Source organism: Vibrio celticus (assembly GCF_024347335.1).
Classification (GTDB): Bacteria; Pseudomonadota; Gammaproteobacteria; order Enterobacterales; family Vibrionaceae; genus Vibrio; species Vibrio celticus.
On sequence record NZ_AP025464.1, the window covers coordinates 1,153,431 to 1,211,101 of the forward strand.

Below are 57,671 nucleotides of genomic sequence, written 5' to 3' on the forward strand. Positions count from 1 at the left end.
ATTCATGACTGATATTGCCTCTTCAATTTTAAGCATCGCCTGTTTACGTTCTATATTCGATTCAGCGTCACTGAGTTGAGATGAGGTCGTAATAATCACGCGCACCATATCATTGAGGCGTGCAGCGTTATCTAAGGCGGGGATTTCACTCTCCTTTAGCTCAACAAGACGTTGGTTTAAATCATCGAAGGTAAAGCTGGAGACAACTGAGAGGAAGATAGTGGTCATCGATAGCATGGCTAACGCAAGTACCAAGCGCAGCTCAATACCTTTCCAACCAAACCACTTACGACGTGGAATTTGGATCGAGAACGGGCGCTCGAAACTATCCTTATTTTCTACAACCTCGGAGACATGACTACTCACTCGCCCCACCTTCTTCTCATCAAATAATCAACAGGAACTATCAATGATTCAATCAGTTAGGGTGTAAGCCTTACTTGGGCTTGCATCGAATAGCTTTAGTGAAACTATTAAATGAAGAGTAATCATTAACATTTCACATAAGATATCATAACAATTATTTTATAAAGCTTGAGCTATCTGTTTTGCGATAATAGAAAGTGACCGCACCGACAGAAACGTGATTACTTTATCAATACGCACGTAAATTATACGAATAGAACTCTCCATCAAGCAGTCAAAACCTACGATTATTTAATAAGTTGAGGTCTAGAGATCGAAAAAATCGTACAAGTTTTCACTCATACGATTTCATTCATGTCATGTCATGTCCATCGATTAAACGGGCTCAACGAACTTAGAGAATAATCATCCCATCTCGATAAGTCAGCGCTGGCGCTACATCTTGACCAAGTAAGACTGGGCCATCGAGGTCGACGATTTCAGATTGAACCGCAATAGGCAGAGCTGCACGCATGGCCAGTGAAGTGCCAAGCATACAACCCGACATCAGAGTAAACCCGAGCCTTTGTGCTTCTTCTGCAAGTATCAATGCTTCAGTCAGGCCGCCCGTTTTATCGAGTTTGATGTTGACCATTTCATACTTACCCAACAGCGATGAGAGCTGTGAAGTGGTATGACAGCTTTCATCGGCACACAGTGGTATCGGGTGCTTGATGTGCACCAATGAGGCATCGTGCTGTTGGGGTAACGGCTGCTCGATCATCGCAATATCAAATTCTGTCAGTTGATTAAACAACTCTTCGAGATTCAATCCTGTCCACGCTTCATTGGCATCCAATACAATTTGAACATCTACCGCAGCTTCTCGTACCGCGCGCACACGCTCTACTACTTGTTCACCATCAAGCTTCACTTTCAGAAGTTTCGCACCATTCGCGACATAGTCTCGAGCCTGAGTCGCCATCGCTTCTGGTGTGCCAATCGAGACGGTCATTGCAGTCACGATTTGAGCAGGCAACTCAAACAAGCTATTAGGAAAGGTCTGGTCGTTCTGCTGCGCTTCAAAATCCCAAAGCGCACAATCGATCGCATTTCGCGCTGCCCCTCCGGTCAATAAAGACTGAAGATGATCTCTTAGCTCTGCCGGATCGGTAACGCCTCGTTGAAACATAGCTTCAAGTGCGCTAGACGCTTGTTGGATTTGCGCTAACACAGACTCCGATGACTCACCGTATCGTGGGTAAGGCGTGCATTCGCCCTGAGCTCGTTTGCCATCATGTTCAATGTAAACACGAACAACGTGGCACTCAGTTCGACTGCCACGAGAGATGCGAAAAGGCGTTTGCATCGAGATAGTAATGGGTTCTGCTGTAATCTTCATAATTTCACTCGGTTGATGTTCGCTTTAACAAATGGAAACATAGAAATGATGAAGTCGTTAAAGTGAATGTCGCAAATGATCAGTAATGTGTTGTACACGAAAGCGCACAGGGTCCGTCACCGGCACTTGATAGAGTGTGGTCCATTCTTGGCACAATGTCTCAGCCTCTTCAATGCTAATCGCCGACGTGTTCAAGCAGATACCCACCAGCTTCGCGTCTGGATTGGTCAGTCGCGCCGCTTGCAAGTTGGCTTCAATCGTCTGTTCTATGCTTGGTAATTGAGCATGAGGAAGGTTACGAATATGTGGTCGCCCGACTTCATGGCACAACACTAAGGCATCGGCTTGTGCGCCATGTAAAAGACCCAAACTCACGCCTGCAAACGAAGGGTTGAACAAAGAACCCTGCCCTTCAATGATGTCCCAATCGTGGTCGGTAAAATCAGGGCTAATCGCTTCAACTGCGCCGGAAATAAAATCCGCTACCACAGCATCAATCGAAATACCGCAGCCTTCAATCAAGATACCTGTCTGCCCTGTCGCTTTAAACTGAGCAGATGTTCCCGCTTGTTTAAGCGATTTTTCAATCGCTAATGCCGAGAACATTTTGCCTACTGAGCAATCTGTTCCGACCGTAAGCAGGCGCTTACCTTGACGAGGCTTTCCGTTACCAACATTAAGAACACCGTCAAAATGGCGTACATCATGAAGCTTAGTCAATCCTTGTTGCTGCATGTCAGCAAGCGGTGAAAATTCACTCAATCGTTGGTGCATGCCAGATGCAATCTCAAATCCCATTTCTGCAGCGGCCATAATGGTTGACTGCCAAGAATCAGGAATAACACCACCCGGATTTGCGGTACCAATCACTAGCGTCTTCGTACCCTGCGCTTGCGCCTCTTGTAAGGTCATATCCGTTAAACCAAGTGAAACGGTAACGTCTGTTAAACGAAGCTGACCTAGGCAAATTTCTGGTCGCCATTGATGAATACCGCGAGCTGTTTTTGCGGCAAGTGGGTCAGTAACGTCCCCAAGAAAAAGAAGGTAAGGTTGAGCGATAGACATGAGTATTCCTAATTAATAAATCCTTGTATGGGTTTACTTTAATTAAGAACTTAGAAGCTGCCGAATACCTATTTATGACGAGCCTATAACCTTAAGTTATAGGGTGAGTATGGGTCTTCAATGAAGCGATAAATTGCTTAACGGAAATCGACTGAGGGGTGTGCTCTGCGCAAAGCATCGATACCGAAAATTGGATAGCTGGCTGCAAATAAAATACACAAACCGAGTCGTCATTTTGATATTGCTCTGCCGTCCACGGATCAACGATCGCAAACCCTGCTTGGTGCTTCACCAGTTCCGCCGCCGCACTGTATCCACGTACGGACATCGGATGGTGATAATGCTCATCTCGCGCAATAAGGCTTTGGTGTAACAGGAGGCCTAATGGATCACGGCTATCAAGCCCGATGATTGGTAAGGGATAATTGATCAGCTCATCAAGGGTTAACTCTGCGGGTAAGTGATCAACCGTATTGGAAGGAACCAAAACCTTTAGTGATTCGGTTAATAGCGTTTCACTTAATATCGCAGGCGGTGCTTCATCGCCAAAAGCAATAGCAATATCTAGTTCATGCTTGAGTAAACCTTCACACAACTCATCACGGTTGGCTGTCAGTAGCTCAAAAGAGAGTTCTTGCTCGCAAGACATTTGGGCGATCACTGGAGTCAGCAACTTGGTGGCTAGAATCGGCGGCGCACCAATACGTAAATGCTGATGGCCTTGTTTTACTTTATTGGTCAAAGATCGAAACTGACCCAGTTGCTGATAGACCTTTTCCGCTTCTGGCAGCAAGGTTTTCGCTTCAACCGTTGGTACTAAGCGCCCTTTAACTCGTTCGAATAAGCCAAACCCGAGTTGTTGCTCGGTGTGCGCCAAAATACGGGTCACGTTTGGTTGTGACACATGCAAGCTGCGCGCGGCTCCAGATACGGTTCCGGTCTGCATAATGGCGTAAAAGACTTCCAATTGTCTTAGGTTCACATTGATGTCCTTATGGTTCGCGAAACAAATCTAGGGTTTGGCTTTTCTTGTATTAGCTAAGCTGTTTATCGGTCTAGCTAGCGTTTTGCGTGAGTCTATTTTAGTAGCTCAGCTATCGTAGGTTGAAGTATCTCAGCCCAAGTTTGATAAGCCTTCGCATTCAAATGCAAGTCATCACACGAGTACTCGTTCGACAACAACTTATTAGGTGACAATACTGAATTCACATCTAAGAACGCAATGCCTTGCTGTGTACAGTACTCGCTTAGCTTGCTATTGAGCAGTTCAACCGACGGATTTAAACCTTGCAGTTTAGAGCCAACATAAAGCGTTGATTGCACCAATATGCGAATCTCATTTTCTTGCCACACCTTAAGCATATCAATGTAGTTCTGGTAGATATGGTCGACATCATAACCCTGAGCTAAATCGTTTATCCCTGCCATAAAACACACCAGCTTTGGCTTCACATTCAACGTGGTATCAATACGGCGCAACATGCCCGTTGTGGTGTCACCCGCTAAGCCACGGTTGACCATCGAGATATCACGGAAAATATCCGCCCACGGTGCCCACTCGGTGATCGAATCGCCAAACATCACTAAATCTGCATTTGGAGAAAAATGGCGATGATTATCTGATGTCATGATGTAACGACTCATACTGTGGCCTCGCTGCTGAATCTCAGACTGAAGAGCGACCGCTTTGAGGATCTCGCTATCTGGTGTAGTGCTATCAAATTGAGCCAACAACCCTTCGATGTGAGGTTTAAAAGAACTAAGACGAGTGCTCAATCGGTGATGTTCTTTAAGGGAAGATAGCCTCTCTAGTAATGCATAGAGAGAGCGGTTTTGACCAACTTCTTGGAATAACTGATAGAGATCGAGGACAGGGTGTTGTTGTAGCGCGGCAAGTAATTGCTTGTCTTCCATGGTGTTATCTAACCCTTCAATTATCTGGTGATGAACTCAAGATAATATCCGATTGCGTACGGGATAGATAACACTAGAAGAAGAGAATACTTATTCTAAACAAAGTTGTTTACATACCGCGTAAAAAATCTTGCTGTACAAATCTCGTTCCGACTCAAAAATCAGCACTTCATCATAATATGTATAAGAAATTAACCACATATTGTGACTCCTGTCTCTCAGCCTATCGCCTACTCCTATTGCCACTATTTAACGGAGGATTTATAGATTATCAGGATGGTGAATAATAAGTTAAATCATAATAATAAGGACCTTAACGTGAAACTTTCTCTATCCAATACCGCGTTGGCCGTTGCCGCCATCCTACTTGCAGGTTGTCAATCTGCACCTGAATCTGTTCAAGAATTAACGGCATACCAATGCCAAACGAATACTAATGCCGACGTGAATGACTTGAGGATCTATCAAGTGATGGTTGAGAGCTTTGTTAATGGCGATGACTCAATTGGTCATGGGACAGGATACGGAACTAGCCACCACAAAGGAGATATTCAAGGCATTATCGACTCACTTGATTACATCGAGTCCCTTGGAATGAACGGTATTTGGCTAACTCCAATCTTTAATTCAGAGCCTATCGAAAACCAGGACCATTGGGCTGATAGACTGGATGCCACCGGTTATTTTGCCACTGATTATTTCAATATCGATCCTCGATTCGGCACGATGGAAGAAGCGAAAACGTTAGTTGAAGAAGCGCATGCTCGCGGGCTTTACGTCTTCTTTGATGGCGTATTTGGTCACCACAAAAAAAATGTAGTGCCGTCACCAAAAGGTAAACTGCCTCAAGGGGAGGATAACCCAGTCTCATACCCCGAGAGCCTAGCTTTCTACCAAGAAGTTGCAGAGTATTGGATCAAAGAACTCAAAATCGATGGTTGGCGCTTAGATCAGGCTTACCAAGTGCCAAAAGAAGCTTGGAGTCAAATCAGAGAAACGGTAGACACTGCTTCTTCTCAGGTCGAATACGTAAACAGCGAAGGTAAAACCGTGAACCCTCTGGGCTATATGGTTGCGGAAATTTGGGCTGGTGAGAACCGCATAATAGAAACGGGTTATGGCTCAAATGAAGCACCGGCTTTATGTTCTGCGTTTGATTTCCCAATGCGCTACCGACTCACAGAAACCTTTGCTGTAAACGAAGCAGGCGTGGGAAACAAAGGTGGAGAATGGCTTGCAGAAGGTATGTCTTTACATTCGTTATACCCGGACCATGCAAAACCCAATTTAATGATTGGTAACCATGACCTTGTTCGCTTTGGTGACTTATTACAGCGCGGTAATATCGCTTCTCCACAAGACAGAGAGTATTGGCTACGTTATAAAGCGGCATTTTCATTCCAAGCGGCTTATACAGGCCCAATAACCACCTACTATGGGGACGAAATAGGCGATCAGCTAGAAGGTTTTTCAGACAAAGTATGGACTGATGACTGTGCTATTAATGGCTTGTGCGATGACCACGTAGCACGTACTAGCGGTAAAGTAGAAGGTGTCACAGCTCAACTCAATACCAACGAAAAAGACTTAAAGCAGTATGTTACAAACTTAATGAAACTCAGGGAAACGCACCCCGCTCTATCACAGGGTAAACGTACGAACCTAATCGCCAACGATATCGCATATGTCGATCACAAAGCCTATAAAGGCGATGCAGTTATCTACGCAGTGAATGTTACCAACAAAGAGCAGACCATAGAACTAACCAAAGAAAAAGCAGGCTCCAAAGCTGAACTGACGGATATTGAATCAGAGCAATCTATATCAGCAATTGATGGTCATTACTCGATAGTTCTAAACCCTTTTGAGGCTCGTTTCTTGTCGATAACACAACCAAATGAAAAAGGTCCTATAGCGGCCATAATGGCGACAGGGAATGAAGTTGGACAAGGCTTCATGGCTAAATGTAACAATCCAACGATTAACGCTGAAGGGCCAATTTCAAGTCCACTCTATGTAGTAGGCAACTTTGCTGATTCAGGTTGGAAACATGTAGCTAAACGAGAGTTTGAGTATAAAGGTGAAAACACTTACCAAGTCGTTACTACTGAAAAGCCTGGTAGCTATCGCATGCAATACGCGTCTAAAGCTTGGTCGCCACAGTTTACAGCGGATGGACTCAACCTAAAACTGGGGCAACTAAACTCATTAACTAAAGGTGGTTACGGGCAAGATACTGCTATTACCATTCGTAATTCAGGGCAGTATGTATGGAGCTTACAATTCGATGAGGCAGGACAACCATTAAAAATTATGGCTTCCAAATGTGCTGAATAGCCAAACCTAAGCTCTAAGGTCAACCAAATAAAAACCCCTTATTCCTACGAATAAGGGGTTTTCTTTAATCTGCATTAGATATTAAGAGACCAGATACGATTAGAACGATATCTACCCCTGCTTCACTTGCAGATGATTACGGTTATCACGGCTTTTCTTAATCAGCTCGTTGCTCTCATCCATTTCATCAGATTTTGCAAGGCGATCGTAAAGCAGCACATTCACTGTTGCCGCTAAATTCATGCAACCTACCGTTGGAACGTACACAACGTGATCCGCTCTATCCGCAACATCTTGAGAAATAGAACCGTCTTCAGGGCCAAAGATATAGATGGCATTTTCTGGGTGTTTAAAACGCGGCAGTGGTGTTGCACCTTCAGCGAGTTCTACACAAACAATTTTCGTTTCTGAATCAAGGTTATCCAAAAACGACTCGACACCGGTCAACGGGATAGTACGTGCAGCACTCTTGGTATCGGTGTGAAATCTTGCGGCTTTTTCGTAGCGTTGCCCTGTGTATTTAACTTCGTCGACTTGGTAGCAACCAGCCGCACGCATAACAGCACCAACGTTTGTCGGGCTCTTTGGGTTAGTTAAACCAATAGTCACATGGCTTTTGTTCATGAATCTTTCTCACTTAACGAATAGACATAGCAGGGTGCTACAAAGCGTCGCATTCTAACAAAGCAGCGTCGAATTCAAAAGCATCGATACGAACTCACTTTTTCGCTCTTAAGCCTCTAGTTGCAAGGCTTCTCACCCAAAAAATCTAACCGCCATCATATTTATAAAACAAAAAAACTCTAGGGTAACAATTAAACAACAAGCCCATTTACATTTTGAAACCACATTAATAATGTGTTGAAAATTGCATGAGACAATCACACAGGAAGCGTGACATGACCCTAACCATCAAAAACCGCCTTTATATTCTCTCTTTCATTCCGTTGCTACTAATGGCAATTGGCATGATGAGCGTGACGTATATGAAGAGCACCGAGCTAACCGCACAGCAAGTTGAATCGACGCGTAGCAATATGATGGCGATGAAAGAAAAGGAACTCAAAGCGTATCTACAAATGGCCTACTCTTCGATCAGCCCATTTTTGGATAGAGGTGCAACATTAGAAGAAGCCTTACCAACATTAAGAACGTTAGAATATGGTGAGTCTGGCTATATTTTTGGTTATGACTCGAAAGGTGTTCGAGTCGTTGTCGGGCAAAATAACGATGGTATTGGTAAAAACTACTACGACCTGCAAGACAAAAAAGGCAACTACCTGATTCGTGACCTGATCAAGAACTCAAAGCTTGGTGAATTCACCACCTACTACTTTCCAAAACTTGGTCAATCAGAAGCCCTGCCGAAACTGAGCTACTCGATATTCGTTCCCCAGTGGGACTTGATGCTAGGCACAGGTTTCTATACTGACGACATCGATGCGGTCATCGCAGAGATGAAAGAGAGCTCAAATGTCGCGTTACAAAGCTCTTTGACGGCCATCGCGATTTTCTGTGGTTTGATTGCCCTAGTAGTTGCTGTGTTTGCCGTTGCCGTCAACCGTACCATCATGCAACCACTCGAGCAGTTTGATCGTTCAATCAGCGCATTCGCGAGTGGCGAAGCTGACTTAACCGCTCGAATGGAAACCTTCAAAGCGCCCGAGTTCACTAAGCTCAGCGAGAACTTCAATGCCTTTGTAGCGAGCCTGCAAACCATCATTCGCAGCGTAAGTGATGTCGGGCAACAAGTAGTAGCCGAGACATCTAGTATGTCTTCTCGCGCTGCGCAGGTCGACGAGATTGCTACAGGGCAACGTGAAGAGACAGAACAAGTTGCAACAGCGATGACTGAGATGACGACAACGGCTCAAGAGATCTCGAGCAACGCTAGCCAAGCGGCGGATTCCGCAAAGCTTGCTGAGGGCAATGCCAAAGAAGCGCAACAGATCGTAAACGCCGCTGCAGATTCGGTGGCAGGCCTAGCTAGCGAAGTCTCAGAAGCCAACACCGTGGTGTCTCGTTTAGAAGGCGATGTACAAAACATCTCTTCTTCATTGGCGGTCATCCAAGACATTGCCGAGCAAACTAACCTACTCGCGTTGAATGCCGCGATTGAAGCTGCTCGTGCAGGCGAACAAGGGCGTGGATTTGCTGTGGTTGCCGATGAGGTTCGTAAACTGGCAAGCCGAACTCAAGAAAGCACTGGCGACATTCACAAGATGATAGAGCAACTTAAAGCTGCCTCAGATGCTGCTGTGAAAGCGATGGATTCAAGTCAAAACCGAAGTGCGCAAACCGTGGAAGAAGCGAATGCCGCAGCCGAAGCACTGGCGAAGATCCAAGCGTCGATCGATACCATCATGGACATGAACTCGCTTATTGCGACAGCCACTGAACAGCAAAATATTGTCGGCCAAGAGATATCTCAACGCATCGTGGTAATTTCTGACCAAAGCTCACAATCGGCCGAACTCGCGAATCAAAACCGTACAGGTAGCCAAAACCTCAACAGTCGTGCAAATGAGCTGTACCACTTAGTAGATCGTTTCACCGTCTAATACATTTTAGGCCTAGTAAGCCGTAATCAAACGCGACTTATCCCTAAAACACATCGGGCTTCAGAATCTCTATTCTGAAGCCCGTTTTTATCGGTGGAGGCTTTAAGCCATACACTAATCCAATTGCTCAGAAAGGAAGTCCACCAGCAGGCGAACCTTTGAAGATAAGTTGCGGTTCTGAGGATAAAGCGCCCAGATCCCTTCCTTGTCGTCTCGATAATCGGACAGCACCTCAACCAACTCACCAGAATCAAGGTCTTCACTCACGTAGTATTCAGGCAACTGCACCAAGCCAATGCTCTGCTTAGCTGCGTCTAACAAGGCTAAACCACTGTTGCACTTAATGCGTCCGTTAACACGAACTGAGCGAGGGCGTCCATTTTCTTTGAAACGCCAATGTTCAAATCCACCGACTAAACATTGGTGATTATTTAATTCTGATAATGTATGCGGCTCGCCATAACGTTCAATATATTCAGGGCTTGCACATACATAAAGTTGGCGTTGAGACAGCTTCTTTGCCACAAGGCTTGAGTCTTCCAAGCGTCCAAGACGAATCGCAACATCAACACCAGAATCGATGAGATCGAGCTTTTGATTGGTCAGCATCAGCTCAAGCTCTACTTGTGGGTGAAGCTTTAAGAATTGATGGAGTATTGGGGCGAGTTGGCGCTCACCATAAGTCACAGGCGCAGTGACTTTCAGTAAGCCTTTTGGTGTAGATTGCATCTGCGTGACCGCAAGCTCAGCAATTTCTAAACCTTCGACCAGCAACTTACACTGCTGATAATAGAGTTGCCCAGCCTCTGTAAGAGACACCTTTCGAGTAGTTCGATTGAGCAATTTCACTGCGAGTCGTTCTTCGAGGTTTGCTACTCTACGACTGATTTGAGCCACCGACGTAGCAAGCTTCTGCGCCGCACCAGTAAAGCTTTCACGCTCTGCAACTGCAACAAACTCACTTACCCCTTCCCAATTGGCCATGCCTTTACCTTATGCTGAACTTTGGTTACCCATACAGTGTATTGAAGTTAGATATCAGTGTCACCTTGCTTGATATGCGCTGTGCATTAATCTTCGGCACCTATAGTCATTCCCTTACACAACCATATTTTTGTCCTAACATTAACCTCATCCCCTATTGCTAGGGTGAGAATCTCTAAAACACTGGTACAACAAAGTAAGGGATCCCTTTGAAGAAGTTAATCATACTTGCATCAACTCTTGTACTCAGCACCACCGCGTTTGCAGCAACTAAAACAACGACATCCATTACCAAGCCAACGTAAAAGTTGACTACCATTACACATACAAAGACGGACGTAGCAGCTAACACTGAATGATTGATTTGGTCTAAAAACGGATCACCTAGTCAAAAGACTGATCACCTAGTCAAAAAGAAAGCCCGCACTCATAGAGTGCGGGCTTTTTTGTCGTTCACCGCTGATTAATGGGACTCAATACGAGCAACCATTATCAGCTCATATTCGTCTGTCTAATTTTGAAAATTACACTTCAAACTGAGACACAAGGCTATCTAGCGCTTCACACTGTTCAGCCAATGCCATACATGCATTTTCTGCGCTGCTCGCCATCTCAACCATTTGCATGGTGCTTTCAGCAATGCGTTGAACATTCTTATTCACTTCTTCAGACACTTGAGACTGTTGCGAAGCCGCCGTTGCGATTTGTGTGTTCATGTCATTCATCTTGCCGATTGAGTTTCGAATCTCACTCAATGAAGACGCTGCAGTTCCTGCTTGAACAATGGTTTTCTCGCCACTCACTTTGCTTTCAGTCATTACACCAACCGCGTGTTTAGCACCCACTTCTAAGCGTTCAATCATTGATTGGATTTCGCCAGTGCTATCTTGAGTTTTACTCGCAAGCGCACGAACTTCATCAGCCACAACCGCAAAGCCACGACCTTGTTCACCCGCTCGTGCCGCTTCAATCGCCGCATTCAATGCAAGTAGGTTAGTTTGCTCCGCAATGCCTTTGATCACACCAAGGATTGAGGCGATGTTCTTCACGTCGGTGTCCAATTCTTGAACCACACCACCCGCGTTCTCGATATCTTGCGCAAGGCGTTTAATCGAAGTCACAGTTAAGCCAAGCGTAGTATCAGCCGATTCCACTTCATTGTTTGCAACATTACTTGCGGTTGCCGCGTCTAATGCGTTACCACTCACCACTTCACTGGTTGCTTGCATTTCATGGACTGCAGCAGCGACCACTTCACTTTCTCGCTGTTGATTAGACGAGAATTCAGCAACACTTTGCGTGAGTGATTTGATGTTTTCCATCTCGCCACGTACTGCGTTCGATGTGAGAATAACTTGCTCCACGGTGACATGGATCTTGCCAACAAACTGGTTGAAAGCAGAACTTAAACGAGCAATCTCATCATTACCTTCGACCTTCATACGTTGAGACAAGTTACCGTCGCCCGATGCGATCTCATTCATCGCTTTCTCTACGTTCTGGATTGGCTGAACGATAAAGCGATTTGATAACCACATAGCGAAAAGTGCAGCGAAAACAGCAACGGCCATACCTACTTCAATGATCAACTTACTCGATTCAATAGAGTCACCGGCTTGCTGGCGAAGCTCTTTCTGTTTAAGTTCGATCAGAGTTCGAATATCACGCAGTTGAGTGCGAATGATCGCAAACTCTGCGTCAAGCGCTGGTGAGTAATCAATATTGTATTGGTCTGCGTTTGCTGGATCAGCGAACATTGGCTCGTGCAGTGCCACCCACTTGCTCATCGCGTTAACGAGCTTTGATAACTCGCCACGTGAAGATGGATCCAACACGCCCGCTTGATACAAGGTTTCGACACTTTGAAAACGAGGAACCGCTTTGTAAGCGTTGTCTTTAAATTCAAACTTTTGGTACTCGATCGCCGCTTGGTCTTTAGCAAGCAACAGACCTTGTGCCGAAGCGATAATTTGGTAGATATCTCGGTAGCCATCTTCTAGGTTATCTAGCACTGGCTGAACCACATTATTGAGCTCGTTATTAATCGCAGCTTGAGCATTTGATCTGATAACGTTGAGCACAGTGACGGTAGAAAAAACAATCACAATCACCAACAGCGGGATCGCGATTTTACTCTTAATCGAAAGATTATTGATATTCATTGGGATTAATAACCACACTTCAAATAGGGATGCGCGCGCAATATACAGCACACATATGAAATCCCGCTAAGCTTTTGTGAGCTTCATCTCATAGCAAACGATACCGTAAATTCGTGTGATGTTTTTTCAATCAAAGGTTAACTTTCGACGACTAAAATACACTCTGATTTAGACTTATTTGCTGCTGATACGCGCAAATACTGGAGAAGTGTTAGAAATAACACCATAATGTAGGGCTCTAAAATAAGTAGGTAAGAACATGAAAATTTGTGGTGTTGAAATCAAAGGTAACGATGCAGTCATCTGTCTTCTTTCTCTATCAGATGGTGTATTTAACATTCCTGATTGCCGAGTTTCTAAAGTTTCAATTAGCGACGCAAACGACACACAGAATATGAAAGACTTTCAATTCTCTTTTGCAAAGTTAATGGAAGATTACCAAGTAGATAAAGTTGTAATTCGTCAACGCCAAACTAAAGGCAAATTTGCTGGCGGTGGCTTTGGTTTCAAGCTAGAAGCGGCGATTCAACTGATCGACGGCCTAGACGTAACCGTTGTATCACCTGCTGACATCAAAGAGAGCCTTAAGCGTAACCCTCTAATGATGAAGTTCAAAGAAACTGGCCTTAAGCAATACCAAGAAGCACCGTTTACAACGGCATACGCTTGCTTGATGAAGCGCTAATCAAAAGTCGCTAGCCAATATTTGATACAGAAAGAGCCTGACTATTCAGGCTCTTTTTTGTTTCTAGTCATCAGCTTTAAGTAGAATGAGTTTTGGTATACAAACTACCGCTCTAACACTGCTCGACTGCGAGCCTTAATTAACTCGGGTTTCCTCACCACCAAATAAACCGCGGCGGCAGACAAGGCGAAACCCATTGCGCCATAGATGTCGAACGACTCACCGAAAATAAGCCAAGCTTGAATTGCTGTCGTAGGTGGTACTAAGTAAAACACCGATGCCACACTTGAAGATGCTCCATGCTCTACCATGTAAAGCAGCAATAATATGGCAACACAAGACAAAACAACCACCAACCAAATTAGAGTCAACGTGAATTCTACTGTCCAGTTCACTTGCATCGTTTCGTAACGCACTGCGAACGGCAGAAACAACGCCGCCGAAGCCAAGTATTGCACCATCGCACCGCCTACCATATCTGTCCCCTGACAAAAGCGCTTCTGATACAGAGTGCCGCAGGTAATACCCACCAAAGAAACCAAACACAATAACGTTGCCAAGCCTTTTTGGTCATCTGACTGCCATTCAATATTGCCCATCAACACCAAACTGATACCCGCAAAACCAAGCGCTAAGCCCAGCCACTGCGCGAAATTAAAACGCTGCGAAGTACAGCTGATCATAATCAATGCGGTAAGAATCGGTTGTAAGCCAACAAGTAGAGAACTCAACCCGGCGGGCATACCCATATCAATCGCCAGATAGGTACCACCAAGGTAGAAACCATGAATCAAGATGCCGACCACACTTGCGTGGAAGAATGCTCGACCACGAGGGATACGACGCTTAAGGATTGCAATCAAAACCAAGAACAGCGCCACGTTGGCTACCATCCTTAGTGAAAGTAATGTTGCGGGTTCCGCGTATTCCACACCAAGACGTGCGCCAACAAAGCCTGACGACCACAATATTACAAACACAAACGGAATCATTTTAATCAGCATTACAAACCTCTGGTCAACTCTTCATCAATGCTGTTACCTTAGTTGGGTACAGATAACTAATAAAGATACAGATATAACACTTTTAATGGTTACAGATTGAGAGTGAGCAACGGGGGAGAAAAACGTGGAAGCAGAACTCAGCGGCAATAAATACCTTGCTACCGAACAACATATTAAGGCTCAGATCGATAAAGGACTTTTTCATCCAGACGATCGCCTTCCCTCAATCCGTCAATTAAGCGAACAGCTTGGTGTGAGCAAAAATACCGTTATTCGCGCCTACCAAGAACTGGAAGCCACAGGCTGGGTTTATTCTGTACCTAAATCTGGCTATCGCGTGAAAGCGCCGAATACCACCAGTTGGGATGCATCAAGCCAACCTCAAAAAGTCGATCTGTTGTCTGTCACTAAATCGGTACTCTCTCGTCCAAAAGGTCGTCTGAAACTGTTGGCAGGCTCCGCGCATCCGAACATCAACAATCCTGCGATTCGTAGCTTATATGCCGAGATTGGCCGCCATAGCCGTTTGCAAACTCAGCTTCCCGGTTATTACCAACTCCCCCCCGGCGACGAGCAATTAGTAAAGCAATTGTTAAAGATCACCGATGATCTTGGTGTACCTGCGGGATCGAAAGAGATTGCGATTACTCATGGTGCTCAACAGGCGATCAGTTTGGCACTACGTGCGCTCACCAAGCCCGGCGACATCGTGGCGGTAGAGTCGCCCTGTTATTTCGGTAATCTACTATTACTTGAATCGCTTGGCTTGCAAGCCCTTGAAATCCCGAGCAGTGTTAGCCACGGAATCGACATTCCTTCGCTACAGAGTGCGTTGGACAAATGGGAAGTGAAAACCTTACTACTAACGCCAAACTTTACTAACCCAACCGGCTCAAGAATGCCATTGGCGAATCGAAAAGCGTTACTGGAGATTACCGGATCTTTACCAATTATCGAAGACGATGTGTTCGGTAGCTTGGCATTCGACACACCAATCGCTAGCCTCAAAGAGCTTGATGACCAAGATAGAGTCATCTACGTCAACTCACTGTCTAAAACATTAGACTCACGCTTGCGAATCGGTTGGTTACTATCGGGGCGCTACCAACCTTTGGTCGAAAAGTACCTTTTATGCGACAACATGGGCAGCTCAAACCTGATGCAATCCGCGGTGGGTCAATTTCTCACTACCGGTAAATATCGCAGCCATTTGTCTAAGATGAAGCGGCTCTACCAAACCAATCAAAAGCAATTTCAAAGCCTGTTAATACAAGCACTAGATAGCCACCCGCACCTTGTAGGGCAATACCACCTATCAAAACCGGAAGGCTCTTTTTTAAACTGGATAACACTGCCTGAATCGGTCGATAGCTACGCGGTCTATCAAGATTGTTTGAAGCATAAACTCGGGATCTTACCCGGAACAGTATTTGGCACCAACGACCAATATAAACACTGTCTGCGCTTCACTGTCGCCAACATTGAAGAGACCAAAGAGTGGAAAGAAGGGGTTGTAACACTAGCGAAGATAATCGCTAGGCACGTACGTTAGATTACCTTTTTAATTCTCCATTCAGGCCAAACAACAAAGCCCCACTCAACTGAGCGGGGCTTTCATAATTCTCATATCTTGAATTGCTTAAATACGATGGTTAGTTAAATGCGATTAACCTTGCCAAGCGAACTGTTCAAATACTTTGTCTACGGGCGTTTTAGCAACGTGGTTTACGTAGTTGCTGATCACTTTCTGAGACAGGCCAAGAATCACTTCTAACACTTGTTGCTGACCGTAGCCCGCGTCGAAGAATGCTGACATTTCACTTTCAGGTACATTGCCGCGGTTACGCACCATGCTCAGCGTAAAGTCATGCAGTGCTTGCAGCTTTTCAGTGGGTAGAGCCTTGCGATTACGCAGTGCTTCGATGATTGCAGGATCAACCTTCATTGAATGTGCAATGCCAGTGTGTGCAGGAACACAGTAGTGACACTCGTGTTCAACGTTAATGGTTTGCCAAACAACCGTTAGCTCTTCAGCATCGAAAGATGAGTCACTAAACGCTTGATGAAGCTGAGTGTAAGCCTTAAGTGTGTTTGGAGATTCAGCCAACACACCAAACAAGCCCGGCACTCTGTCCATCTGCTTTTTAGCGCCTTCAAGAATAGGTTGGCTTTGCTCTGGCGCGGATTCTACTGAGTGAATTTTGAAGTTGCTCATTGCTCTATCCCTATCAATTTACGGTTCTAAAGTTATTCAATCACGGAGTAATTAATGAATGTTCTCCGTTGGTGTAAAAACAATATAGATCAAACAAGAACGATCGTTCAAGTACCATTTTGAACAGTTGTTCAATTTATACATTGAAGCCAGAAGAATGTCTTTGTTCATAACAAGAAAGCCCAGCAGGCAACACCTGATGGGCTTTCTCTTTTTCTCAATTTTTTTGCAAGCGGCTACCAATATTCTGCGTGGGCCAAGCCTTTAACGCAGTTCGACTTGCCACTTGTTACTTTAATTTCACCACCAGTCAACGATTGAGCTAACCAACCGTGAGAGAAACTCAATTCAAAGGGCGCTGGGAGCTGCTCAACGGTAATTTTCCCAAAGCCCACTTTTGAATAGTAATCAGGATCACCGTACGTCACTGCAAGCTCAACACCTTGTTCAGTCAGAACCTGCAAACCGAAGTTAATCAGTTGCTGACCAATACCACGCTTTTGCACCTGAGTGCTCACCGCCACTGGCGAAAGCAAATATGCCTTGGTTTCATCATCAAATGAAAGCGGCGTAAAGATAATCGCGCCCACAATAGTGCTATCCGTATCCGACTCACTAGAATCGTCTTCAGCAACAAAGCAAAGTAGCTCTGTCGGAGCTGTAGTCGTTAAAAGATCGTAGGCAAGTTTACCCACTGTTTTACCTTCGTTCTCGCCTTCTGAATCCGTAAAGGTTTGAGTGAAAACTTGAGTGATCGTTTCGATTTCGTTTGAATTATATTGCCTAAATTTCATGCTGTTACTCACTTACTTTAACTTCTTAAGCACAAAGAACTGATAATCAAAATCACGTTGATCAGAAACTTTAGAAGGCTGTTGACCCAAACCGTTCTTTGATGTGCTGCTATCGAAAAATTGTTTAACTTCATTGTCGCAATCGACGAGCGCTTTTGAGTTCAGCATCGTTGCTTTAAGCGCTTCTATTCGCTTTTGAAAGGGCTGGTAATACGCAAGCCAACCAGCGTCACTCATTGCAAAGTGATCCAAAACTTCATAACCCGCTGCTTTTGCCTGTTTAATACGCTCGGAAACCGTCGTCATGTCTGGGTACTCTTTCTGCCAGAACGCTTTGCTCGATTCGTTAGGTTGTTCGGTATTCCACACCAAATCATTAACGACCAATATGCCGTCATCACTGAGTAAATTTCGCCACTGCTTTAGCGCCTTTTCAACACCCATGATGTAAGCGCTGCCTTCCGACCAAATTAGGTCAAACGACTTAGCTTCAAACGGCAGATCCATCATGCTCGCGCACACGGTTTGGACGTTGCTTTTTAAGCCAAGAGCCTGTGCTTGCTGAGTCAGAACATCTAAACACGGTTGATCATTATCTACCGCCGTTATTTGCACATCCACTTGATGTTCTACTAAGGCTTTCGCTAACACAGAGGTGGCAATGCCTTTACCACAACCGATCTCAAGCACATGTTTGGGAGAAACTGGAACTTGTGCCAGCGCCTCTAAAGTATCTTCCGTTGTTCCTGGTCCTAAACGCTGCAAACCCTCAAAGATCACCTCAAAATCCGCCATGTAATGGTCATGATCGTTCATATCTTTTGAAAGCCATTTCAGTCGCAGTGCTTGCTTCTCATCAAAGCCTTGCTTAATGAGCCAATCGAGATGCGCATCAGGCGCCACCTTGTCCATCGATTCATGCCAATCTTGCAAACCACTCTCGCCTAACAGGGCCGATAAAAGATCTCTCGAACGCTGTTTCTGAGCGATCTCTTCATCCAATTGTTCGAGTCGGTTTTGTAACAAGGAGCGGTCAACCTTGGCATCCAAACACGCCTGACACTCTTTCAACGTCAGTCCACCCGCTTGTAACTGCTGCAACAATCTCACACGCTGCAAGTCGCGTTCGGAATAACTTCGATAACCATTGCTGGTACGTTGAGCTTCAATCAAACCCAACTTTCCATAGTACAAAAGCGTTGAACGGCTCAGGCCAACGAGCTCCGCTAATTCAGATATGCGATACATCCACTTCTCCCTCATTTCAGTAGTAAAGATAAACTATGAAGTTGTAGTCGGGTCAACAGAATTTTCGACACTTTTCTCGTTCTTTACCTATTTACCTTCAAATTGTTCAAGCGATCTGAGCGTGTCTTTTACCCATAGAACGGTTAGTCATCGACATTGCCTGAACGGGATTCAGGAAAGGAGAGGTATTAAACTTGATGAATTGAAAACAATTAGCTAATAAACATACTTCTTTTTAACCGAATTTTGCCAATTTCTAAATCATTCAATAATGGACGAACGTTAACTAAACGATAAATAAACTCACCGAGTGAATGTTTAAATCAACCACTCATATCCACCATAAATCCCTGCTTAAATTTTTTAGAGAAATTCAAAATTTATTATAAATTAACCCCTAACTTTACTGAGTATTTTGTTAGTCTTGGAAACAATTATTTACAATCCAAACAAAAATTAATTGGATCGCTTGAGGTTGTTTTTCTTGAATATGAAATTATTCGGCAGTTCCCTAATCCTTTCGGGAACGGCATTAGGGGCTGGCATGTTAGCTATCCCAATGGTGTTGGCTCAATTTGGCTTCATGATCAGCTCTGTGCTGATGCTACTTATCTTTATCGGCACCACTTACTCTGCACTCCTACTGGCAGAAGCGTGTACTAAAACCAAAGACAACAGTGGCATGAGCAGTGTTGCTTACCTCACTCTGGGTAGCAAAGGTAAACACTTTATCAATGCACTCTTTTACCTGCTGCTAGTATGCATGTTGATCGCTTATATCTTGGGTGTCGGTGACATCATTCATAAGCTACTGCTCGATGTGGGTGTCGATGTATCAGCATCCGTTGCGTATACCATTTTCAGCCTATTGATGGGCGCTATCGTCGTCTCAGGCAAGTCTTATATCGACAAACTGAATCGCGGGCTATTCATCTTGATGGTCGTGATGTTGTTTATCGTTATTGCATCCTTGTTTAGCAACATTCGCCTTGATTACCTAACTCAAACCAGCCAATACACGGCCAACGACGTGGTGCAATACAGCGCAGTTATCTTTACTAGCTTTGCCTCTATGGTGGTGATCCCGTCACTGGTTATCTACAACCGTGAAGCAACTCAAAAGCAGATCCGCAATATGATTCTGCTAGGCTCAGTGATTCCATTAATTTGCTACCTAACTTGGTTATTCGCGATTATCGGCAACCTTGGCACAGACGCGATCAGCCAGTTCCACAATATCTCTGAGTTGATCTCTGCATTCAGCGGCCAATCTGCTTGGTTGAAAGTGGTGATTGCGCTGTTCTCTGCTTTAGCCTTGGTGACTTCTTTCCTCGGCGTATCGATGGCGCTTTACGACCAAAACAAAGACGCGGTGACCAACAACAAAGCGTTGGCTTATGCGCTGACCTTCATCTTACCTTTGGTATTAGCAGAGCTATTCGCGAGCCAATTTGTAAGCATGCTGGACTATGCAGGCATGGTGCTAGTGTTCCTAGCTATCTGGGGCCCACTCGCAATGGTGGTTAAGGTTCGTAGACCTGACTTCCCTCACCTGCAAACTGAAGGCAGCTACACAGCAGCCGGCGGCGACACGGCACTAATGGCAACATTCGGCTTTGGTGCGTTGATTTTCGTGTCTTGGTTTATGGGGTAGATCCCAATTGAATGGACGATCTGTTGCCATTTAGAAGACAGCAGATACAAATAGCCCGTTAGTCCTGCTATTAAAAGTAGAGACTAACGGGCATTTTATTTCTTATTGGAGTGCTTGCTAGTTAGCTCTTAAACGTACTCGCAATATCTTTCAATGAAGCTGCTAACTGAGCTTGTTCTTTGGCTGTTGCAGCTATTTGCGTTGCACCTGTCGTAGATTCTGTCGACTTCTGCTCTACTGCCATCACGTTCTGAGCGATGTCTTGAGTCACTACCGCTTGCTCTTCGGTTGCGGTTGCGATCTGCTCAGTCATGCTAAAGATCTCGCTTACCGATGCTGAGATACCTTGTAAGGTGTGCTCCACCTCTTTTGAATCCTCAACCGCTTTAGACGACATCTTCTTGCTGTTATCAATCACATTAAACGCGGTTTGCACATCAGACTGTAGCGAGCTGATGAAACCTTCAATTTCAGCTGTCGATTGCTGAGTACGCTGTGCTAGCGTGCGAACTTCATCGGCGACGACGGCGAAACCACGGCCTTGCTCACCCGCACGAGCCGCTTCAATTGCCGCGTTCAACGCAAGTAAGTTGGTTTGTTCTGCTACCGACTTAATCACATCAATCACACTGTTAATGTTGTTGCTGCTTTCGTGTAGGTGCGTGATCTTTTCAGCTAGATCATTAATTTCAGATGCCAGTTTCTCGATCGAGTGGTAAGAGTCTTGGACTGTGCTCAAACCTTCTTGAGACTGCTCATCGACCAGTTTAGCGGAACTTGCTGTCTGCTGAGTTTTAGCCGCCACCTCATTTACCGTAGCCGATAGCTCTTCTGTCGCCGTTGCAACCAAGCCAATTTGGTCTTGTTGTTGCACTAGCGTGTTCGAATTGTAGTGACAGGTTTGTGAGGTTTCTTCAGCGGCAGAAGCCAAGGTCAAACTCGATTGAGACAAGTTATCGATGACATTCGAAAACTTCTCTAAGGTTTCGTTGAGTGCCGAAGAGATCAGTCCAAGCTCACTGTTGCCAACGAACTTAGCGCGAACTGTTAAGTCGTTGTCATTACGAACCTTAGACAACATCACTGTAAGGTCTTTTACTCTCATCGTTAGGTCGCTGATCGCTTTAAAGCTCACAAAAGTCGCAAATAACGTAATCAAAGCAAATAGACTAATACTCATCATCATCGCAGACTGCGCCTGTGACATCTTTTTCTCAGTCAATGCAATCAGTGACTCAGCAAGGTGGTTTTCTGTTTTCTTTAGCTGAACAATACGAGCGGTAGATTGAGAGAACCAGTACACAGGGTCGACATCAAAGCCACTCATCTTAGATTCAGCCAAACTACGAAGTTTTTCTACTTCTGCTATAGAGCGATCGTTTAATTGTTGCTCAAAGAAACGAACGTTCGCTGGGTTGCTCAACACTTCAAAATTCGAAAAGTAGGTATTTTGCTCTGTCACCAAAGAGATGAATTTAACCAACATGCCTGGGCCAAATTCATTTTTAGAGAAGGTATTATTTAGGACAGCACGCTCGATACCTGCTCGCTCTTTACCTTGTAAAAAGTTGTAGTAAGCGATGGTTTCAGTGGTGATGGCAGCATCAGAGCTAAGCTCAGCAATTAACGCCGATACGCTCAGCAGTTTTGCATTGAGTTTGGTGTAGTAACCCAAAGCTTCAGACAGAGGAATCGATTGAGAATCGACTCGATTTCGAATAGAAGTAATTTGATTTAGGCTTTGGCTTATTTCAGTGTTCAGCCGAGTGATCTGCGGTAAATCGATTTCAGCAGATTGCCAGTATTCGGTTTTCAGATTACGTCTATTATCTGCACTGGCTCTTTGTGCACGTAGTTCACTGACAAACTTAGTGCCCTGTGAGCCGATAAACCCAGCCGTCATTCCACGCTCTTTTTGTAACTCATGCACAAGTTCACTGTACACAACCGACAAACGGGTAAGTTGGTTTAATGAAGACAATTCACTGGTGGTTTCTACGCCTTTGGATATCGCAGAAACACTGAGCCAGAGAAACCCTAAGATCGGTAAAATAAGCAAAGCGATGATTTTTTGCTTAAAAGACATATCGGTTAATTTCATTTTTATTTCCTAGCGGCTAACGAATCTTTATTTGTCGTGTAATTAGACACACTTCTAAAACGGTGTACCTTTACTGAGATCATAATAATATTTAGTTTTATCAATTACCGTGCCATAACGGACGGTAATCAATAACGCTAGCATTTAACTTTACTGAACTCATTGACTTGTCTATAAAACTGTTAGCTATGCAACTTTATAAAACACAAAAAATGTGCAACAACATTTTCCCGACGCAAGTGACTGAAAAATGACAGCTTTTAATAACCCTAAAGAGGTACATGCTCACCCTTTGTCCCCTTATTCGTCGCTACATATTCAGCGCCAACTATGTATAATGCCGGGCTCAAAAAGTTACGAATTCAATTAACGTAGAAGCATAATTAGAGGTTTTTATGGACTGTCCCGCTTGCGAAGAACACATTGGATGGGAATGGGTAGAAGAAGCAGCAATCGAACCCAATGAAGAATTCGATTGTCCAGAGTGCGAAGCAACATTGATGTACACCATCGATGAAGGCACCTACTACGGCGCTCAGCACAAGACCGTAGGAGTTATTGATGATTAAGAGATTTCCTGATGATCGAGACGTTTTATTAAATCTTTTATGTTCTAAGCCTGTGCAAAGCAGGCAAACACACCTTTACTAGAACGGGCGTTCAGCATAAAATATTGAACATATGTTCAGATTAATGAAGTTGATGTTATGGCCAAGACCGCGAAGTTCGATAGACAAGACGTAGTAGATAAAGCAACGAACCTGTATTGGGAAAAGGGCTTTCACGCGACATCTATGCGTAACCTGCAAGATGTGATTGATATGCGTCCGGGTAGCATCTACGCGACGTTTGGCAGCAAAGAAGGTCTGTTTAAAGAGACGCTTGCTCGCTATACCGAACTTGGCATCCTCAATCTGAACCGTTTCCGCAGCGAAACAGATTCTCCGATCAAAGCACTCGAAAGCTTCGTAAAACGTGCGGTGGTCGAATCAAAACAAAGTTCGCCAAATGGCATGTGTATGCTAGCGAAAACAGTCGCAGAACTGACTGATGAACATGCAGAATTATTGGAAGAAGCGAAGAAATCACTGAAGATCATGGAAGGTGAGTTCGCTAAGCTGATTGCCGAAGCTCAAGAGCTAGGTGAGATCAGTAAAGAGCGAGAACCGACTCAACTTGCTCGACATGTTCAAGTTCAGATCGCAGGCCTGCGTACCTACGCGAAAACCTGTGACGACATCGATTTACTTAACTCAATGGTTGAAGACGTATTTAAGTATCATCCTTTCTAAAAGCTGAGCTTATTTAGAAGCCATACAAAAAGACTCCACGGTTAGCCAAAGGCTAGAGCGGAGTCTTTTTAGTTTTGATCCAGTTAACTTTATAGATGATTAACTTTGTAGTTTAAGGATTACACCTTTCTCATGATCAGCGCCTGCGCATTGAGCATCGCCTCTTTGGTGCTGACATCTAGCGTTTTCACGTTCGTAAAGCGCTCGACTTCTTTAATCGCCACATCGTGAGCGAAAATCACCAACCTCGCCCTTTCAATGTCTTTTGGTGTGATGCGATTACCAATCCCGTTAGCACCTTGTGTTTCGACTTTAATCCGAACCCCAAGATGATGCGCCGCCTTTTCCAGAGACTTGGCAGCTAGGAAAGTGTGGGCAACACCAGATGGACAAGAAGTGATTGCGAGTACATCAGCTTGCCCTTCTTCCGTCACCGAACCACCAGCAAACTGGTTGGAACTCGTCTCGCCTTCGACCACATTCTTTTTCAGCAGTATCACGATAAAAGCCGTGGTGAGCGCCCCTGCGAATGTGCCAATGATGTAGCCAATTTTTCCGTCAACCACAGGCAAAACAATCCAGCCACCCCATGGTGCATGATTTACCACATGGAACATAAAGCCAACTACGTTACCGACAATACCACCAGCCACGACAGCAGGCAGTACACGTGCAGGGTCGGCGGCAGCAAATGGAATCGCACCTTCACTGATGCCGATCATTCCCATGATGCCTGCGGCTTTTCCGGCTTCGCGTTCGTCGCGTTTAAACTTCTTCGGCGATATAAAAGTCGCGAGAGCCATGCCGAGTGGTGGTGTACAAATCGCAATGCCGACGCCTCCCATCAACCAAGGCTGGGTGTTCACTTGAGTTTGAGCAAACAACGTAGCAACCTTGTTGATTGGGCCGCCCATATCAAAAGCCGTCATCGCACCTAAAATACTGCCGAGCACCATTTTTCCTGAGCCTGCCATGCCAGTCAGCATTTGGTTCATCTCTAGCATCACTTGAGCTATCGGTGAGCCAATCACCCACATCACCGCACCACAGGTCACGAAGGTGCCGACTAATGGATAGATGAAGATCGAGCTCAGCGAGATCATGCTGTCTGGCAGCTTGATCTTCTTGAGTAGATTAACCACAAAGCCCGCGAAGAAGCCGACCACAATCGCACCGAGGAATCCGGTATTGTATTGATTGACCGCGACCCAAGAACCAATCATGCCGGGTGCTAAACCCGGTTTGTCGGCCATTGAATACGCGATGTAGCCACCGAGCACCGCAGTAAACAGAGTTAAGCCCGCGATGCCCATCTGTGCGATGTCTGCTAACACACCACTTTCAGGTACTGCGCCATGACCAGACATCATCACCGACAAAGACAAAAGCACACCACCTGCAACCACGAAAGGAATCATATGTGAGGTGCCGTATAACAAGTGTTCTTTAAGGCGATTAAGAGATTGTGCCCAAGGGCTGAGTGGCTCGACATACACTTCATGATGGCTAGAGGCGTAACTATCGAAAGGTTCAAAATTGGCTTCGAGAAACAGCTCTTGAGCTTCCCCGACGGACTCCACTGCCTTTAATTTTGTAACAAAGCCATCTTCGATAAGTCTGGTCGAAATCTGAGCTAGTACCTCGATATGGTGGTCGTCGTGGTTGTCTGGTGAAGCGAGCATGAAGAACACGTCCGACAGTTCGCCGCCGTCTGCACCATAATCGATACCAGACCTGCTGATACCTACAGCGACAGCAGGTTTAGCTACGGCAGTACTTTTCGCGTGTGGAATCGCAATACCATCGTCAAAACCTGTATTACCGATGGCTTCACGCTTCCAGATATCATCAAGGAATTCACGTTTATTAGAGAGCTTACCGGCACGGTCGAGCAGTTCAACAAGCTCTTCAAATACCGCCTGTTTTGAGTCTGCTTGTAAATCCAAACAGATAATCTCGGGCTCGATAATGTTGGTGATATCCATATGCTGCTCTGCCTCGCCTGATTTCAGACTGAAGTAATTAGTGTCTGTTAACCAAAGTGATAAGGTTAATAAGATGAAAAGATTAACGGTGTGAAGGCACTCAATATATAGGACGAAAGGTGCATTAACTGGATTATTGTAACCAAGAACTCAGAGTGTGACTTTCACCTTGGAATAAAAAACGCCAATCCATAAAATCCACAGACCCCATAACAATATCGTCCCTCCCCTTGCGAGCTTTCTATGCTGGATTTCCCATGCAAGATAGCTTTTGCAAAGTAGCTTCTGAAAGGTAGCTTATGTAACGTAACAGGGACGAGATTAAGCCGAGAATAATAATGAGAATTGTAGCGGTAACTGCGTGCCCTACAGGCATTGCGCATACTTATATGGCAGCTGATGCTCTAAATAAAACAGCCCCTAAGTTCAACGTTTCAATCAAGGTTGAGACGCAAGGCGCTATGGGTATAGAAAACTTACTGACAGCCCAAGATATTACCCTCGCAGACAAAGTGTTGATCGTCTCTGATATCGACATTGAACAGCCAAGCCGCTTCGACCCAGCTAAAACCTTATTCATTCCAATGGAAGAAGTGTTGTTGAGTGTCGATAAAGTCTTTATTAAGCATTGTCGAACTTAAACTTTTCATGAATGAATATCAGATTACCTTCTTCGTTAACGATCCTGCCGCAAACTCACATGTCGCGCAGCCGCTGACTCGCTTAGCGAAGAAGTTCAAAAGCAACATCCGCATTATCAACATCACTCAAAATCGAACCGCTGATCTATCCAAATCCGTCGCGATGCTGCAAGTAGGTTTACTTCGTGGTGATTTGTGTCAGATAACCGCGGTCGGTATTGATGCAGAGCTGGCCTGTTTCGTTCTCAAAGATGTAATTGCCGAGCATTACGACATGGTTGGCTCACAAGTGAACCATGAATTCTCTAGCGATTTAATCCAGCGAATGCCACAGATATGCCCACCTTGTGACATCAAGTGGCACCACGCCAAGGCGCAAACTCAACTGACCAAATTTGAGTGCTTGAAAGGGCTCGCTCACCTTGTTTACCCAGAGGACCCAGATGAACTGATTCTGGCATTTATTAAGCGAGAAGAACGCTCTTCAACCTGCGTGTCACCGGGTATTGCACTGCCGCATGTGATGTTTGAATCGACTCAAGATCTCTCGATTGCGGTTATCGTCAGTGACGACCCGATTGACTGGGCATCACGTATCGGCGAAGTGCATGTAGCCATTGCTCTTGTTCTGCCAACCAAGCCACAGCGTGAACACATTGTGGCGGCGACCAACCTAACCAGAAACCTGCTTCACGATCAGGTCAATGAGCGTCTGCAAAAGACCCGAAGCAGTGTCGACCTACAAGCTCTGTTGATGTATATCTCGTCACGCCTGATTTAGTTCTTCAAATAACTTGGGGCTAGATTGAACCACGATATTCGGTCGGCGTTCTTCCTGTGCGATTCTTAAACACGCGACAGAAGTAGTTCACATCCTTAAAGCCGCAACGTAGTGCCACTTCATTGAGCTTGAAGTTGTACTTTTTGAGCATGAACTTAGCGCGGTCGACTCGAACACGGGTGATGTATTCTGCCAGCGTCATGTGGCCTTGTTGACGGAACATTCGCGACAAATGATTGGATGAAATGCTAAAGCGTGAGGCAATGCTGTCTCGGGTGATTTGGCGATGGAAGTTCTCTTGAATGTAGATACAGATCCCTTGATACACATCCTGCACTCGGCTGTGAGTTTTTTCTACGGGCGCTTCCAGCATGGTTTTACTGTATTGCAGCAGAGCTTGCAGCAATAACTCGTCCATAGGCTGCTTGTTACTCTCTCTCGCTAGCGAGCTGAGCGCCTCCAAGATGTTATCAATCGCAAACCCAGAGCGAGTCTGAATACTGTGCTTTTGAATATCGTAAAAGCTCTCCTCGCCTTTGCGCTTACTCACCAAACTTAAACCCAGCTGACGACGACCAAACAACATACTCAACACTGAGCAGTCAGTATCCCAGTTAGGTTTATTCCAGCAGTTGGGTGGGATGAAAATAGCGTCTCCGGCTTTGGCAATAACGTTAGTGATCTTGCGATCATGACTCTCCATTTCATTAATATACTCTCCTTCTAGCACCAGCTCTAAGCGCGGAAAGTTCACCTGATAACTGCACGCTGAAGGTGTATGAAAATCTCCAGAAAACCAGATGTTATGAAACGGTTCTCGCTCATTTAACACCGACGAGATTAAGTCATGAAATATCATTATTCGAACTCTTATAAGCAGCAATAAGGCTACCGGAATAGATATACCTGTAACTGAAACATAGCGCTATTGAGCAAAATCACAATTTGAGATCTAGGTTACAAAAATCCAGTCTTAGAAATAAATCTCCAGTGGAGAAATCGATTAGGCACGTAATTTCCCAGATAACAAAACACGCTGTAGCCCTTATAAATAAAAGCTTTAAAGCACGACAAATCTTGTCAACACAGGGCTAAAAACGCCCGTTAGACCGATCAAAATCACACTCCACTTATAACGCAACAATCATCCAGTAAATGCATTTTTTCTTCACTACAGAAGGCAAGCCGTAGATTCCAGAATACCCCTAACAAAATAAAAACAGAGTAGGGGTTCATTATGATCACGACATTGATCAATCAAGATTTGATTAAGCTTTCGCTTAGCGCTAATTCAAAAGAAGACGTATTTAAAGAGCTGATAGACGTGCTTTACGCACAAGGCAGAATCTCAGACAAAGCACAGTTTCTTACCGACATTAAGGCTCGTGAAGAACAAGGTAATACCGGATTTGAAGAAGGTATTGCTCTGCCACACGCGAAAAGCGCTGCGGTCATCAAACCCGCGGTTGTTATCGGTGTCCATCAACAAGGTATCGAGTACGGCGCCGATGACGGTCAGCCATCAAAACTATTTTTCATGATTGCCTCTCCTGATGGCGGCGATAATCACCACATCGAAGTACTGGCAGAGCTTTCTTCAAAACTGATCGAAGAAGGCTTTATTGAAAGCTTCATGAATGCTCAATCTGAACAAGAAGCATTAGAACTACTGCTTAGCATACCTGAGCCTTCAGAAACGGAAAACAACGTTGAGAAACAAGGCTTCATCATTGGTGTGACAGGCTGCCCAGCTGGCGTTGCACACACTTATTTGGCAGCTGAAGCGCTAGAGAAAGGCGCAGCGGCTCTTGGCTATGACATCAAGGTCGAAACCAACGGTTCTATTGGCGTTAAAAACAGCCCAACTCAACAAGAGATCGAACGCGCAGATGCGATTGTTGTGACTTGTGACAAACAGGTAGACATGGCTCGCTTTGCCGGAAAACGCGTTATCAGCACCAACGTAAAAGCACCAATCAAAGACGCGCAAGGCTTGATTCAGCAAGCGCTCAATGCACCTAGCTACCAAGCTGAACAAGCACCGACCAACCAATCTGTTGCAGAGAAAGCATCACAAGCGCGTTCTGACCTTTATCGTTACTTGATGAATGGCGTGTCACACATGATCCCATTCGTGGTGACTGGCGGCCTATTGATTGCCCTAGCCTTAGCGATTGGCGGTGAGCCAAGTGAATCAGGCATGGCGATTCCTGCTGGCAGCATGTGGAACCAAATTCTAGAAGTCGGTGTGGTTGCCTTCACTCTGATGATCCCAATCTTGGCTGGCTACATTGCTTACGCGATTGCTGACCGCCCTGCCCTAACCCCTGGCCTTATCGGTGGTTGGATTGCTAACAACGGTTCTTTCTATGGCGCTGACGCAGGTACAGGCTTCATTGGCGCAATTATCGCAGGTCTATTAGTGGGTTACTTCGTTAAATGGATTACTTCGTTTAACTACCACAAATTCGTTCAACCACTTGTGCCTATCATGATCGCTCCGATCACTGGCTCTTTGTTCATCGCGGGTCTGTTCATCTTTGTTATCGGTGCACCTATCGCTGGGCTGATGGATGCGCTTACTGCACTACTAACGAGCATGAGTACAGGCAACGTGGTTCTGCTTGGCATAGTCCTTGGTGGCATGGCCGGTTTCGATATGGGCGGTCCGTTCAACAAGGTGGCGTTCCTATTCTCGGTCGGCATGATTGCCAGCGGTCAAACTCAATTCATGGGTGCAATGGCGTGTGCAATTCCTGTCGCTCCATTAGGTATGGCTATCGCGACCAGACTTGGCCGTAAGTTCGACCTGTTCGAATCATCTGAAATTGAAGCAGGCAAAGCAGCAGGCGCGATGGGCTTAGTGGGTATCTCTGAAGGTGCGATTCCTTTCGCAGCTCAGGACCCAATGTCGGTTATCCCAGCCAACGTACTCGGCTCAATGACTGCAGCGGTTATGGCGTTCTCATTCGGCATCACCAACAGCGTTGCTCACGGTGGTCCAGTTGTGGCTCTACTAGGCGCAATGAATTACCCAATGCTGGCACTGCTGTGCATGGCATCTGGTGCGGGCGTGACTGCGGTTACTTGTATCGCGCTTAAAAATCTACGCAAAGCCAAGCTAACAACAGCAGCGGCTTAAGCCATTTCAACTCCAATGGCTTGAGCCCCTCTACTCTCCTTTTTTAGTCGCTAATACTTTAGTTGCTAGTTTTTTACTAATGAGTAAGTCGAATAGAGCTCAAGCCATGTTTCCCTTCATGGTGATTTCGATGTCTGATTTTTCTTTAGCGAACGACTCGTTCGTACAACGCTTTTTCTACCCTATGACCAACGTGATTCAAAACTACGCATGGGGTAGCCCTTCTTCGTTCAGCCAACTTTTTGGTATTGATAACCAATCTGGTGAGCCACAAGCGGAGATCTGGATGGGCGCTCACCCTAATGGTTGTTCGATGGTGACCGATAATGGTCAGCAAACCACATTGTCGAACCTGATTTCGAAGAACCTAAACCTGTTTTTAAGCGAGAAAGTCGCAAGTCGTTTTGGTGAACTGCCATATCTGTTCAAGGTGTTAGCAGCAGAGAAAGCGCTGTCTGTTCAAGTTCACCCGAACAAGCAGCAAGCGGAATCTGGCTATGCTCTTGAAGAACAGCAAGGCATTCCGATGACGGCCGGCAACCGCAACTACAAGGATCCCAATCACAAGCCAGAGCTAGTGTATGCATTAACCGACTACACCGCGATGAACGGTTTTAGGTCTATCAACGAGATCCTTGAACACTTCCACTATCTCGATATTCCAGAGCTGCATTCGATGGTCAATGACCTAGCGGGCGACCAAACGCCCAATGGATTAGCGAGCTTCTTCGCGAGCTTATTGTCTTTACAAGGCGAACAAAAAGGCATGGCGCTGACTATGTTACTGATGAAGGCCAAGCTTTCAGATACACCTGTGTTTCAGTTGATTTCAGAACTGGAAGCTCAATACCCAGGTGATGTCGGCTTGTTCGCTCCGCTGCTATTGAACGTGATCACCTTAAAGCCGGGGCAAGCCATGTATCTAGATGCCGAGACTCCCCACGCTTACATCAAGGGTACAGGCTTAGAAATCATGGCGAACTCAGACAATGTGCTGCGTGCCGGGTTAACGCCTAAGTACATGGACGTGAACGAACTGGTTTCTTGTACTCGATTCAATCAAAAGCCTGCGGATAGGCTACTGCTCAGCCCGATAGAGCAAGGTGATGTGATGGAATATCAAATTCCAGTCGAAGATTTTAAGTTCTCTATCGTGCAGAACTCACATCAACGACAGATCACTACCGAAGGTGCCGAGATCCTATTGCCGCTCGACGAATCTATGGTGCTCACTCACCAATGCGGCGAAACCTGCGTAATTGAGAAAGGCCAATCTGTATTCATTCCCGCTTACGCTGAAAGTTACAAACTGGATTGCGTTGGACGCGTAGCGCGCGCTTACAGCTAGCTCTATCAAGTAAATCTAGCTCTCCCGAGTAGATACAAACATTGATCATGCCCTGCTTTGCGGGGCATTTTTGTTCCTACAGAAAGTTATTTCAACATCGAAGTACACCATCAAATATGACTCATCTCACACTGGATGAATGATGCAAATCACACTTAATTTTGCTTGGTACAAATGTACAGTGAAGGGCTTTTATTTGCTATTTCGCGAATCGGGTTAATCCATTAATTTTAATTCAAGAACTTCAATAGTGAATGAGTTAATAAATGATCACACAGCTAACTAACGTCAACTTAATTAATAACAACCTTCAAGCGAATAATAAAAAAGAATTGTTTGAAGAATTGGTAGGCATGTTATTTGAGAACAACCGAATCAGTAATAAAGAAGCCTTCTTGGCAGACATCGAAATTCGTGAATCTCAAAGCATCACCTCGATGGACGGCATCGCTTACCCACACTCAAAAAGCAAGGCGGTAACTGAGCCAGCAATCGCTGTCGGTGTTAAGCGTGAAGGCATTGAGTATGGCGATGAAGACGGCATCAACCCAACCGTGTTTTTTATGATTGCCTCACCAGATAACGGTGCAGACCATCATATTTATGTACTACAAGAACTATTTGGAAAATTCAGCGATGAATTTATTCAAGATATCCATAACGCAAAAGACGAACAACAAATCCTTAATATTTTAATTAATTCATAAGGCGTAGAAAATTATGAGCACCCTAACAACTCAAGCTACGAATACCAGTAGTAATTCTAATAACAAAAACAGTAGTAGCTACTTTAAAAAAATCCTTAGCACCATGAAAGGCCATCTGCTTTTCGGAACCTCACACATGCTACCTTTCATCGTAGCCGGTGGTGTTCTGTTGGCGTTAGCAGTTATGGCATCAGGCAAAGGCGCTGTACCTGCAGACGGCCTGCTAGCAGACATCTCTAATATCGGTATCAAAGGCCTTGTTCTTTTCCCAATCATTCTTGGCGGCTTTATTGGTTACTCAATTGCAGATAAACCAGCACTGGCACCTGCGATGATCTCTTCTGGCATCATGGCTGACATGGGCGGCGGCTTCCTTGGTTGTATCGTGGCTGGCTTTATCGCCGGTGGCGTGGTGTTCCAACTTAAGAAGATCCCGCTTTCTACCAACATGACTGCGCTAGGTGCTTACTTCATCTACCCGCTTCTAGGCACGTTAATCTCTGCCGGCATCGTACTGTGGGGCATTGGTGAGCCAATCAAACTGTTCATGTCTTCAATGAACGAGTTCCTAGCTTCAATGGCTGGCGCGTCTAAGATGGTTCTGGGCACAATCCTTGGTGGTATGACGGCGTTTGATATGGGCGGCCCTATCAACAAAGTAGCGACCCTATTTGCTCAAACTCAAGTAGACACACAACCATGGCTAATGGGCGGCGTAGGCATCGCGATTTGTACACCACCTCTAGGCATGGCATTGGCGACTTTCCTATTCAAAAACAAGTTCTCTAAACAGGAGCAAGAAGCAGGTAAAGCAGCAGCAATCATGGGTTCTATCGGTATCTCTGAAGGTGCTATCCCATTCGCAGCGAATGACCCAATGCGCGTACTCCCGTCAATCGTTGCCGGTGGCATCGTGGGCTGTGTGTTCGGCTTCATGACAGACGTTCTACTGCACGCACCATGGGGCGGCCTAATCACTGCGCCAGTATCAAGCAACATTCCAATGTACGTCGTCGGTATTGCGCTAGGTTCACTGACAACAGCGGTTATCGTTGGTTTCTGGAAACCTGTAGCGGTTGAAACCGAAGAAGACATGGTTGAAGCGCCAGTACAAGCTCAAGCAGCACCTGTAGCAGGCGAAGGCGAGTACGACATCGTAGCCGTAACATGTTGCCCTTCTGGTGTTGCACACACCTTCATGGCAGCGAAAGCACTGGAAAAAGCAGGCTTAGCAGCAGGCCTTAAGATTAAGGTAGAAACTCAAGGTCAAAACGGTATTCAGAACCGCATCAGCGACCTAGATGTAGCGAACGCGAAGCTAGTTATCTTGGCTCACGATATTCAAGTGAAAGACGCTCACCGCTTTGCTAACGCGAACGTGATTGAGTGTTCAACCAAGGAAGCAATGAAGAAAGCCGCGACTATGGTGGCTATCTAAAAGAATCAATAAATTAGTGAATGCTCACTATTGATAAAGTAACTACCCCCTAGTAACTAAAATCCCCATTCGTCTAGTCAACGAATGGGGATTTGTTTATAGTTAGGCCAACAGCATCCTTCTCGATACAAGTCATCTGTATCTCTGTCGCCTAGATGAAAAAGTATTAAGTTATGTTGTTGAACATGGTTCTATTTCAGAGGTGAGACTTTCTTTCAACTGTTTATATGGCATCGGGTAGCCCAGATAATAACCTTGAGCTTGTTCGCAATTTAACGTTTTCAAAATTGACAGTTGCTGAGCATTTTCAACCCCTTCAGCCACTACATTAATGCCAAACCCTCGCGCTATATCAATGATACCAGACGTTATAGCTCTCGAACGATAATCATCTTCTAACCCACTGATGTAACTGCGATCGACTTTGATTTCATCTACATCCAATTTGCTAAATATACCAAAAGACGTGTAGCCAACACCGAAATCATCTATCGAAAAGGATACCCCTTGTTTTTTTAACTTCTGAACAGCGATTGCACACTGATCTATATCTTTCAAAATAGCGGTTTCAGTGATTTCAAGACAAAGTAAGCGAGCAAACTCGGGATCCTTTCGTAGATATTCATCCAGATGGTTCATGTCATCAACGCTATTTAGCTCTACCGCTGAAATATTGACCGAGACACTATTAAGCGCATTCCCTAACAAGCCATTAGCCCTAAGTTGTGACGCAGTCTTCTCTAGAACTAACGCAGTCAAATCACGACAAAAATGATTCTCTTCTGCTAGCGCGACAAAGATATCCGGTGAAACGACACCATAGTACTCATGCGTCCAACGAGACAACACCTCCACGCCAGCAACAAATTTACTTTCAATGTTGAATTTAGGCTGAAACACAATATCAATCGCTTTGTCATCAATCGCTTTACGTAATTCTTGCACCATTTCTTGTCGTTGACGTTCAAGCTCAGTGAGTTTTGGGTCATGAAATTCAATCGTGTCCTTGCTTTTCTTTGCTTCAGTTAAGGCGTGGGTTGCTGATGCCATGAGTTGCTTGGCATTATTCCCATCCGAGGGGAATAGAGCAGCGCCAATACAACAAGTGGCGTGAATATCATAACGATAAGCACACTGGTTAAATCTACGATGTACGAGAGCAATGTAGGATTCAATATCTTCCTTATCATCGAGTTTGACTAAACATGCGAAACCATCGGAATGTACCCGTGACGAAAGTGGTTGATGCTCAATAGGAAGTTCAATGGATCGTGCAATGTCTTTTAAAAATGAATTTGTATTTTCGAATCCGATCTGGTCAGCGACAGATTTGAAGTTATCAATGTCTAATAAGAAGAGGACATAATGGTCACTGGCTTGAGAATTTTTCAGTCTTTTATTTAAATATCGGTAAAAAACTGATGGGCTATGAAGCCCGGTGACACTATCAAGATCGTTGGCGCTCTCTAAATCGCGATTATTTTTCCGAACCATTACCCATAACAAAGCAGACGTTAGAATGATAAATACCAGACCCTTGACTGTCTGTGCTAAGGCGTGTTCACGCAAGTCATTTGATAATGATTCAACCGCGAGATCAGAAAATAAAACCCATAAAGATGACAGTATTAGGTAGCTGAATACTATGCTGGCCGGATATCTTTTTGTCTTGTTCATCGTTAGCTGCTATCTCTCAGTCTAATGTGTCATGACTTATATGTTATAAATTGCTCATAACGTAGCACCAACATAAATCGCAATCTACCGCTCGCGTTTTTATTTTTGACTTTTATTTACCGATTTTCGTCATCACTTTGCACGACGAAAGCCTTTTAGGGCTAAACATGCCAAAAACAATTTGTGTGGATGTTGGCTCTTAGTCAAACTAAGAGCTGCCGATCGCTTTTGTTGATGCCGGGTATGACTCTTCAATCACAATTGTATTTCGTCCTTTTAGCTTTGCTTGATAAAGCGCGCGATCGCACAGTCTTTCCACTTTTCATTTTCTGATAGCAAGCTAATACCAAAACTAGACTTAATTGTTAGAGTTGGTTGTTGCTCAAGTTTGATCTTCTAAATTGCTGAGCGTAATTTATCTGAAAGGGTTGCACACCAGTTGCCAATGTTCTTGAAACAATCGCTCGCAATAAGTGTCTTCGCTTTCGACCTTGCCGTTAGTCAGTTCGATATCGACATTCAGGCAAGGGTTGGTTGATGGCCAGTCCACCAACTGAATATCGAGCCTGATAAAGGGTATTTCTTATAGAAGGATGGCAGGCGAGAAAAGCTTGTAAACTTTTGAGCTGTTGGCTAACCGCCGCTTGCGTGACACAAAGCTCTCGGGCAGCCGCGCCAATGGAACCAAGACGAGCAACAGCTTCGAACGCAACAAAAGCGCGTAGAGGGAGTAACATGGCTTCACCTGATTGAAATAAAAGTGAAAAATACTTCAATCAGGTTTCAGTTTTTTGCGGTTCCAGTTACAGATTAATGACGAAGGGACGTTGATCAGATATTTATGATCAACGTCCCTTTTCTTCTATTTCATATTATTATGCGAAATGCCAGAACTCGCATCCGGCCTATCTATTCTTTGATGTAGAGGTCCTTAGAATAGATACGCCCTTCCACGTTGTTTTTCGCAAAGCCACCAACACTTGGTCGCACTAGGCGAGCCTGCATGTAGTAATAGATGGGTGCGATAGGCATATCTTCCGCCAGTAACTGCTCCGCTTGGTCATAGAAACCTTGGCGATCTTGCTCGTTGGTTGCGGCCAGTGCGCTGTCCATTGCAGAGTCGTATTTATCGTTGTTGTAACGGGCAAAGTTACCCGAAGACTCAGAGCGCAGTAGGCTCAAGAAGGTCGACGCTTCATTGTAATCACCACACCAAGAAGCGCGCATCACATCAAAATCACCTTGGCGACGTGACACCAAGTAAGACTTCCACTCTTGGTTTTCCAGCTCAACTTGCGCGCCTAAGTTACCTTTGAGCATGGAAGCGATAGCCACTGCAATCGACTTGTTCGACTCACTGGTGTTATAGAGCAGTTTGAAATCCAATGGATTAGCCTCATCGTAACCCGCTTCTTTCAACAGCTCTTTTGCCTTTTGGTCACGTTCCTTTTGAGTCCATGTGCTGTATTCAGGCTGAGTCGCATCAAAGCCAGCCGTGTACTCATGAGCAAAGGTATAAGCCGGTAGGTTACCCACCTGAGTGACACCATTGGTGATGACGTCACGCATCATCGAATAAGACACCGCTTTACGCACTCGCGCGTCATCGAATGGAGGTCGCGTGGTATTGAACGCGTAGTAGTAAGTACACAGCAGAGGAACTGCGGTAAACGCATCTTGGTATTTGATTTTGAGCTGCTGCGCCATGTGTGTCGGCACATCAGACGTGATATCGACCTCACCCACTGCATAACGGTTAATCGAAGCGTTTTGGTTTTCGAACGGAATGTAAGTCACTTGGGTTAGATTGGTATCTGAACTGTCCCAGTAGTTAGGATTCTTCTTCAGTTCAATGCGTTCGTTAACCACCCACTCGTCCAACACAAACGCGCCATTACCGACAAACTGCTTAGGGTCACTCCACGGCTTATCGCTATTTTCTAGCGTAGCCTTATGAACGGGCATCATGGATGTGTGGCCCGTCATCGCAACAAAGTACGGCACCTTGCTATCAAGCTCGAACTTCACCGTGTGTTTGTCGACAGCGGAAATACCAAGCTCTTCAACGGGCTTCTTACCTTCTGCTACGTCAGCAATGTTGTTGATCTTGGTGAGCTTGAGATACCACACGTTTGGCGAAGCCAGTTTAGGGTCAACCGCACGTCTTAACGCATACACGAAATCATCGGCCGTCACCGGATCGCCATTCGACCATTTCGCGTCTTTACGCAGGTGGAATACAAACGTCTGGTTGTCTTCGGTTTCCCAAGATTCCGCGACACCTGGAGTAATATTGCCATCGCGATCTTGGATCACTAAACCCTCAAATAGGTCACGTAGGATGTGCATTTCTGGCAGGCCTTCTGCTTTCGCAGGGTCAAGCGTCGCCGCTTCTGCATCATTAGCACGAACTAAGTGTTGGTCTTTTGCCAGCGAAACACCAGCAGGTAAGGTTTCAGCAACGGCAGTCACTGATATAAAAGGGGTCAATAAAGATGAAATGAGTAAAGCCGTTGAATGTTTTTTAAAATCCATGTTTGTTTGCTCTCCTAGCCTATCTTTGAAGCAAGTAATAAAATTAACAATGCGACGGTTGACGAGTTTTGACGCTATGGTTTATTTAAAGGGGTTCATCTAATGGACTTAGTTAATGATTAATATAGCCAATAGTGAATACTTGATAGTACTTGATCAATCAGGAGATTAAGGTGAGTTTAATTCCAAGAACGGAAAGAGCTGCGTTTTCAATAAAGCCGCTGTCATATGGAAAGTCGGTGTTGGGTGCGCCTTTGCTCTATTTCCCCGCGCAAATAGAAAGCGAGTCTCGCGGGCTGATCTTAGCAGGCACACACGGTGATGAAACCGCTTCTATCGCGGGTTTGTCTTGCGCGCTAAGAAGCTTGCCAGCAGCCAACTTACGACACGATGTGATCCTGTCGATGAACCCAGACGGCAATCAACTCGGCACTCGCGCTAACGCCAACCAAGTAGACCTAAACCGTGCATTCCCGACTAAAAACTGGACAGAAAACGGCACCGTCTATCGCTGGAGTTCTCACACACCAGTCAGAGATGTAAAAGTGAAAACGGGACAAGCCGATCAGCTTGAAGCTGAAGTGCAATCGCTCATTAACCTCATTGAACAGCGTAAGCCCAAATTCGTCATCTCTTTCCACGAACCACTCGCCATGGTCGACGACCCAGCTCAATCCGAACTCACCACTTGGCTAGGTAAGCAGTTCAACCTACCACTCGTCGAAGACGTGGATTACGAAACCCCAGGCTCATTCGGCACATGGTGCCAAGAAAGAAACCTACCATGCATTACCGTAGAACTACCGCCCGTTTCTGCGGATTTGACTATCGAGAAATATTTGGATGCATTTGTGGCTGTGTTGGGGTTTAAGAATGTCTAAAGAACTCGGTAGTTAATAATCGATAATCACCTGCTCAGTAGGCAAGTTTTTTCTGTACTCTATAAGTTGGGCTATTAGATTGCTTATAACCATTATGCCCATAATAGATACTTGAATTGCGCTGAATGATTCGCCCATCAACGTAGCGCCAAGAATCATCGCGAGAATAGGATTCAAAGTGCCAAAGAAACTTAATTCGTTAGTTGAAATCATTGGTATCGTGTAGATATAAGCACCATAAGCCACAGAAGTTAACCCTACGGTTAGCCAAACCATCGCAGCCCACTGTTCACCATTAACAGGAATTGCGGCAACAAAGGACTTTCCACTGAATGACATCTCCCAATACGCCATCGGAATCAATATAAGCCCTCCAAATATCAACTTCCAAGTGAGTAGCTTCCACCAATGTATTTTCTTCATCACATGTTTTGCAACAACACTTCCCCCAATTAGAGCCGTCATTGCGCCAACGAGTAAAAGTACTGCGCTAAAGCTTATTGGAACCGTACTAGTAAGAAACAGATAAGCAGAACAACTAATCAGAATCATCGCTGATACCAACTGGATTATCGAAGGCTTAACTTGATGGAATATTCCCATAATAGCTAAACCAATAACCGGCAAGGCCACCATACCAACACCGACTAATGTGCTAGGGATCTGCATGGCTGCGGCGAATAGCAAGCCAAAAAACAAGGCGATATTCAGGAATCCAATTAATAGCAAAGCTGGTAATTCTGAAAGCTTAGGGAGCGTGGGCTTAACCAATAGAAGAAGTAATCCCGCAGGTAGTGCTCTCCAAACTGATAAAGCAAAAGGTGACCAACCAACAAACTCCGAAGAGACTACTGCGTAAGTTGTCCCCCAAAGAATGGGCGCTAACATTGCCAAAAATACTTTCATAGAACATCTCTTTTGTGTTTAACTAAACATACTTTACTTAAACCAATCTAGTTAGTAAAGTACTCTCAAGAGAAGGTACACCCATCACCTTATATATTGAGAAGCCATTTTTTTGCTCGAAAAATCAACTAAAACAGGAGATAACATGAAAGTAATATCAATATTTGTAAAAACCACGGGGTTCTTAATCAAAAAGATTTTCTTTCTTCTGATTGAGGCTATATCTTTGACGTACATGATTTTTCATATCAACAAAGCGATTGGGGAAATTATTTTTTACGGTATGAAGTTAATTTTCACCAAGCACCAGCACAAAAGATTGATCTCAAGGGCTCACAAAATCACAATGCGTAAGGATTAAATTTGAATATCAGCATCGAAGAAGTTACAAAACAGTGGCTATCAGTGGACAACAACCTAAATAGAGACACGGTCGAACTTGCAACATTTTTTGTAAGATTCGGCTCACTAATGTCTGAGGCTAGAAATAACTTCTGCAAAAGTTATGGCGTTAATGTTTCTGAATTCGATGTTCTTGCTACACTTTTTCGCTCAGAAAGCCCTTATGAATTGACAGCAAAAGAACTAAAAGAGCGTACGTTGTTACCATCATCTGGCGCGTTATCCAACAGGATTGATCGATTGGATACCAAGGGTTTAGTCGCCAGAAGACATGATTCCGTAGATAAGAGGTCTGTAAAAATCTCGCTAACTCAAGATGGTGTTGATCTGATGTCTAACGCCGCCCCAGAATTTTTTGATGAAATTGGCAAGTTGTTCAAAAATCTAAACGACGCCCAGGTAATGCAGTTAAAATCAATGTTTGGCCAATTGCTTCCTTAGTATCCTCATGTAACTAGCGTGAAACATGCTAGAAGGAGGTTCGAGCCCATACTTAGGTATGCAACATATGGGCTTCACTTCAAATGCCTGCCGCCATCAAGGTGCAAAGTCCTTCCTGTCATATAATGACTAGCCAGAACAAACTTAATACCATCTATCACTTCTTCAAAGCCTGCTTCGGCGGGAATCAGAGCTTTTTTCAGAGCTTTGGTTTTGTACGCCTCATCGTCATGTTCATTGAATTTGATCATGGCTGGAGAGACAGTATTGACTTTCACCTTGGGAGCCAACATCGCTGAGAACGACAGCGTCAGGTTGTTGAGCGCAGCTTTACTGGCCGCGTAAGCGATGTGTTTTTTACTGCCTTTTTCCGCAACGTAATCACTGATGTGGATGATGTCCGACGTTTTATCGACAGACATTAATTGGTCTTTGAGAGTTAAATTGACTAGATAAGGCACGGTAGCGTGAACTGTCATCATCTGGTTCATGATTTGTAATGCGTTTTCACGGGGGTTGCCTTTGTTCTCCGGTCGCCAGTCGGAAGCATTATGGATGATGGCTCGGATCGCCTTATATTCTTGACCAACATAATGCAGAAAACCCTCTAGGCTGCTTTGTTGATAAAAGTCTACCTGTTGCAAGTCTGCTCCACTGTCGCGGAGTAATTGCAGGTGTGGATAGTCGCTTCGGTAAGTACCAACTATTTTGTATCCGTCAGATAAAAGTTGCTGCGCCAGAGCGAATCCTAAACGCTTCCCCACTCCCGTTATTAGAATTGTTTCACTCATCGTAAAAACTCAGCTCTAGTTTGAGGGTTAGTTTTGAAACTGCCACCAAGCGCGGTTGTGGTGGTTTCAGAGTTAGCGTCCATAACGCCTCTCGATTTAACGCAGTAGTGGGTTGCTTTAATCGTCACAGCCACATTTTCTGTTTCAACCAGAGCCTGTATCGCGACTAGGATTTGCTGGGTAAGGCGTTCTTGAACCTGCGGGCGCTGAGCGAAGAATCGAACAATCCGGTTTATTTTAGATAGCCCGAGAATCTTGGATTCAGGGATATAAGCCACTTGTGCTAAACCATCGATGGTAATGAAGTGATGTTCGCACGTAGAAGTTAAATTGATGTCTGATACCTTGACCATTTCATCAGCCGACATTTTGTTGTCGATAACACTGATTTTGGGGAAGTTATTGTAGTCGAGCCCTGAAAATATCTCGTGAACGTACATCTTTGCGATTCGATGAGGTGTTTCAGCAAGACTATCATCGGTTAAATCCAGCCCAAGCGTACTGACAACTTCCGCTAAAAGTCCTTTGATGCGGTTGTACTTCTGGTCGGGGTTCATTTCGCTCGATGTCATCGGGGTTTCTAAACCCTTTTCGAGCAAAGCTTCTCTTACTTTTGCAGCTTCTGTGGTTAGCATGAGTCGCTCCTTATGAATTAATCTTCGAGTTCTGCTTCATAGCTCAGGGTGAGCGAGACTGAATCGGCGAAACGTAGAGCATGAGGCTTGTCAATTCTCACTTGAGCGTATCGGACCCATGAATGATCGATACAAATGCCGAGTACGTCACTGGTTAACTTTTCTAAAAGCAGAAACCGTCCAGATTCAACATGTCCAATAATTTTTTTGCAGATATTTTTGTAGTTAAGTGCGTTCTCCACATCATCAGAGAGGCAAAGGTTGTTTGCGGGGTAATGGATCTCCGCATTTATAACGATGTCTTGCTGCTTAGTTTTTTCTTCTTCGTTGAAGCCGATGAAGGTTCTTAGTCTGAGATTTGTGATGGTGATAATCGCATTGTGATTCATAACAGTTTCCGATCCTTAGAAGGTAGAGTGAGTTACGTGCCTGTTAGAAGAAAAGATCAATAAAGCTCAAGCGTGCTGTTTAAAGCCGTTGTAGGGATTAAGTGAAGCTGACCTTGAAAGGTATAAGTTCGGTTTTCTGACTCAGCTGATCGAAGTTGTTCCAGAGGTGCTGAAAAGAGATATCTAGAGTGGGATGACGTTCTTGCGCGGCAACATCAACTAACGGTCGAAGCACAAAAGCGTACTCGGTGATTTCACCTCGAGGCAACTCGACTCCATCAATAATGCCCACTTCGTTACCATAAAGAAGGATATCGATATCCATCGTGCGCGACGCGTATTCTTTAGTTTCACGCTTGCGATCATTCTCCAATTCTATTTGATGCAGAACCTTGGCCAGTTCAGCGATAGAAAGGTCACATTCAAACCCTACGACTAGGTTCAGGAAGTTGTCCCCTTCAAAACCAACTGGCTCACAATCGTAGAAATTAGAAATGTGCAGAGGTGCAAAGCGGCTATTCAATGCTTTGAGAGATTCTGTGACGTGATGTTCGCGGTTAATGTTACTTCCGATGCTGACATAGACGGTGGCCATATTGTTTTCTCCCTTTTAACGAACCTCTTACGTTGTAAGTCGATAGGAAGATCAGCTATGTATCCGTTTGATGTGGGGAGGGTAAAAGAAAATCTCCCGACAACTCATATAGAGATCGGTTCTAAGTCGGAAAGAGAGGCTTTTGAACTAGAAAATGCCACGGGCGAAAATTCAGCTTATGAAGGTTCTGGACAATTCCGAGTTGCGTCTTTTGTTAATATAGCAAAGCATGAATTATTAAAAGTATGGAAAAAGTCGCTTACGTGAGTGTCCAGTATCACTGGAGCAGATCAGTTCACTGTGTGAGCACCAAACCAGACACAATTAAAGTAATTCCAATCACCCTTTGCATGTCGAGTTTGCCCCTAAACTAGCCAACACAACGCGCGCCCAAAGACATCATTAGCGCCATACTCCACGCACAAAAAAGCGCGAGAGACGGGTGTCATTCTCGCGCTTTTTTAGAACCGTATAACTTGAAGTTTACGGTTAGATCTTAGCTGTAAACGTACGGCTAATTACATCCTGTTGCTGCTCACGTGTTAGCGAGTTGAATCGCACAGCGTAACCCGACACTCGGATGGTTAACTGTGGGTATTTTTCTGGATGTTCAACGGCATCCAACAACATGTCACGGTTAAGCACGTTCACGTTAAGATGCTGCCCACCCTCAACACGAATCGATCCTGCACTTTCCTCATGGTGGAAGTAACCATCCATTAGTGCTGCTAGGTTCACTTTTTGGCTTAGGTCATCTTTACCTAGTGCATTTGGTACGATTGAGAAGGTGTAAGAGATACCATCTTTAGCGAACTCGAATGGCAGTTTGGCAACCGAAGACAGTGAAGCCACCGCACCTTTCTCATCACGACCGTGCATTGGGTTTGCACCTGGGCCAAATGGCATACCTGCGCGGCGACCATCTGGTGTGTTACCGGTTTTTTTACCATATACAACGTTTGAAGTAATCGTAAGGATAGATTGCGTAGGAACCGCTTCACGGTAGGTGTTCATTTTCTGAATTTTCTTCATAAAACGTTCAACCAAATCACAAGCAATATCATCGACACGTGAATCGTTGTTGCCGAATTTTGGATATTCGCCTTCAATCTCAAAGTCGACAGCTATGCCATCTTCGTTACGTACTGGTGTTACCTTCGCGTATTTGATAGCCGCTAACGAGTCAGCAACAACCGACAGCCCTGCAATACCACAAGCCATTGTTCGATGAACATCGCGATCCATTAATGCCATTAACGATGCTTCATAGCTGTAGCGGTCATGCGAGTAATGGATCACGTTCAGCGCAGTGACGTATTGTGTTGCAAGCCAATCCATCATGTCATCAAAGCGAGGCATTAAACGGTCAAAATCGAGAACTTCATCTTCGATACGAGCAACTTGAGGGCCAACCTGCATGTTAGATTTTTCATCAACACCACCGTTAATGGTGTAAAGCAGCGCTTTGGCAAGGTTTGCACGAGCACCAAAGAACTGCATATGTTGGCCAACCACCTGTGGGCTCACACAACACGCAATCGCGTAATCGTCGTTATCAAAATCCGCACGCATTAGATCATCGTTCTCATACTGAAGTGATGAGGTTTCGATAGACACTTTAGCCGCGTATTGTTTAAACGCGATAGGCAGTTGTTCAGACCATAGAACCGTCATATTCGGCTCTGGTGCTGGGCCCATCGTGTGCAATGTATGCAAGTAGCGGAAAGTCGTTTTGCTAACAAGAGTACGACCATCAACGCCCATACCTGCCATTGCTTCCGTTGCCCAAATTGGGTCGCCAGAGAACAATGAATCGTATTCCGGTGTGCGTAGGAAACGAACCATACGAAGCTTCATGATGAAATGGTCAATCAACTCTTGCGCTTGTTTTTCATCAATCAGACCAAGTTTAAGGTCACGTTCGATGTAAACATCTAGGAAGGTTGATGTACGGCCTAGCGACATCGCAGCACCATTTTGAGACTTAACCGCAGCTAAGTAGCCAAAATAGGTAAATTGGATTGCTTCTTGCGCAGTACGAGCAGGAGAAGACATATCAATGCCGTACTTCAAACCCATTTCTCGCATTTCATCAAGGGCACGAATTTGATCAGTAAGCTCTTCACGTAAACGCAATGTCTTATCTAAATCACCACCCGTTTCAAGCATCTTCTGAGTCGATTTGAACTGCTCATTTTTGTCTGATTTTAGGAAGTCTATACCGTACAAGGCAAGACGACGGTAGTCGCCAATAATACGTCCACGACCATAAGCATCTGGCAGACCAGTAATAATACCAGACCGGCGACATGCTTTAATTTCATCGGTATAAAGATCGAACGCTACTTGGTTATGCGTTTTGCGGTACTCAGTGAAGATCTTTTCGATTTGTGGCTCTAATTCACGACCGTACACTTCGCACGACGTTTTCACCATTCGAATACCACCATTAGCGATGATGCCGCGTTTTAGGGGTTTATCGGTTTGTAGACCCACGATTTTTTCGAGGTTTTTTGCAATGTAACCTGCATCGTGTGAGGTGATAGTGGAAACGATATCAGTATCAAAATCGACAGGGGCATGAGTGCGGCTTTCTTCTTTAATACCCTCTAGCACCGATTCCCATAGCTGTGTCGTCGACTCCGACACGTCCGCAAGAAAAGATTCATCACCTTCATAAGGGGTGTAGTTTCGCTGAATAAAATCACGTGCATTAACGGATGTTTGCCACTCGCCAGCTTGAAATCCCGCCCAAGCTTCCATCATATCGGTTGTCGGAATAGTCATAATGACCTCCTAAGTTATTGATAAACAGACAATATCGATGATTATTTATAATCATTGGTTTCTGCTGGCTATACTAAACCGACCAATCTATGAGTAAAGTGAGCTGTTTTCATAAAATACATGCACAAAATGCATTTATTGAAATTACTATTTTATATTCAATACCTTAAGTTGAAGGTTAACTACTCTAGATTCCAATTAGTTTGTTGTTTCAAAAGCAGGAAATAGACTCTTAATGACTCACCGACGTTGAAAAAAGGTTGATAATCACCACACCTGCCAAAATCAAAGCGATGCCAATGATCGCGTATATGTCTAGCTTTTGCCCGTAGACCAACCAAGACAACGCCGCGACTAACACAATCCCTGCCCCACACCAAATCGCATACGCCACACCCAAAGACATGGTTTGAACCGTGAGAGACAACAGATAAAAAGCAAAGCCATAACCGACGAGTACCGCGGCGGTAGCGGGAAGGGAAGTAAATTGCTGCGTTTTAGGCAATAAAGAAGTCGCGACAACTTCAAGCACGATGGCGAGTGACAGCATAACTGGAGGCGGAAGAGATAAAAGCATGTTTGAGTCCACAACATTAAATACGGCGCTCAGAATATTGTAGTTTTATTTCCAATTCATGCGATTTTCAGTAAGCAATTATTATGACGTGCCTTAAAAATTCTTAAGTGTGATTGTTCATTCATCGAAGAACAGAAAGACAAAAAGAGCCCTACAACATCATGTGTAGAGCTCTTTTTTAATAAGCTAATTGGTTAATCCGCTAACAATCTAAGTAGCTTAATTTGCTGATGATGAACCTCTTAGGATATCGCGCTTCACTTCACCTTTCAGATCGGTCAGGGTTTGCTGGTCGAGATCAATCAAGAAGTGGTCACTTGCTTGGCCTGTTGCGAATTTTTCAAGAATCACGAACAAACTACCAAAACGAGAACGGAACACTTCACCAACGGTATATTGGCCAAGGTCACCCAGTTCTGAATCCACCGTGCCATCGAACTCTGAAAGTTCACGACTCAGCAAATCATATTGGCGCAATTGTGTTTCACCGATATCACGGAATGCCAGTTCGTCTGCGTTACGTAAACGGTAGAAGTCGGTCGCTAACAACTCACCACTCCACTCTGCAAATTCAGCTAACTCTAGTCCCTCTAAAGAAGCCAGTTTCTCAGCGACAACTTTAGCTGTCTGCCAGTCATGTTGGAATTGATCGTAGTCATCAACACCATTTTCCACACAAGCGCCAACATCGTAACCCAGTTCATTAGCTAACTGACACACGGTAAAGTTGGTTTCTAACTGAGACATGATCATCATCTCTTCGCCATTCATTTCCATGATCATAGCGCGCATCTCTAACGGCCAGTCACCCGGAAGGAAGCGTAGGCGCGTTAGTTCACGGATGTGCCAGTCGGTGAGTTCGTAGTAGCTCTCTGAATTCAGAATGTCTTTGTTCCAGATCTTAGCTTCTGCATCAGGATCGCCATTCGCAGCTTGAGTAAGGTATTCATGCTCTTCTTCATAGTGGCTGAATAGCTCGTTGTAACGTTTAACTTGGTCGATAACCACCGTCTCAACTTCAATCTGGTTATCAGGGCGAATGTTCAGCAGCTTATACGCAGGAATGTAACCCGCTAGCGATGGTGCTTGAATATTAAAGAGTGTGTGCTGTACGCCATCGATATTGAAGCTCTTCTTACCCGTATCATTAAAGTGCATGTGGCCACCAACGTGGATATTTAGGCCAGTCGCAGCTAATGCGCGACTGGTATCGTCAGCAGGTTCACGAGCCAGTTGATGGCTTCCTTCGCCAAACAGATCTTCAATTTCTTCAGAAGCGCCGTTGTAGAAGTCGGTCATTGGGAAGTGCGAGAAAGACACCAGCGTCTTGTTCTGCTCTTTCGCTGCTTGTACAACATCAGAGATCCAATCGATCACGTGTTCTTTGTGAGTCAGCATCATGTTATAACCAGCGCTGCTTGAACCATCAAACGTGTTTCCATCGACAGAGCTATCAGACGAGTTTTCTTTCGGGCGATAAACGTTCGCGTCGATCGCCAGCAACCAAAGTCCTTTCACAGGCTCTACTAAATAGCTGGTATCCGGCACTTCAGAACAACTTGAGTAAGCACTTTCTTTGTAACTGCCTCCCGTACCTTCATAACAGATCTCGTACATGCGCTTATCAAAAGCCGCTTCTTCTTTGGCTAAATCATAGCTGTAATTAGTTCGAGCTTGGTCGCTGCTGTAAGGCGTTTCAAAGTAGAGGTAATCTTGTTGAGGGTAGAAGCCGTGAGTACCTAGGATACTCATGATCTCTTCATAGCCCCATTCACGTACTTCTTCAGTACAAATAGTTGCTAAGTTGTCACCTTCACCGGGAATAGTCGTCCACTCATCGTCATAACCAACACACTCTTCTTTACCGCGGCTATAGATACGCTGCTTCTTGCCACCCTCGCCTAGGTAATCAGATTTACCTGCAGGGATGGTAAATGGACGCACTGGATCGTGGTTGCCTGGCGCTGCAAAAAACTCAAGACGGTACGTGTCGCGGTAGTGATCAAAGATACTAACCAAGCCACGCATATGAATTGGCTGGCCGTCGTCACTAAAGTCACCTGGCAAGGCTACGTATTTAACGCCACGCTCAACCACATCATCAAGCGCCGCTATCATCGCAAAGTAGTTTTCATTAAATAGACGCGTGGAGTTCATCTGAGACTCCATCGTTCTGATCGTAGCGTTTTTACCACTCATGGAATTCGGTAAGCCAGCGAACGAACCGTCTTGAAAATCACCGTAAACATCATGGAAATGGATATCAGACATGAATGCGACTTGCACTGCGCTATCTAGATTGCCGCTGTCGTCACTTGGTGAACTTGAATTACAACCAGCTAATGTGGCTGCTATCAAGCCTGACAGTACGGTCAATGTACTCTTTTTCATTTTCTCTTCCCAAAAAGTTAGAACTCAAAATTTGGCGAGGAGACTAGATGAGAAAAATGACACTATTGTTTCTTATATCTTACAAAACGTCGCACAACGAACGCTTATGCGACATTGCTTCAGTCGTTAAAATTCAACAAGCTATCATTCATCTTAAAAGCTGATAGTTCAATAATACGAATCGGCTATTAATATATAAATAGCCATAAAACCTCCACCTAAACATCTGTAAAAAAAATACATTCAGACAGTTTGGATAAGTCGCCTGTCCTCAAACCTGAGTCGCTCTAGCTAAGATAGTTACCAACAAGAAAACTGACCGCTCCATACTTATTATTACAAATACGTAATAATCATTTTCTATTTAAGGGGATTATCAAAACTCGTACTCACACCTATACTAGCTCCAACAAAACGAGAGAGCGGAAACAATTAAGCTCAACTACGCTTAACGGGTTGAATTTAATTGCACAGTTATCCGCTGTACTGACATATATAGGAAACATCCAATGACAATCGAAATTAAACCTGGTCAAACGCATATCAAATCAAAAGCAATGGTTGCATGGGCAGCTGGCGAGCCACTAAAAATGGAAGAAGTTGATGTACAACTTCCTAAAGCTGGTGAGGTTCTAGTTCGCATCGTTGCTACTGGTGTTTGTCACACTGACGCATTCACATTATCAGGTGACGATCCAGAAGGTATCTTCCCTTCAATTCTTGGTCACGAAGGTGGCGGTATCGTTGAGATGATCGGCGAAGGCGTTACAAGTGTTGAGATTGGCGACCACGTGATTCCACTTTACACAGCTGAATGTGGCGAATGTAAGTTCTGTAAATCGGGTAAAACTAACCTATGCCAAGCGGTTCGCGAAACGCAAGGTAAAGGCCTAATGCCAGACGGTACAAGCCGCTTCTCTATTAATGGCGAAACAATTTTCCATTACATGGGCTGCTCTACTTTCTCTGAATACACTGTACTTCCAGAAATCTCTCTAGCGAAAGTAAGCAAAGAAGCACCACTTGAAGAAGTTTGTCTTCTAGGTTGTGGTGTAACAACAGGCATGGGCGCGGTACTGAACACAGCTAAAGTTGAAAAAGGCGACAACGTTGCTGTATTCGGCCTAGGCGGTATCGGTCTTTCTGCAATCATTGGTGCTCGCATGGCTGGTGCTGACCGCATCATCGGTGTTGATATCAACGAGAGCAAATTCGAGCTAGCAAAACAGCTTGGCGCGACTGACTGCATCAACCCAACTAAATTCGACAAGCCAATCCAAGACGTTATCGTTGAGATGACAGACGGTGGTGTTGAGTACTCTTTTGAGTGTATTGGTAACGTAAACGTGATGCGTCAAGCACTTGAGTGCTGCCACAAAGGTTGGGGCGAATCAGTAATCATAGGTGTTGCGGGTGCAGGTCAAGAGATCTCAACTCGTCCATTCCAACTAGTGACTGGTCGTGTATGGCGTGGTTCTGCTTTCGGTGGTGTTAAAGGCCGCTCTGAGCTTCCAGAAATCGTTAACCGCTACATGGCAGGTGAGTTTGGTCTTCAAGAGTTCATTACTCACACTATGGGTCTGCAAGACGTAAACGAAGCATTCGACCTAATGCACAAAGGTGAATCTATCCGTACTGTTCTACACATGGATAAGTAATTCTCCTTGGTCTCGATACTTAGGTGTCGAGGCCAAAGCTATAAATGAAAAGCAACAAACTGTCTTCACCACCTCCTGCCCGGTGGGTGGTGAAACTTTAAATGATATAGACACGTTATTCCCCAAAACCATCAACCTAACGGAGCACAATAGATGACAATCGAAAACATTAGCCAAGCAAAGGTTGCTGGTGGTTGGCACAAACAATACACCCACTTTTCTGCAACGCTTGACTGCAACATGCGTTTTGCGATTTTCTTGCCGCCTAACGCAAGCAAAGAAAACCCAGTTCCTGTTTTGTATTGGTTATCAGGCTTAACCTGTACCGATGAAAACTTCATGCAAAAAGCCGGTGCGTTCAAAGCTGCGGCTGAGCAAGGCATTGCCATTGTTGCCCCAGATACAAGCCCACGTGGCGAAGGCGTTGCCGACAATGAAAGCTACGATCTCGGCCAAGGTGCAGGCTTCTATGTGAATGCCACTCAAGCACCATGGGACAGCCATTACCACATGTACGATTACGTGGTAACAGAGCTTCCAGCATTGATTGAATCTTTCTTCCCTGTGACTTCGGTGAAATCGATTTCTGGTCACAGCATGGGCGGACACGGTGCCCTAACGATTGGTATCAAAAACGAAGATAGCTACCGTTCTATCTCGGCATTCAGCCCAATCACCAACCCAATGCAATGCCCTTGGGGACAAAAAGCATTCAACCAATATCTAGGCTTAGATATTGAAGAGTGGAAACACTACGATGCCTCTGAGCTTCTAAAAACCAAAGGCACCAAGCTGCCAATGTTGGTTGACCAAGGTGAAGCCGATAACTTCCTGATTGAGCAGCTTAAGCCTGAGCAATTAGTCGAAGCGGCTAAGGTAACCAATGCCGATTTAGAGCTACGTATGCAGCCAGGTTACGACCACAGCTACTACTTCATCTCTAGCTTTATTGATGAGCATATTGAGTTCCACGCTGCTTACCTAAACAAGTAGTCACACCGATTTAGCCCACACCTTGCAAAAGCGTGAGGTGTGGGCTTTTTTGTGCCTGCTGTTTGGGTAAATACGCTGTTACTAAAGAGCAGTAACAACGATTAACACTTTCAAATACCCCGCTATACCAACAAAAAACAATACAACGAAAAGGTACGACTATGAGCTGGTTTTTCTTAATGATGGGCGTGATGGCGGAAGCACTTTCTCACGTAGCACTTAAAGCAACCGACGGTTTCAGCTTATCTAAACCCATCCCTGCTCTATTGGTGTTTTCAGGACACTTGGCGGCATTTCTATTTTTGAGCCAAGCAATGAAAGGGATGCCTGTAGGTGTAGTTCACTCTTTATGGGCGGGTTTGGCTATCGTAACCGTGAGCCTGATTTCTACGTTTGTTTACCGCCAGCACCTCGATACTATGGTGTGGGTTGGTATGTTATTTGTGGCGGCAGGTGTTGTGATGATCAACCTATCTCAAGGTCACTCGCACTAGTGTAGATAGTGACTTATTAACAGTGTGTCAATTCATTCAAACTTCCTAACAGACAGGTGTCGCCTTCACTTATTCATACTCTTACAATCAGCAAATCAAACCTGTTACCATAGCGCCTTCAACATCACCTATTTTGAAGGTTGCTATGAAAGCAATTAAGACTCTTTTCTTCCTGATGGTTTTACTGAGCGGTCTGTTTACCGCTTGGCTGTTTATCCCAATTCCAGCGACCATGGACAAGCAAACGCTCGACGTTCCATTAACGGAACCGTTCAAGCTTGTGGCGTACCGCAGCAACCCGAATGATGCCAGTAAGCCGCTGACTTACCACTACTATGTGATTTCAGATGTGGTTGGCGTGGACGACATGGACCCGTTCCTAGTTACCACAGACCAGTTCGTGAAACTTGGCGAATTCGACGAGAACACGTTCAATTTAACGGTTAACGGCAAGATTGAGAGCTACACCAACGATTTGTGGATCAAAAAATCTGACGGCAAGCTTCAGCACTGGTACGTAAGTGTTGATGCAAACTATATTCGTTAGAGTCGAATTCAAATAAACCCTATTTTAAAACTGCGCTTTGGCTTCCAAGCGCAGTTTTTGTTTCTAGCGTAATTTTTGTTTCAAGCCGCCCGCTATGCACTCTCCCTTAGTTTTTACCCATCACTGCCGTGCTCTTAAAAACGCTACAAGCAGAGCAGGTTTTATAAGCCCTTAAGATGTTATAAGCTCCACCTATGCTCGACTCCCTATAAATCAAAAATAATAAAGGATCACCCGTGGAATTTACGCTCGACAAATTTAACGGCATCATCATCGACCCAGCAACAGCCCCTCACGATGCTGACTCTTTCAATGCCGAACTCAGCGAGATCACCGAATTTTCAAAGCAGAATAACAAAGGCATCATTTGGATTAGCTTGCCTATTTCACTCTCGCACCTTATTCCGGTGGCGACTGAACTTGGCTTTGTGTTTCACAACTGCCTAGAAGACGAGATTACGCTGATCCACAAATCCGAGATGGTAGAGTTTGTGCCTTTCATCCCTACCCACACCTTGGGTGCTGGCGCGTTGATCACCAACGAACACAACCAAGTGCTGATGATTAAAGAGCACGGTATGACTGGCTACAAGTTACCTGGCGGCCATATTGAGTTGGGTGAAGGCATTGAAGAATCGGTGGTTCGTGAAACCTTGGAAGAGACAGGTATCGAGGCAACGTTCGTTTCGGTGGTTGGCATGGCGACAAGACACCCGTATCAATTCGGTAAATCAAACCTCTACTTTATTTGTCACCTTATCGCTCAAACTCAAGATATCGCGATTCAAGACACTGATGAAATCGCAGAAGCTAAATGGATTGATGTTGAAGAGTATATTAACAACCCCGACAGCTACCCGTTTAACCGCCAGTTGGTCGGCTCTCTGATCGGAAAGCAAGGTTTGGAGCTCACTCAGTTAGAAGGCAACTATGGCCCGGTCCACAAGCCAGAGATCTTCTTTTCGCAAAGTTAGAACGACTCAGACATAAAAACGCCCAACTCAATTGAATTGGGCGTTTTGCTTTCACTTTTTGTTTTTCTTAATTAAGCCAACTGCGTTGTTAGTTATTCTTTGTACCCATGATTCATTCTCATACTTTTAGAACGAACCTGTATTAGAAGAAACCCAACGGATTAGTATCGTAGCTGATCAACAGGTTCTTAGTATTTTGGTAGTGATCGAGCATCATCTTGTGTGTCTCACGGCCAATACCCGATTTTTTGTAACCACCAAACGCCGCATGAGCAGGGTACGCATGGTAACAATTCACCCAAATACGCCCCGCTTCAATGTTGCGCCCCATGCGATACGCTAGGTTTGCATCACGCGTCCACACGCCTGCACCCAAGCCATACTCGGTGTCATTGGCGATTTCTAACGCTTCCGCTTCGTCTTTAAACGTCGTTACCGCGATAACAGGACCAAAGATCTCTTCTTGGAATACACGCATCTTGTTGTGCCCTTCCAGCATGGTTGGCTGAATGTAGTAACCGTTGCCGAGATCATCTGGTTGCTGCGCGATTTCACCACCTGTTAGCACTTTCGCACCTTCTTGACGACCGATTTCTAGGTAGCTCAAGATCTTATCGAACTGCTCTTTAGAAGCTTGTGCGCCCACCTGAGTATCGGTATCTAACGGGTTACCTTGTTTAATAGTTTGAGCACGCTCAACCACCTTGGCGATGAACTTGTCGTATACCGATTCATGAATCAACACGCGTGATGGACAGGTACACACTTCACCTTGGTTGAAGAACGCAAGCAGCATGCCTTCGACACACTTATCAAGGTATTCGTCTTCATGGTTAAAGATGTCTGGGAAGTAGATGTTTGGAGACTTACCGCCAAGCTCTACCGTTGATGGAATCAAGCTTTCAGCCGCACATTTCAGGATATGGTGGCCGACCTCTGTTGAACCGGTAAAGGCTAGCTTCGCCAAACGATCACTGGTTGCTAACGCTTGGCCTGCTTCGCTACCAAAACCATTCACGATATTCACCACGCCAGCAGGCAGAAGATCAGCGATCTTCTCCATCATCACCAAAATCGATGTCGGTGTTTGCTCGGCTGGCTTCATCACCACACAACAGCCTGCTGCCAGTGCTGGTGCCAGTTTCCAAGCCGCCATTAAAATCGGGAAGTTCCAAGGAATGATCTGCCCTACTACACCAATCGGCTCAGGGAAGTGGTAGCTTGCCGTGTTTGAATCGAGCTCAGCTGCGCTGCCTTCTTGCGCTCGAATACAACCCGCGAAATAACGGAAGTGATCGACAACCAAAGGAATATCTGCCGCGAGAGTTTCACGTACAGGCTTGCCGTTTTCCCACGTCTCAGCGACTGCGATTTCTTCCAGGTTTGCTTCAATGCGATCGGCAATTTTAAGCAGGATGTTCGAACGTTCTGTCACACTGGTCGCAGCCCAACTTGCACGAGCTGCATGCGCGGCATCGAGTGCCAAGCTGATATCCGCCTCGGTTGAGCGTGCCACTTGGCAATACACCTGACCATTCACTGGGGAAGTGTTATCAAAATACTCGCCGCTGACAGGCTTCACCCACTCGCCACCGATAAAGTTATCGTATTGTGCTTTAAAGTTCACCACTGCGTTATCACTACCCGGCTGTGCGTAAATCATAGTTAGATCCTTCTTTGATTTGTTATTCGTTATTGAGCTAGAGCTGTCTTATTTTTTAGGCGGCTCCTCTTGAGAAAAGAACTCATGACAAGACGCCCATGTTTATGCTTTCTGTTTAAAACACTGATACTTCGTGTTTTCTTCACAACAGTAACAACGCAAATCACACGCCAGAACTTCAAAACTTGTTGTTAATAAATTGTAAAACTATGATTACCAAACGTTTACAACCTAAAGTGAGTTGGCATTGAACGGACGTCTGGAAACCACTCCAGTGTTCAACTGTTCCAAATTGGTACACCCTCACTGTTACGACATGGAACAGTCATGCACCTTCAACAAGCAAACACCTCAGATTGGCTTTCGTCCTCTTGGCACCGCAGCACAGAAGCGGGTCTAAAACAGAGACGACTTCCCGAAGACATTCGCCTGCCTCAATCGATTCTTAAGCAGCGACGTCATCAATCTTCTGACTTAATCAACATCGTCGAATGCAATGCGCTGCCTTTGTTTAATCAGATGTTTGCACGCACTGACAGTCGTTTGATTTTGACCGATATTGAGGGCGTCATTCTGGCGAGTTGGGGACAGGAGCGGTTTAAGGAGAAGCTGACATCAATTGCACTCAGCTCTGGGGCATGTTGGCAGGAACAACTTAAAGGCACCAACGCGATTGGAACCGCCATTGTTGAAGCCAAGCCCGTATCCATCATTGGCGAACAGCACTTCATCCACCAGCATCGATTTATCAGTTGTTCAGCAAGCCCGGTGTTTGATCATCAAGGCCAGATGGTTGGCGTGTTAGACATTACTAGCGAACAGCAACAACACGATAGTTCCGTCCAATTGCTAGTTCAAAATATGGTTCAGCTTGTTGAAAACCAGCTATTAAGTCACATCCCACAAGGCACCACTCGTATTGACCTCGCATGTGAGAAATCGTTGCTGCACAGCGGTTGGCAAGGGATCGTGATAGCCAACGAAGCTGGTGAGGTTGTGGCGCACAATCAGGTTGCTTCTCAACTATTAGATCAAACCTCGATCGTCGGCGAATGCATAGATACCCTCTTCAACCGAACCTCATTAGATACGCCTTTTGTGTTTGAGAAACAGCACCTCAAACAAGCAACTGCAAAGCGCACTCGCTCTATTTCGGCATCGTGTGATTTGCACCATGGCGAACAACAAATAGAACACGCTTGGCAACAGGCCAATAAGGTTATCGATAAAGGGATCAGCCTATTAATCCTAGGCGAAACAGGGGTTGGTAAAGGCGAGTTTGTTAAAGCGTTACACAAGCAAAGCCAACGTAAATCGTCACCGTTAGTTGCGGTGAACTGCGGTGCGCTGCCGAAAGATCTTATCGAATCTGAGCTGTTTGGCTACGCGCCGGGCGCGTTTACTGGCGCAAGCCACAAAGGGTTCCAAGGCAAGATCCGTCAAGCAGACAAGGGCATTCTATTTTTGGATGAAATCGCCGACATGCCGTTAGAGGCTCAGTGTCGCTTGCTGCATGTTCTGCAAGACAAATCCGTGGTGCCCGTGGGTTCAAATCAGAGCTACCAAGTCGATTGTCAGATCATCGCCGCGACTCATAAAAACTTAGAACAGTTGGTCGCTACGGGGGAATTTCGACAAGATCTCTTTTACCGCCTGAATGGCTTGGCCTTTACTCTGCCAAGCCTGCAACACCGACAAGACAAACACGCCTTAATCGAGCACATTCACAGTAAGTACGCGGAAGACGAACAGACAATCTGCCCGCACTTAATGAGCTTACTGTGCGCCTATTCTTGGCCAGGTAATATTCGCGAGTTAGATAACTTACTCAAGGTCGCCGCTTTACTGGCGAGTGATGAACCCCAGCTCACGCTCGAGCATGTGCCCAGCCACCTTGCTCAACATCTGACATCATTAGCACACGATAATCAGCATCAACTGACGACTCCTAATACCATCAAAGACACAACGAATAACGATTTAAGAAGTACCGTTGAAGAAACCTTGTTGCAAACGTATCAAGCGAACCAAGGCAACATCAGCAAGACATCTCGAATACTCGGCATCAGCCGCAATACCATTTATCGAAAGCTAAAGAGCTTGGGGATTCTCCAATAAACAACATGGACGATCCTAGCTTGCCCTTTCGTTATCAATAAATAAATTAACTTCTAGTGAGACATTTCGCCATCTAACTCGTAGTACTTCAAAACGAACGAGGGCTCAGATGCAAACAATCAACATAGTGTGGCTAAAGCGAGATTTAAGACTCACCGACCACGCGGCTTTATTACACGCTTTATATGATAAACACCCAACGATATTGCTCTATATTTTCGAACCCATGCTGTTAAACAATGCCCATTATTCTGAGCGACATTGGCGATTTGTTTGGCAATCACTGCAATGCATGAACCAGTCATTAAAAGAGCATGGACATCAGGTTTCAATACTCTATGGCAGTGCTATGGACTGCTTCAAAGCGATCCAATCTCGCTATCACATCCAAAATGTATTCTCCCATCAAGAG

Annotated in this window: 50 protein-coding genes and 2 pseudogenes (2 of these 52 cut by a window edge); 23 read left to right on the forward strand and 29 right to left on the reverse strand. The window is 45.0% G+C overall.

All coding sequences use genetic code 11. The annotated features are described in order from the left end of the window. The 5 genes from OCV19_RS21120 to OCV19_RS21140 all read right to left on the reverse strand — a co-directional run. On the reverse strand, positions 1-375 hold the 5' portion of the coding sequence (locus OCV19_RS21120) for an ATP-binding protein (protein ID WP_065675271.1). 1,599 nt of this gene lie to the left of the window's left edge; 375 of the gene's 1,974 nt are visible here — the first part of the coding sequence; it begins with the start codon at positions 373-375; its stop codon lies off the left edge, out of view. A gap of 385 nt (positions 376-760) precedes the next feature. Then, positions 761-1,747: an N-acetyl-D-Glu racemase DgcA gene (gene dgcA, locus OCV19_RS21125; RefSeq protein ID WP_065675272.1), complete on the reverse strand. Its 987-nt coding sequence runs from the start codon at positions 1,745-1,747 to the stop codon at positions 761-763. 57 nt (positions 1,748-1,804) lie between these two features. Next, on the reverse strand, positions 1,805-2,812 hold the full coding sequence (gene dgcN / locus OCV19_RS21130) for an N-acetyltransferase DgcN (protein ID WP_065675273.1): 1,008 nt from the start codon (positions 2,810-2,812) through the stop codon (positions 1,805-1,807). Between the two features lie 91 nt (positions 2,813-2,903). Then, positions 2,904-3,794, reverse strand: a complete 891-nt coding sequence (locus OCV19_RS21135; protein ID WP_065675274.1) for a LysR family transcriptional regulator — start codon at positions 3,792-3,794, stop codon at positions 2,904-2,906. 95 nt (positions 3,795-3,889) lie between these two features. Next, on the reverse strand, positions 3,890-4,726 hold the full coding sequence (locus OCV19_RS21140) for an SGNH/GDSL hydrolase family protein (protein ID WP_065675275.1): 837 nt from the start codon (positions 4,724-4,726) through the stop codon (positions 3,890-3,892). 276 nt (positions 4,727-5,002) lie between these two features. On the opposite strand from OCV19_RS21140, the gene OCV19_RS21145 reads away from it, so the two are divergent. After that, positions 5,003-7,063 (forward strand): alpha-amylase family glycosyl hydrolase, encoded by a 2,061-nt coding sequence (locus tag OCV19_RS21145; RefSeq protein ID WP_065675276.1) that lies wholly within the window; start codon positions 5,003-5,005, stop codon positions 7,061-7,063. Between the two features lie 111 nt (positions 7,064-7,174). Here the strand turns inward: OCV19_RS21145 and OCV19_RS21150 are convergent, their stop codons facing one another. Beyond that, the gene (locus OCV19_RS21150) at positions 7,175-7,687 is read right to left on the reverse strand and encodes an RNA methyltransferase (protein WP_065675277.1); all 513 of its coding nucleotides are present in this window, start codon (positions 7,685-7,687) and stop codon (positions 7,175-7,177) included. A 275-nt stretch (positions 7,688-7,962) separates the two neighbouring features. Here OCV19_RS21150 and OCV19_RS21155 point away from each other — a divergent pair, with 275 nt between their 5' ends. After that, entirely contained in the window at positions 7,963-9,624 is a 1,662-nt protein-coding gene (locus tag OCV19_RS21155; protein ID WP_065675278.1) for a methyl-accepting chemotaxis protein, read from the forward strand. A gap of 114 nt (positions 9,625-9,738) precedes the next feature. Here OCV19_RS21155 and OCV19_RS21160 read toward each other — a convergent pair whose 3' ends face one another. The 3 genes from OCV19_RS21160 to OCV19_RS21170 all read right to left on the reverse strand — a co-directional run bounded on the left by OCV19_RS21160 (position 9,739) and on the right by OCV19_RS21170 (position 12,770). Next, positions 9,739-10,608 (reverse strand): LysR family transcriptional regulator, encoded by an 870-nt coding sequence (locus tag OCV19_RS21160; RefSeq protein ID WP_048611669.1) that lies wholly within the window; start codon positions 10,606-10,608, stop codon positions 9,739-9,741. Between the two features lie 175 nt (positions 10,609-10,783). Continuing rightward, a complete protein-coding gene (locus tag OCV19_RS21165) occupies positions 10,784-10,927 on the reverse strand; it encodes a hypothetical protein (RefSeq protein ID WP_167352276.1) in 144 nt (47 codons plus the stop codon). 205 nt (positions 10,928-11,132) lie between these two features. Next, positions 11,133-12,770, reverse strand: a complete 1,638-nt coding sequence (locus OCV19_RS21170) for a methyl-accepting chemotaxis protein (RefSeq protein ID WP_065675279.1) — start codon at positions 12,768-12,770, stop codon at positions 11,133-11,135. A gap of 259 nt (positions 12,771-13,029) precedes the next feature. Here OCV19_RS21170 and OCV19_RS21175 point away from each other — a divergent pair, with 259 nt between their 5' ends. Continuing rightward, positions 13,030-13,455, forward strand: a complete 426-nt coding sequence (locus tag OCV19_RS21175) for a DUF3010 family protein (RefSeq protein ID WP_017069797.1) — start codon at positions 13,030-13,032, stop codon at positions 13,453-13,455. A gap of 104 nt (positions 13,456-13,559) precedes the next feature. On the opposite strand, the gene OCV19_RS21180 is transcribed toward OCV19_RS21175, so the two are convergent. Beyond that, a complete protein-coding gene (locus OCV19_RS21180; RefSeq protein ID WP_065675280.1) occupies positions 13,560-14,459 on the reverse strand; it encodes a DMT family transporter in 900 nt (299 codons plus the stop codon). Positions 14,460-14,583: 124 nt separating this feature from the next. Here OCV19_RS21180 and OCV19_RS21185 point away from each other — a divergent pair, with 124 nt between their 5' ends. Next, positions 14,584-16,011: an aminotransferase-like domain-containing protein gene (locus OCV19_RS21185; RefSeq protein WP_065675281.1), complete on the forward strand. Its 1,428-nt coding sequence runs from the start codon at positions 14,584-14,586 to the stop codon at positions 16,009-16,011. A gap of 114 nt (positions 16,012-16,125) precedes the next feature. Here OCV19_RS21185 and OCV19_RS21190 read toward each other — a convergent pair whose 3' ends face one another. The 3 genes from OCV19_RS21190 to OCV19_RS21200 form a co-directional block, all read right to left on the reverse strand. Next, positions 16,126-16,674: a carboxymuconolactone decarboxylase family protein gene (locus tag OCV19_RS21190; protein WP_065675282.1), complete on the reverse strand. Its 549-nt coding sequence runs from the start codon at positions 16,672-16,674 to the stop codon at positions 16,126-16,128. Positions 16,675-16,910: 236 nt separating this feature from the next. Then, positions 16,911-17,480: a GNAT family N-acetyltransferase gene (locus OCV19_RS21195; protein ID WP_065675283.1), complete on the reverse strand. Its 570-nt coding sequence runs from the start codon at positions 17,478-17,480 to the stop codon at positions 16,911-16,913. Next, positions 17,481-18,716: a MerR family transcriptional regulator gene (locus OCV19_RS21200; protein WP_065675284.1), complete on the reverse strand. Its 1,236-nt coding sequence runs from the start codon at positions 18,714-18,716 to the stop codon at positions 17,481-17,483. It abuts the gene before it with no gap. 490 nt (positions 18,717-19,206) lie between these two features. Between OCV19_RS21200 and OCV19_RS21205 the strand changes: the two genes are divergently transcribed. Then, positions 19,207-20,370 (forward strand): amino acid permease, encoded by a 1,164-nt coding sequence (locus tag OCV19_RS21205; protein ID WP_017061663.1) that lies wholly within the window; start codon positions 19,207-19,209, stop codon positions 20,368-20,370. A gap of 121 nt (positions 20,371-20,491) precedes the next feature. On the opposite strand, the gene OCV19_RS21210 is transcribed toward OCV19_RS21205, so the two are convergent. Further along, on the reverse strand, positions 20,492-22,471 hold the full coding sequence (locus OCV19_RS21210) for a methyl-accepting chemotaxis protein (protein WP_065675285.1): 1,980 nt from the start codon (positions 22,469-22,471) through the stop codon (positions 20,492-20,494). Between the two features lie 395 nt (positions 22,472-22,866). On the opposite strand from OCV19_RS21210, the gene OCV19_RS21215 reads away from it, so the two are divergent. Together OCV19_RS21215 and OCV19_RS21220 are read left to right on the forward strand one after the other, a co-directional pair. Then, the gene (locus OCV19_RS21215; protein ID WP_086738286.1) at positions 22,867-23,040 is read left to right on the forward strand and encodes a hypothetical protein; all 174 of its coding nucleotides are present in this window, start codon (positions 22,867-22,869) and stop codon (positions 23,038-23,040) included. A 138-nt stretch (positions 23,041-23,178) separates the two neighbouring features. Next, entirely contained in the window at positions 23,179-23,763 is a 585-nt protein-coding gene (locus OCV19_RS21220) for a TetR/AcrR family transcriptional regulator (RefSeq protein WP_016790791.1), read from the forward strand. A 119-nt stretch (positions 23,764-23,882) separates the two neighbouring features. On the opposite strand, the gene OCV19_RS21225 is transcribed toward OCV19_RS21220, so the two are convergent. After that, positions 23,883-25,748 carry a fructose-specific PTS transporter subunit EIIC gene (locus tag OCV19_RS21225; protein ID WP_065675286.1) on the reverse strand — a complete coding sequence of 622 codons (1,866 nt, stop codon included), beginning with the start codon at positions 25,746-25,748 and terminating at the stop codon, positions 23,883-23,885. A 338-nt stretch (positions 25,749-26,086) separates the two neighbouring features. Between OCV19_RS21225 and OCV19_RS21230 the strand changes: the two genes are divergently transcribed. Both OCV19_RS21230 and OCV19_RS21235 read left to right on the forward strand, forming a co-directional pair. Next, complete coding sequence (locus tag OCV19_RS21230) at positions 26,087-26,389, forward strand: PTS fructose transporter subunit IIB (RefSeq protein ID WP_017069788.1); 303 nt, start codon at positions 26,087-26,089, stop codon at positions 26,387-26,389. Between the two features lie 7 nt (positions 26,390-26,396). Further along, positions 26,397-27,170, forward strand: a complete 774-nt coding sequence (locus OCV19_RS21235; RefSeq protein ID WP_017061657.1) for a PTS sugar transporter subunit IIA — start codon at positions 26,397-26,399, stop codon at positions 27,168-27,170. Between the two features lie 19 nt (positions 27,171-27,189). Here the strand turns inward: OCV19_RS21235 and OCV19_RS21240 are convergent, their stop codons facing one another. After that, complete coding sequence (locus OCV19_RS21240) at positions 27,190-28,029, reverse strand: helix-turn-helix domain-containing protein (RefSeq protein ID WP_065675287.1); 840 nt, start codon at positions 28,027-28,029, stop codon at positions 27,190-27,192. Positions 28,030-28,407: 378 nt separating this feature from the next. Here OCV19_RS21240 and OCV19_RS21245 point away from each other — a divergent pair, with 378 nt between their 5' ends. From OCV19_RS21245 to OCV19_RS21260, 4 genes are all read left to right on the forward strand, one after another. Then, positions 28,408-30,312 (forward strand): PTS fructose transporter subunit IIABC, encoded by a 1,905-nt coding sequence (locus tag OCV19_RS21245; protein WP_065675288.1) that lies wholly within the window; start codon positions 28,408-28,410, stop codon positions 30,310-30,312. A 130-nt stretch (positions 30,313-30,442) separates the two neighbouring features. After that, positions 30,443-31,660 carry a mannose-6-phosphate isomerase, class I gene (gene manA, locus OCV19_RS21250; RefSeq protein WP_065675289.1) on the forward strand — a complete coding sequence of 406 codons (1,218 nt, stop codon included), beginning with the start codon at positions 30,443-30,445 and terminating at the stop codon, positions 31,658-31,660. A 266-nt stretch (positions 31,661-31,926) separates the two neighbouring features. Then, a complete protein-coding gene (locus tag OCV19_RS21255) occupies positions 31,927-32,367 on the forward strand; it encodes a PTS sugar transporter subunit IIA (protein WP_065675290.1) in 441 nt (146 codons plus the stop codon). Between the two features lie 13 nt (positions 32,368-32,380). After that, positions 32,381-33,805 (forward strand): fructose-specific PTS transporter subunit EIIC, encoded by a 1,425-nt coding sequence (locus tag OCV19_RS21260; protein WP_065675291.1) that lies wholly within the window; start codon positions 32,381-32,383, stop codon positions 33,803-33,805. 171 nt (positions 33,806-33,976) lie between these two features. Here OCV19_RS21260 and OCV19_RS21265 read toward each other — a convergent pair whose 3' ends face one another. The 4 genes and pseudogenes from OCV19_RS21265 to OCV19_RS21275 all read right to left on the reverse strand — a co-directional run bounded on the left by OCV19_RS21265 (position 33,977) and on the right by OCV19_RS21275 (position 38,017). After that, positions 33,977-35,482 carry a putative bifunctional diguanylate cyclase/phosphodiesterase gene (locus tag OCV19_RS21265; RefSeq protein ID WP_065675292.1) on the reverse strand — a complete coding sequence of 502 codons (1,506 nt, stop codon included), beginning with the start codon at positions 35,480-35,482 and terminating at the stop codon, positions 33,977-33,979. A 208-nt stretch (positions 35,483-35,690) separates the two neighbouring features. Then, positions 35,691-35,914, reverse strand: a pseudogene (locus OCV19_RS24925) (GGDEF domain-containing protein); the annotation flags it as partial. Beyond that, positions 35,907-36,219: pseudogene (locus OCV19_RS24930) on the reverse strand (LysR family transcriptional regulator); the annotation flags it as partial. The pseudogenes OCV19_RS24930 and OCV19_RS24925, both read right to left, overlap by 8 nt. 172 nt (positions 36,220-36,391) lie before the next feature. Next, complete coding sequence (locus tag OCV19_RS21275) at positions 36,392-38,017, reverse strand: ABC transporter substrate-binding protein (protein ID WP_065675294.1); 1,626 nt, start codon at positions 38,015-38,017, stop codon at positions 36,392-36,394. Between the two features lie 173 nt (positions 38,018-38,190). Here OCV19_RS21275 and mpaA point away from each other — a divergent pair, with 173 nt between their 5' ends. Then, positions 38,191-38,898 (forward strand): murein tripeptide amidase MpaA, encoded by a 708-nt coding sequence (mpaA, locus tag OCV19_RS21280; protein ID WP_065675295.1) that lies wholly within the window; start codon positions 38,191-38,193, stop codon positions 38,896-38,898. Between the two features lie 12 nt (positions 38,899-38,910). On the opposite strand, the gene OCV19_RS21285 is transcribed toward mpaA, so the two are convergent. Next, complete coding sequence (locus OCV19_RS21285) at positions 38,911-39,804, reverse strand: DMT family transporter (protein ID WP_065675296.1); 894 nt, start codon at positions 39,802-39,804, stop codon at positions 38,911-38,913. 363 nt (positions 39,805-40,167) lie between these two features. Here OCV19_RS21285 and OCV19_RS21290 point away from each other — a divergent pair, with 363 nt between their 5' ends. Further along, positions 40,168-40,647: a MarR family winged helix-turn-helix transcriptional regulator gene (locus OCV19_RS21290; protein WP_240508206.1), complete on the forward strand. Its 480-nt coding sequence runs from the start codon at positions 40,168-40,170 to the stop codon at positions 40,645-40,647. Positions 40,648-40,721: 74 nt separating this feature from the next. Here OCV19_RS21290 and folM read toward each other — a convergent pair whose 3' ends face one another. The 4 genes from folM to folK all read right to left on the reverse strand — a co-directional run bounded on the left by folM (position 40,722) and on the right by folK (position 43,057). Beyond that, the gene (folM, locus tag OCV19_RS21295; protein WP_065675298.1) at positions 40,722-41,438 is read right to left on the reverse strand and encodes a dihydromonapterin reductase; all 717 of its coding nucleotides are present in this window, start codon (positions 41,436-41,438) and stop codon (positions 40,722-40,724) included. Continuing rightward, positions 41,435-42,073: a GTP cyclohydrolase I FolE gene (gene folE, locus OCV19_RS21300; RefSeq protein ID WP_065675299.1), complete on the reverse strand. Its 639-nt coding sequence runs from the start codon at positions 42,071-42,073 to the stop codon at positions 41,435-41,437. Before folE ends, folM begins: the two co-directional genes overlap by 4 nt. Before the next feature lie 17 nt (positions 42,074-42,090). After that, the gene (gene folX, locus OCV19_RS21305) at positions 42,091-42,462 is read right to left on the reverse strand and encodes a dihydroneopterin triphosphate 2'-epimerase (RefSeq protein ID WP_065675300.1); all 372 of its coding nucleotides are present in this window, start codon (positions 42,460-42,462) and stop codon (positions 42,091-42,093) included. A gap of 97 nt (positions 42,463-42,559) precedes the next feature. After that, entirely contained in the window at positions 42,560-43,057 is a 498-nt protein-coding gene (gene folK, locus OCV19_RS21310; RefSeq protein ID WP_050632482.1) for a 2-amino-4-hydroxy-6-hydroxymethyldihydropteridine diphosphokinase, read from the reverse strand. Between the two features lie 57 nt (positions 43,058-43,114). On the opposite strand from folK, the gene OCV19_RS21315 reads away from it, so the two are divergent. Beyond that, complete coding sequence (locus tag OCV19_RS21315; RefSeq protein WP_065675301.1) at positions 43,115-43,324, forward strand: hypothetical protein; 210 nt, start codon at positions 43,115-43,117, stop codon at positions 43,322-43,324. Between the two features lie 222 nt (positions 43,325-43,546). On the opposite strand, the gene pflB is transcribed toward OCV19_RS21315, so the two are convergent. From pflB to OCV19_RS21330, 3 genes are all read right to left on the reverse strand, one after another. Continuing rightward, positions 43,547-45,844, reverse strand: a complete 2,298-nt coding sequence (gene pflB, locus OCV19_RS21320; protein WP_065675302.1) for a formate C-acetyltransferase — start codon at positions 45,842-45,844, stop codon at positions 43,547-43,549. 232 nt (positions 45,845-46,076) lie between these two features. After that, entirely contained in the window at positions 46,077-46,421 is a 345-nt protein-coding gene (locus OCV19_RS21325; protein ID WP_050643697.1) for a DMT family transporter, read from the reverse strand. 219 nt (positions 46,422-46,640) lie between these two features. Beyond that, positions 46,641-48,812: a metallophosphoesterase gene (locus tag OCV19_RS21330; RefSeq protein WP_065675303.1), complete on the reverse strand. Its 2,172-nt coding sequence runs from the start codon at positions 48,810-48,812 to the stop codon at positions 46,641-46,643. Positions 48,813-49,321: 509 nt separating this feature from the next. On the opposite strand from OCV19_RS21330, the gene OCV19_RS21335 reads away from it, so the two are divergent. The 5 genes from OCV19_RS21335 to OCV19_RS21355 all read left to right on the forward strand — a co-directional run bounded on the left by OCV19_RS21335 (position 49,322) and on the right by OCV19_RS21355 (position 53,478). Continuing rightward, positions 49,322-50,470 (forward strand): S-(hydroxymethyl)glutathione dehydrogenase/class III alcohol dehydrogenase, encoded by a 1,149-nt coding sequence (locus OCV19_RS21335; protein WP_012601124.1) that lies wholly within the window; start codon positions 49,322-49,324, stop codon positions 50,468-50,470. 153 nt (positions 50,471-50,623) lie between these two features. Beyond that, positions 50,624-51,463 carry an S-formylglutathione hydrolase gene (fghA, locus tag OCV19_RS21340; RefSeq protein WP_004732901.1) on the forward strand — a complete coding sequence of 280 codons (840 nt, stop codon included), beginning with the start codon at positions 50,624-50,626 and terminating at the stop codon, positions 51,461-51,463. A 161-nt stretch (positions 51,464-51,624) separates the two neighbouring features. Continuing rightward, positions 51,625-51,957 carry a DMT family transporter gene (locus tag OCV19_RS21345; RefSeq protein WP_065675304.1) on the forward strand — a complete coding sequence of 111 codons (333 nt, stop codon included), beginning with the start codon at positions 51,625-51,627 and terminating at the stop codon, positions 51,955-51,957. Between the two features lie 145 nt (positions 51,958-52,102). Beyond that, positions 52,103-52,504: a hypothetical protein gene (locus OCV19_RS21350; RefSeq protein WP_017108445.1), complete on the forward strand. Its 402-nt coding sequence runs from the start codon at positions 52,103-52,105 to the stop codon at positions 52,502-52,504. Positions 52,505-52,740: 236 nt separating this feature from the next. Beyond that, complete coding sequence (locus tag OCV19_RS21355) at positions 52,741-53,478, forward strand: NUDIX domain-containing protein (protein ID WP_065675305.1); 738 nt, start codon at positions 52,741-52,743, stop codon at positions 53,476-53,478. 142 nt (positions 53,479-53,620) lie between these two features. Here the strand turns inward: OCV19_RS21355 and exaC are convergent, their stop codons facing one another. Next, positions 53,621-55,141, reverse strand: a complete 1,521-nt coding sequence (gene exaC / locus OCV19_RS21360; protein WP_004732897.1) for an acetaldehyde dehydrogenase ExaC — start codon at positions 55,139-55,141, stop codon at positions 53,621-53,623. Positions 55,142-55,468: 327 nt separating this feature from the next. On the opposite strand from exaC, the gene OCV19_RS21365 reads away from it, so the two are divergent. Continuing rightward, positions 55,469-57,259, forward strand: coding sequence for a sigma-54-dependent Fis family transcriptional regulator (locus OCV19_RS21365; RefSeq protein ID WP_065675306.1), 1,791 nt, complete (start codon positions 55,469-55,471; stop codon positions 57,257-57,259). A gap of 109 nt (positions 57,260-57,368) precedes the next feature. After that, on the forward strand, positions 57,369-57,671 hold the start of the coding sequence (locus OCV19_RS21370; protein WP_065675307.1) for a cryptochrome/deoxyribodipyrimidine photo-lyase family protein. It continues 1,200 nt past the right edge of the window; only the first 303 of its 1,503 coding nucleotides appear in the window; the start codon lies at positions 57,369-57,371; its stop codon lies off the right edge, out of view.

What these genes read in the sequence shown, in the direction of transcription:
- exaC (WP_004732897.1), bottom strand. Translation starts at nt 55,141, where the DNA reads ATGATTTACGCACAGCCGGGTAGTGATAACGCAGTGGTGAACTTTAAA.
- folE (WP_065675299.1), bottom strand. Translation starts at nt 42,073, where the DNA reads ATGCTAACCACAGAAGCTGCAAAAGTAAGAGAAGCTTTGCTCGAAAAG.
- OCV19_RS21265 (WP_065675292.1), bottom strand. Translation starts at nt 35,482, where the DNA reads ATGAACAAGACAAAAAGATATCCGGCCAGCATAGTATTCAGCTACCTA.
- OCV19_RS21225 (WP_065675286.1), bottom strand. Translation starts at nt 25,748, where the DNA reads ATGGATATCACCAACATTATCGAGCCCGAGATTATCTGTTTGGATTTA.
- OCV19_RS21170 (WP_065675279.1), bottom strand. Translation starts at nt 12,770, where the DNA reads ATGAATATCAATAATCTTTCGATTAAGAGTAAAATCGCGATCCCGCTG.
- OCV19_RS21205 (WP_017061663.1), top strand. Translation starts at nt 19,207, where the DNA reads ATGAAATTATTCGGCAGTTCCCTAATCCTTTCGGGAACGGCATTAGGG.
- OCV19_RS21175 (WP_017069797.1), top strand. Translation starts at nt 13,030, where the DNA reads ATGAAAATTTGTGGTGTTGAAATCAAAGGTAACGATGCAGTCATCTGT.
- fghA (WP_004732901.1), top strand. Translation starts at nt 50,624, where the DNA reads ATGACAATCGAAAACATTAGCCAAGCAAAGGTTGCTGGTGGTTGGCAC.
- OCV19_RS21235 (WP_017061657.1), top strand. Translation starts at nt 26,397, where the DNA reads ATGAATGAATATCAGATTACCTTCTTCGTTAACGATCCTGCCGCAAAC.
- OCV19_RS21180 (WP_065675280.1), bottom strand. Translation starts at nt 14,459, where the DNA reads ATGCTGATTAAAATGATTCCGTTTGTGTTTGTAATATTGTGGTCGTCA.
- OCV19_RS21350 (WP_017108445.1), top strand. Translation starts at nt 52,103, where the DNA reads ATGAAAGCAATTAAGACTCTTTTCTTCCTGATGGTTTTACTGAGCGGT.
- OCV19_RS21240 (WP_065675287.1), bottom strand. Translation starts at nt 28,029, where the DNA reads ATGATATTTCATGACTTAATCTCGTCGGTGTTAAATGAGCGAGAACCG.
- OCV19_RS21325 (WP_050643697.1), bottom strand. Translation starts at nt 46,421, where the DNA reads ATGCTTTTATCTCTTCCGCCTCCAGTTATGCTGTCACTCGCCATCGTG.
- OCV19_RS21145 (WP_065675276.1), top strand. Translation starts at nt 5,003, where the DNA reads ATGGTGAATAATAAGTTAAATCATAATAATAAGGACCTTAACGTGAAA.
- OCV19_RS21345 (WP_065675304.1), top strand. Translation starts at nt 51,625, where the DNA reads ATGAGCTGGTTTTTCTTAATGATGGGCGTGATGGCGGAAGCACTTTCT.
- folK (WP_050632482.1), bottom strand. Translation starts at nt 43,057, where the DNA reads ATGGCCACCGTCTATGTCAGCATCGGAAGTAACATTAACCGCGAACAT.
- OCV19_RS21365 (WP_065675306.1), top strand. Translation starts at nt 55,469, where the DNA reads ATGCACCTTCAACAAGCAAACACCTCAGATTGGCTTTCGTCCTCTTGG.
- OCV19_RS21260 (WP_065675291.1), top strand. Translation starts at nt 32,381, where the DNA reads ATGAGCACCCTAACAACTCAAGCTACGAATACCAGTAGTAATTCTAAT.
- pflB (WP_065675302.1), bottom strand. Translation starts at nt 45,844, where the DNA reads ATGACTATTCCGACAACCGATATGATGGAAGCTTGGGCGGGATTTCAA.
- OCV19_RS21190 (WP_065675282.1), bottom strand. Translation starts at nt 16,674, where the DNA reads ATGAGCAACTTCAAAATTCACTCAGTAGAATCCGCGCCAGAGCAAAGC.
- dgcA (WP_065675272.1), bottom strand. Translation starts at nt 1,747, where the DNA reads ATGAAGATTACAGCAGAACCCATTACTATCTCGATGCAAACGCCTTTT.
- OCV19_RS21200 (WP_065675284.1), bottom strand. Translation starts at nt 18,716, where the DNA reads ATGTATCGCATATCTGAATTAGCGGAGCTCGTTGGCCTGAGCCGTTCA.
- OCV19_RS21330 (WP_065675303.1), bottom strand. Translation starts at nt 48,812, where the DNA reads ATGAAAAAGAGTACATTGACCGTACTGTCAGGCTTGATAGCAGCCACA.
- OCV19_RS21150 (WP_065675277.1), bottom strand. Translation starts at nt 7,687, where the DNA reads ATGAACAAAAGCCATGTGACTATTGGTTTAACTAACCCAAAGAGCCCG.
- OCV19_RS21215 (WP_086738286.1), top strand. Translation starts at nt 22,867, where the DNA reads ATGGACTGTCCCGCTTGCGAAGAACACATTGGATGGGAATGGGTAGAA.
- OCV19_RS21315 (WP_065675301.1), top strand. Translation starts at nt 43,115, where the DNA reads ATGTATCCGTTTGATGTGGGGAGGGTAAAAGAAAATCTCCCGACAACT.
- dgcN (WP_065675273.1), bottom strand. Translation starts at nt 2,812, where the DNA reads ATGTCTATCGCTCAACCTTACCTTCTTTTTCTTGGGGACGTTACTGAC.
- OCV19_RS21285 (WP_065675296.1), bottom strand. Translation starts at nt 39,804, where the DNA reads ATGAAAGTATTTTTGGCAATGTTAGCGCCCATTCTTTGGGGGACAACT.
- OCV19_RS21160 (WP_048611669.1), bottom strand. Translation starts at nt 10,608, where the DNA reads ATGGCCAATTGGGAAGGGGTAAGTGAGTTTGTTGCAGTTGCAGAGCGT.
- OCV19_RS21245 (WP_065675288.1), top strand. Translation starts at nt 28,408, where the DNA reads ATGATCACGACATTGATCAATCAAGATTTGATTAAGCTTTCGCTTAGC.
- OCV19_RS21155 (WP_065675278.1), top strand. Translation starts at nt 7,963, where the DNA reads ATGACCCTAACCATCAAAAACCGCCTTTATATTCTCTCTTTCATTCCG.
- OCV19_RS21140 (WP_065675275.1), bottom strand. Translation starts at nt 4,726, where the DNA reads ATGGAAGACAAGCAATTACTTGCCGCGCTACAACAACACCCTGTCCTC.
- OCV19_RS21230 (WP_017069788.1), top strand. Translation starts at nt 26,087, where the DNA reads ATGAGAATTGTAGCGGTAACTGCGTGCCCTACAGGCATTGCGCATACT.
- OCV19_RS21165 (WP_167352276.1), bottom strand. Translation starts at nt 10,927, where the DNA reads ATGGTAGTCAACTTTTACGTTGGCTTGGTAATGGATGTCGTTGTTTTA.
- OCV19_RS21335 (WP_012601124.1), top strand. Translation starts at nt 49,322, where the DNA reads ATGACAATCGAAATTAAACCTGGTCAAACGCATATCAAATCAAAAGCA.
- OCV19_RS21210 (WP_065675285.1), bottom strand. Translation starts at nt 22,471, where the DNA reads ATGAAATTAACCGATATGTCTTTTAAGCAAAAAATCATCGCTTTGCTT.
- folX (WP_065675300.1), bottom strand. Translation starts at nt 42,462, where the DNA reads ATGAATCACAATGCGATTATCACCATCACAAATCTCAGACTAAGAACC.
- OCV19_RS21220 (WP_016790791.1), top strand. Translation starts at nt 23,179, where the DNA reads ATGGCCAAGACCGCGAAGTTCGATAGACAAGACGTAGTAGATAAAGCA.
- OCV19_RS21275 (WP_065675294.1), bottom strand. Translation starts at nt 38,017, where the DNA reads ATGGATTTTAAAAAACATTCAACGGCTTTACTCATTTCATCTTTATTG.
- folM (WP_065675298.1), bottom strand. Translation starts at nt 41,438, where the DNA reads ATGAGTGAAACAATTCTAATAACGGGAGTGGGGAAGCGTTTAGGATTC.
- OCV19_RS21255 (WP_065675290.1), top strand. Translation starts at nt 31,927, where the DNA reads ATGATCACACAGCTAACTAACGTCAACTTAATTAATAACAACCTTCAA.
- manA (WP_065675289.1), top strand. Translation starts at nt 30,443, where the DNA reads ATGTCTGATTTTTCTTTAGCGAACGACTCGTTCGTACAACGCTTTTTC.